The 57,671-nt window shown below is 72.1% G+C and carries 55 protein-coding genes and 1 riboswitch (2 of these 56 cut by a window edge); of the genes, 38 read left to right on the forward strand and 17 right to left on the reverse strand.

The features are described 5' to 3' along the window. Positions 1–246 carry the 3' portion of an aldo/keto reductase gene (locus BJ998_RS26795; protein WP_184866020.1) on the forward strand. It extends 834 nt beyond the left edge of the window, so the window shows 246 of its 1,080 coding nt (coding positions 835–1,080); its start codon lies beyond the left edge, outside the window; it ends in the stop codon at positions 244–246. Between the two features lie 218 nt (positions 247–464). Here the strand turns inward: BJ998_RS26795 and BJ998_RS26800 are convergent, their stop codons facing one another. Then, a complete protein-coding gene (locus BJ998_RS26800; RefSeq protein ID WP_184866022.1) occupies positions 465–1,418 on the reverse strand; it encodes a quinone oxidoreductase family protein in 954 nt (317 codons plus the stop codon). Between the two features lie 90 nt (positions 1,419–1,508). Here BJ998_RS26800 and BJ998_RS26805 point away from each other — a divergent pair, with 90 nt between their 5' ends. The 14 genes from BJ998_RS26805 (at position 1,509) to cobA (ending at position 14,156) form a co-directional block, all read left to right on the forward strand. Then, entirely contained in the window at positions 1,509–2,033 is a 525-nt protein-coding gene (locus BJ998_RS26805; protein WP_184866025.1) for a TetR/AcrR family transcriptional regulator, read from the forward strand. A gap of 62 nt (positions 2,034–2,095) precedes the next feature. Further along, positions 2,096–3,058, forward strand: coding sequence for an SGNH/GDSL hydrolase family protein (locus BJ998_RS26810; protein WP_184866027.1), 963 nt, complete (start codon positions 2,096–2,098; stop codon positions 3,056–3,058). Positions 3,059–3,132: 74 nt separating this feature from the next. After that, a riboswitch (cobalamin riboswitch) is annotated at positions 3,133–3,200 on the forward strand. 54 nt (positions 3,201–3,254) lie between these two features. Further along, on the forward strand, positions 3,255–5,210 hold the full coding sequence (locus BJ998_RS26815) for a putative cobaltochelatase (RefSeq protein WP_184866029.1): 1,956 nt from the start codon (positions 3,255–3,257) through the stop codon (positions 5,208–5,210). Between the two features lies 1 nt (position 5,211). Continuing rightward, positions 5,212–5,826, forward strand: coding sequence for a cob(I)yrinic acid a,c-diamide adenosyltransferase (cobO, locus tag BJ998_RS26820; RefSeq protein WP_184866031.1), 615 nt, complete (start codon positions 5,212–5,214; stop codon positions 5,824–5,826). Next, positions 5,820–7,151 (forward strand): cobyrinic acid a,c-diamide synthase CobB, encoded by a 1,332-nt coding sequence (locus BJ998_RS26825; protein ID WP_184866033.1) that lies wholly within the window; start codon positions 5,820–5,822, stop codon positions 7,149–7,151. The genes cobO and BJ998_RS26825 overlap by 7 nt, the downstream gene beginning before the upstream one ends. Continuing rightward, a complete protein-coding gene (gene cobI, locus BJ998_RS26830) occupies positions 7,148–7,885 on the forward strand; it encodes a precorrin-2 C(20)-methyltransferase (RefSeq protein ID WP_184866035.1) in 738 nt (245 codons plus the stop codon). The genes BJ998_RS26825 and cobI overlap by 4 nt, the downstream gene beginning before the upstream one ends. Then, positions 7,882–9,021 carry an SAM-dependent methyltransferase gene (locus BJ998_RS26835; protein ID WP_184866036.1) on the forward strand — a complete coding sequence of 380 codons (1,140 nt, stop codon included), beginning with the start codon at positions 7,882–7,884 and terminating at the stop codon, positions 9,019–9,021. Before cobI ends, BJ998_RS26835 begins: the two co-directional genes overlap by 4 nt. A 4-nt stretch (positions 9,022–9,025) precedes the next feature. Then, positions 9,026–10,222, forward strand: a complete 1,197-nt coding sequence (gene cbiE / locus BJ998_RS26840; protein ID WP_184866037.1) for a precorrin-6y C5,15-methyltransferase (decarboxylating) subunit CbiE — start codon at positions 9,026–9,028, stop codon at positions 10,220–10,222. Then, complete coding sequence (locus tag BJ998_RS26845; RefSeq protein WP_184866038.1) at positions 10,219–11,235, forward strand: cobalamin biosynthesis protein; 1,017 nt, start codon at positions 10,219–10,221, stop codon at positions 11,233–11,235. Before cbiE ends, BJ998_RS26845 begins: the two co-directional genes overlap by 4 nt. A 73-nt stretch (positions 11,236–11,308) precedes the next feature. Next, complete coding sequence (locus BJ998_RS26850) at positions 11,309–11,932, forward strand: hypothetical protein (protein WP_184866039.1); 624 nt, start codon at positions 11,309–11,311, stop codon at positions 11,930–11,932. After that, positions 11,932–12,093 (forward strand): hypothetical protein, encoded by a 162-nt coding sequence (locus BJ998_RS26855; RefSeq protein WP_184866040.1) that lies wholly within the window; start codon positions 11,932–11,934, stop codon positions 12,091–12,093. The genes BJ998_RS26850 and BJ998_RS26855 overlap by 1 nt, the downstream gene beginning before the upstream one ends. Then, positions 12,090–12,356 (forward strand): hypothetical protein, encoded by a 267-nt coding sequence (locus BJ998_RS26860; protein WP_184866041.1) that lies wholly within the window; start codon positions 12,090–12,092, stop codon positions 12,354–12,356. The genes BJ998_RS26855 and BJ998_RS26860 overlap by 4 nt, the downstream gene beginning before the upstream one ends. A 5-nt stretch (positions 12,357–12,361) precedes the next feature. Further along, a complete protein-coding gene (locus BJ998_RS26865; protein WP_312890342.1) occupies positions 12,362–12,952 on the forward strand; it encodes a precorrin-8X methylmutase in 591 nt (196 codons plus the stop codon). Next, positions 12,942–14,156 (forward strand): uroporphyrinogen-III C-methyltransferase, encoded by a 1,215-nt coding sequence (gene cobA / locus BJ998_RS26870; RefSeq protein WP_184866042.1) that lies wholly within the window; start codon positions 12,942–12,944, stop codon positions 14,154–14,156. Before BJ998_RS26865 ends, cobA begins: the two co-directional genes overlap by 11 nt. A 52-nt stretch (positions 14,157–14,208) precedes the next feature. Here the strand turns inward: cobA and BJ998_RS26875 are convergent, their stop codons facing one another. From BJ998_RS26875 to yaaA, 5 genes are all read right to left on the reverse strand, one after another. Further along, complete coding sequence (locus BJ998_RS26875; RefSeq protein WP_184866043.1) at positions 14,209–15,774, reverse strand: DEAD/DEAH box helicase; 1,566 nt, start codon at positions 15,772–15,774, stop codon at positions 14,209–14,211. Between the two features lie 253 nt (positions 15,775–16,027). Next, entirely contained in the window at positions 16,028–16,990 is a 963-nt protein-coding gene (locus BJ998_RS26880; protein WP_184866044.1) for a serine protein kinase RIO, read from the reverse strand. Positions 16,991–17,192: 202 nt separating this feature from the next. Continuing rightward, positions 17,193–17,999 carry an SAM-dependent methyltransferase gene (locus BJ998_RS26885; protein ID WP_184866045.1) on the reverse strand — a complete coding sequence of 269 codons (807 nt, stop codon included), beginning with the start codon at positions 17,997–17,999 and terminating at the stop codon, positions 17,193–17,195. Positions 18,000–18,019: 20 nt separating this feature from the next. Next, the gene (locus tag BJ998_RS26890; RefSeq protein WP_184866046.1) at positions 18,020–20,146 is read right to left on the reverse strand and encodes a putative bifunctional diguanylate cyclase/phosphodiesterase; all 2,127 of its coding nucleotides are present in this window, start codon (positions 20,144–20,146) and stop codon (positions 18,020–18,022) included. A 39-nt stretch (positions 20,147–20,185) separates the two neighbouring features. Beyond that, complete coding sequence (yaaA, locus tag BJ998_RS26895) at positions 20,186–20,917, reverse strand: peroxide stress protein YaaA (RefSeq protein ID WP_184866047.1); 732 nt, start codon at positions 20,915–20,917, stop codon at positions 20,186–20,188. A gap of 191 nt (positions 20,918–21,108) precedes the next feature. Between yaaA and BJ998_RS26900 the strand changes: the two genes are divergently transcribed. Further along, positions 21,109–21,681 (forward strand): hypothetical protein, encoded by a 573-nt coding sequence (locus tag BJ998_RS26900; protein WP_184868954.1) that lies wholly within the window; start codon positions 21,109–21,111, stop codon positions 21,679–21,681. Positions 21,682–21,749: 68 nt separating this feature from the next. Beyond that, on the forward strand, positions 21,750–22,451 hold the full coding sequence (locus BJ998_RS26905) for a fibronectin type III domain-containing protein (protein ID WP_312890343.1): 702 nt from the start codon (positions 21,750–21,752) through the stop codon (positions 22,449–22,451). An 18-nt stretch (positions 22,452–22,469) separates the two neighbouring features. Here BJ998_RS26905 and BJ998_RS26910 read toward each other — a convergent pair whose 3' ends face one another. The 6 genes from BJ998_RS26910 to BJ998_RS47690 all read right to left on the reverse strand — a co-directional run bounded on the left by BJ998_RS26910 (position 22,470) and on the right by BJ998_RS47690 (position 31,747). Then, entirely contained in the window at positions 22,470–23,711 is a 1,242-nt protein-coding gene (locus BJ998_RS26910) for a condensation domain-containing protein (protein WP_184866048.1), read from the reverse strand. Positions 23,712–23,713: 2 nt separating this feature from the next. Further along, positions 23,714–24,646, reverse strand: a complete 933-nt coding sequence (locus tag BJ998_RS26915) for a patatin-like phospholipase family protein (RefSeq protein WP_184866049.1) — start codon at positions 24,644–24,646, stop codon at positions 23,714–23,716. Further along, on the reverse strand, positions 24,643–26,949 hold the full coding sequence (locus tag BJ998_RS26920) for a GMC oxidoreductase (protein WP_184866050.1): 2,307 nt from the start codon (positions 26,947–26,949) through the stop codon (positions 24,643–24,645). The genes BJ998_RS26915 and BJ998_RS26920 overlap by 4 nt, the downstream gene beginning before the upstream one ends. Further along, positions 26,949–27,968 carry an alpha/beta fold hydrolase gene (locus tag BJ998_RS26925; protein WP_221338133.1) on the reverse strand — a complete coding sequence of 340 codons (1,020 nt, stop codon included), beginning with the start codon at positions 27,966–27,968 and terminating at the stop codon, positions 26,949–26,951. The genes BJ998_RS26920 and BJ998_RS26925 overlap by 1 nt, the downstream gene beginning before the upstream one ends. A gap of 274 nt (positions 27,969–28,242) precedes the next feature. Next, on the reverse strand, positions 28,243–31,164 hold the full coding sequence (locus tag BJ998_RS26930) for an ATP-binding protein (RefSeq protein WP_184866053.1): 2,922 nt from the start codon (positions 31,162–31,164) through the stop codon (positions 28,243–28,245). 172 nt (positions 31,165–31,336) lie between these two features. Then, positions 31,337–31,747 (reverse strand): secondary thiamine-phosphate synthase enzyme YjbQ, encoded by a 411-nt coding sequence (locus BJ998_RS47690; RefSeq protein ID WP_184866055.1) that lies wholly within the window; start codon positions 31,745–31,747, stop codon positions 31,337–31,339. A gap of 172 nt (positions 31,748–31,919) precedes the next feature. On the opposite strand from BJ998_RS47690, the gene BJ998_RS26940 reads away from it, so the two are divergent. Both BJ998_RS26940 and BJ998_RS26945 read left to right on the forward strand, forming a co-directional pair. Beyond that, positions 31,920–32,942: an aminotransferase class V-fold PLP-dependent enzyme gene (locus BJ998_RS26940; RefSeq protein ID WP_312890344.1), complete on the forward strand. Its 1,023-nt coding sequence runs from the start codon at positions 31,920–31,922 to the stop codon at positions 32,940–32,942. Between the two features lie 60 nt (positions 32,943–33,002). Continuing rightward, a complete protein-coding gene (locus BJ998_RS26945; protein ID WP_184866059.1) occupies positions 33,003–33,722 on the forward strand; it encodes a hypothetical protein in 720 nt (239 codons plus the stop codon). Positions 33,723–33,802: 80 nt separating this feature from the next. On the opposite strand, the gene BJ998_RS26950 is transcribed toward BJ998_RS26945, so the two are convergent. Beyond that, positions 33,803–34,249 (reverse strand): ferritin-like domain-containing protein, encoded by a 447-nt coding sequence (locus BJ998_RS26950; protein ID WP_184866060.1) that lies wholly within the window; start codon positions 34,247–34,249, stop codon positions 33,803–33,805. Then, the gene (locus BJ998_RS26955) at positions 34,246–34,728 is read right to left on the reverse strand and encodes a hypothetical protein (protein WP_312890345.1); all 483 of its coding nucleotides are present in this window, start codon (positions 34,726–34,728) and stop codon (positions 34,246–34,248) included. The genes BJ998_RS26950 and BJ998_RS26955 overlap by 4 nt, the downstream gene beginning before the upstream one ends. A gap of 166 nt (positions 34,729–34,894) precedes the next feature. Here BJ998_RS26955 and rimP point away from each other — a divergent pair, with 166 nt between their 5' ends. The 8 genes from rimP to BJ998_RS26995 all read left to right on the forward strand — a co-directional run bounded on the left by rimP (position 34,895) and on the right by BJ998_RS26995 (position 43,158). Continuing rightward, positions 34,895–35,416, forward strand: a complete 522-nt coding sequence (gene rimP / locus BJ998_RS26960) for a ribosome maturation factor RimP (protein ID WP_184868957.1) — start codon at positions 34,895–34,897, stop codon at positions 35,414–35,416. Further along, complete coding sequence (gene nusA, locus BJ998_RS26965) at positions 35,413–36,426, forward strand: transcription termination factor NusA (RefSeq protein WP_184866061.1); 1,014 nt, start codon at positions 35,413–35,415, stop codon at positions 36,424–36,426. The genes rimP and nusA overlap by 4 nt, the downstream gene beginning before the upstream one ends. 136 nt (positions 36,427–36,562) lie before the next feature. Continuing rightward, a complete protein-coding gene (locus BJ998_RS26970; protein ID WP_376776009.1) occupies positions 36,563–36,757 on the forward strand; it encodes a YlxR family protein in 195 nt (64 codons plus the stop codon). Between the two features lie 146 nt (positions 36,758–36,903). Continuing rightward, entirely contained in the window at positions 36,904–40,062 is a 3,159-nt protein-coding gene (infB, locus tag BJ998_RS26975) for a translation initiation factor IF-2 (RefSeq protein ID WP_184866062.1), read from the forward strand. Between the two features lie 64 nt (positions 40,063–40,126). Further along, the gene (locus BJ998_RS26980) at positions 40,127–40,423 is read left to right on the forward strand and encodes a DUF503 domain-containing protein (protein WP_184866063.1); all 297 of its coding nucleotides are present in this window, start codon (positions 40,127–40,129) and stop codon (positions 40,421–40,423) included. A gap of 34 nt (positions 40,424–40,457) precedes the next feature. Next, complete coding sequence (rbfA, locus tag BJ998_RS26985; protein ID WP_184866064.1) at positions 40,458–40,910, forward strand: 30S ribosome-binding factor RbfA; 453 nt, start codon at positions 40,458–40,460, stop codon at positions 40,908–40,910. A gap of 14 nt (positions 40,911–40,924) precedes the next feature. Next, positions 40,925–41,914, forward strand: a complete 990-nt coding sequence (locus BJ998_RS26990; RefSeq protein ID WP_184866065.1) for a DHH family phosphoesterase — start codon at positions 40,925–40,927, stop codon at positions 41,912–41,914. A 167-nt stretch (positions 41,915–42,081) separates the two neighbouring features. After that, positions 42,082–43,158 (forward strand): chitinase, encoded by a 1,077-nt coding sequence (locus tag BJ998_RS26995; protein WP_184866066.1) that lies wholly within the window; start codon positions 42,082–42,084, stop codon positions 43,156–43,158. Here BJ998_RS26995 and BJ998_RS27000 read toward each other — a convergent pair. Together BJ998_RS27000 and BJ998_RS27005 are read right to left on the reverse strand one after the other, a co-directional pair. Beyond that, entirely contained in the window at positions 43,155–43,634 is a 480-nt protein-coding gene (locus BJ998_RS27000) for a GNAT family N-acetyltransferase (RefSeq protein WP_184866068.1), read from the reverse strand. The genes BJ998_RS26995 and BJ998_RS27000 overlap by 4 nt on opposite strands. A gap of 38 nt (positions 43,635–43,672) precedes the next feature. Further along, positions 43,673–44,551 carry an aminoglycoside phosphotransferase family protein gene (locus BJ998_RS27005; RefSeq protein WP_246488662.1) on the reverse strand — a complete coding sequence of 293 codons (879 nt, stop codon included), beginning with the start codon at positions 44,549–44,551 and terminating at the stop codon, positions 43,673–43,675. 80 nt (positions 44,552–44,631) lie between these two features. Here BJ998_RS27005 and BJ998_RS27010 point away from each other — a divergent pair, with 80 nt between their 5' ends. The 11 genes from BJ998_RS27010 (at position 44,632) to BJ998_RS27060 (ending at position 56,440) form a co-directional block, all read left to right on the forward strand. Further along, positions 44,632–45,930 (forward strand): MATE family efflux transporter, encoded by a 1,299-nt coding sequence (locus BJ998_RS27010; RefSeq protein WP_312890346.1) that lies wholly within the window; start codon positions 44,632–44,634, stop codon positions 45,928–45,930. A 91-nt stretch (positions 45,931–46,021) separates the two neighbouring features. Continuing rightward, the gene (locus BJ998_RS27015) at positions 46,022–47,347 is read left to right on the forward strand and encodes an MFS transporter (RefSeq protein ID WP_184866072.1); all 1,326 of its coding nucleotides are present in this window, start codon (positions 46,022–46,024) and stop codon (positions 47,345–47,347) included. Positions 47,348–47,433: 86 nt separating this feature from the next. Continuing rightward, positions 47,434–48,294, forward strand: coding sequence for a tRNA pseudouridine(55) synthase TruB (truB, locus tag BJ998_RS27020; RefSeq protein ID WP_246489568.1), 861 nt, complete (start codon positions 47,434–47,436; stop codon positions 48,292–48,294). Between the two features lie 10 nt (positions 48,295–48,304). Beyond that, positions 48,305–49,228, forward strand: a complete 924-nt coding sequence (locus BJ998_RS27025) for a bifunctional riboflavin kinase/FAD synthetase (RefSeq protein ID WP_184866076.1) — start codon at positions 48,305–48,307, stop codon at positions 49,226–49,228. 84 nt (positions 49,229–49,312) lie between these two features. Continuing rightward, the gene (locus tag BJ998_RS27030) at positions 49,313–49,795 is read left to right on the forward strand and encodes a helix-turn-helix domain-containing protein (RefSeq protein ID WP_184866078.1); all 483 of its coding nucleotides are present in this window, start codon (positions 49,313–49,315) and stop codon (positions 49,793–49,795) included. Positions 49,796–50,262: 467 nt separating this feature from the next. Further along, positions 50,263–50,532, forward strand: a complete 270-nt coding sequence (rpsO, locus tag BJ998_RS27035) for a 30S ribosomal protein S15 (RefSeq protein ID WP_184866081.1) — start codon at positions 50,263–50,265, stop codon at positions 50,530–50,532. A 212-nt stretch (positions 50,533–50,744) separates the two neighbouring features. Continuing rightward, complete coding sequence (locus BJ998_RS27040; RefSeq protein WP_184866082.1) at positions 50,745–52,982, forward strand: polyribonucleotide nucleotidyltransferase; 2,238 nt, start codon at positions 50,745–50,747, stop codon at positions 52,980–52,982. Between the two features lie 74 nt (positions 52,983–53,056). Further along, on the forward strand, positions 53,057–54,364 hold the full coding sequence (locus BJ998_RS27045; RefSeq protein WP_221339201.1) for a M16 family metallopeptidase: 1,308 nt from the start codon (positions 53,057–53,059) through the stop codon (positions 54,362–54,364). Further along, positions 54,361–55,128, forward strand: a complete 768-nt coding sequence (gene dapB, locus BJ998_RS27050) for a 4-hydroxy-tetrahydrodipicolinate reductase (RefSeq protein ID WP_312890347.1) — start codon at positions 54,361–54,363, stop codon at positions 55,126–55,128. The genes BJ998_RS27045 and dapB overlap by 4 nt, the downstream gene beginning before the upstream one ends. A 12-nt stretch (positions 55,129–55,140) precedes the next feature. Then, positions 55,141–55,578, forward strand: a complete 438-nt coding sequence (locus BJ998_RS27055) for a tetratricopeptide repeat protein (RefSeq protein ID WP_184868961.1) — start codon at positions 55,141–55,143, stop codon at positions 55,576–55,578. A 52-nt stretch (positions 55,579–55,630) separates the two neighbouring features. Further along, the gene (locus BJ998_RS27060) at positions 55,631–56,440 is read left to right on the forward strand and encodes an SAM-dependent methyltransferase (RefSeq protein ID WP_184866085.1); all 810 of its coding nucleotides are present in this window, start codon (positions 55,631–55,633) and stop codon (positions 56,438–56,440) included. A gap of 99 nt (positions 56,441–56,539) precedes the next feature. Here BJ998_RS27060 and BJ998_RS27065 read toward each other — a convergent pair whose 3' ends face one another. Continuing rightward, positions 56,540–57,671, reverse strand: partial view of a glycoside hydrolase family 27 protein gene (locus BJ998_RS27065; RefSeq protein WP_221338138.1) — the 3' portion only. The gene runs 236 nt beyond the window's last position; the window shows 1,132 of its 1,368 coding nt (coding positions 237–1,368); its start codon lies beyond the right edge, outside the window; the stop codon is at positions 56,540–56,542.

The raw sequence follows: 57,671 nt of genomic DNA on the forward strand, positions 1-57,671 counted from the left end.
CCCGGCATCACCTCCACGATCATCGGCGCCCGCACCCTGGAGCAGTTCACGGCCAACATCACCGCCTTGGACGTCACGCTCACCGACGAGCAGCGCGGTCGGCTGGACAAGCTGTCCGAGCCGGCCCTGAACTTCCCGGCCTCGGCCAACCAACACTCGATGATGATCCAGTTCGGCGGCACGACCGTGGACGGCGTGTCCTACCCGGCGCACCCGGCGCTGTCCGCGGCGGCCGAGCAGCGCTGAACCGGGGGTGGGGGATGAGGTTGGTTATTGGCCGGCGCTGGTCGGGTGGAGCCGAGGTCGGCCAGCGGCCGGCGCTGGTCGGGTGGGGTTGAGTTCGGCCAGCGGCCGGCGCTGAGCCGCGGGGAACTCGCCGCCGGTCGGCTCTGAGCTGGTGGTGATGGCGGCCGGCCGGTGCGTGGCGGGCGGGGAGCTGAGGTCGGCCAGCGGCCGGCGCTGGGTCAGGGCGTGAGGATGAGCTTGCCGACCGAGCTCCTCTCCTCCAGCGCCTGATGAGCCTTGGCCGCTTCGGCCAGGGGTAAGACCTCGCCGATCACGGGGGTCAGGTCGCCGGCGATGGCGAGGTCGAACGCTCGGCGGCAGAGAGTGGGCAGCAGTTGGGGGTCATAGGTGAGGCTGAGCGGGATGAGCTCGGCGCCGACCTCGAACACGTCGGTGGTGGTGATGGCGGCGGGCTCACCGGAGGCGTAGCCGTACAGCACCATCCGGCCGAAGGCGGGCAGCAGCCGGAACGCCTCGGCGGCGGTCCGGCCGCCCACGGCCTCCAGCACCACGGTGACGGGGCCGACCCCCTCGGTCCAGCCCTCCCGGCTGTAGTCCACCACCCGGTCCGCGCCCAGGCTGCGGGCCAGGTCCAGCTTGCTCGAGCTGCTGGCGGCGGCCACCACGGTGGCGCCGGCCCGCTTGGCCAGCTGGACCAGCAGCGAGCCGATGCCGCCGGCGGCAGCCTCGACCAGCACGGTGTCGGCGGGGGTGAGGCGGGCAGCGTCGATGACGCCGACGGCGGTGGCGCCCTGCGCGAACAGGGCCAGCGCCTGGTGGTCGGGTAAGGCGTCGGGGATGGGGACGGCCGCGGCGGCGGGGGCCACCGCCAGCTCGGCGTAGCCACCGGCCGGGACGAAGCTGATCACGCGGCGGCCGACCAGCGCGGTGTCGGTGTCGGGGCCGGCCGCCAGCACGGTGCCGGCGATCTCGATGCCGGGCGTCGCCGGCAGGCCGCCGGGCGGGCGGAAGCGCTCGTCGGGCTCGTGGGCGCGGAGCATGACGTCCGCGTAGTTGACGCCGGCCGCGGACACCCGGACCAGCAGCTCGCCGGGGCCCGGCGAGGGATCGGGAATGTCCTCCAGAACCAGCACCTCGGGCGGGCCGTAGCGAAGCTGACGCACTGCCTTCACGTCTCCCCCTTTCTCGCGGACCGGCGGTCCGCTTGTGGTGGCCATCATACGGACCGGCGGTCCGCCTGTGTCAAGGGGCATCATGTCCCCATGCGAGTCGACGCCGTGCGCAACCACCGGGTGATCGTCGAGGTGGCCGGCGACCTGCTGTGCCATCACGGCCCGCGGGTGTCCATGGACGCCATCGCGTCCGCCGCGGGCGTCGGCAAGGGGACCCTGTTCCGCCGCTTCGGCGACCGGGACGGCCTGGTCCGGGCCGTTGTCGACGAGCGGACCGGCGAGTGGTGGCGGGGCGCCCACGAGCGGGCCGTGGACGTGACGATCCCGCCCAAGGAGCGGGCGATCCGGTTCGTGGACGAGCTGTTCGACCTGCTGGTGATGCGGCTGCGGCCGCTGATGGCGGCGATGGAGCGGACCGAGTGCACCGGCGGCGCGCTGCCGCGCTGGGGCGCCCAGCTGGCCGAGCTGATCGGCGAGGTCCGGCCGGACGCCGACGCCGACTTCCTGGCCAAGGTGATCATCGGCAGCATGCGCACCGAGATGGTGGAGCCGGGCCAGGAGGAGACACTCAGGGTGAACGTGCTGGCCCTGACGTCGAGCGTGTTGGGTGATTGACCGCCGCTGACCGGTTCTGGCCACACTGAGCGGTCGGTTCGCTGCCTCAGCGTGGAGGAGCCATGACCCTGCGCCGCGTGCTCACGGCTGCCGTTGTCGTCGTCACATCACTGATCACACTGGGAGCCGGGGCCGCCGCGGCCGCACCCCCCTACTCCCGCTACGTCGCCCTCGGCGACTCCTACACCTCGGGCCCGTTCATCCCCTTCCTGCGTCTCGACCCGATCGGGTGCGTGCGCTCGACCAACAACTATCCGGCGCTGCTGGCCGCCACTCTCAACGTCAGCAGCTACACCGACGCCAGCTGCGGCGGCGCGGACACCACGAACATGACCAACCCGCAGAGCGTGCCGCTGTTCGGCACGAACCCGCCGCAGTTCAACGCGCTGCGCGCGGACACGGACCTGGTGACGGTCGGCATCGGCGGCAACGACGACGGTGTGTTCGGCAACGTCGTCGGCACCTGCCCGGGCCTGCGCGCGTCGGATCCGCACGGCGCGCCGTGCAAGGCACACTTCACTGTGAACGGCCAGGACACGCTGCTGGCCAGCATCGCCGCCACGCAGGGCAAGGTGACGGCGGTGGTGCAGGGCATCCACCAGCGGTCGCCGCAGGCGAAGGTGCTGGTCATCGGCTACCCGCGCATCGCACCGCCCACCGGCACGTGCCCTGACGTGCTGCCGTTCGCCGACGGCGACTACCCGTACCTCGACAGCATCGAACGTGCCCTCAACGCCGCGGTGGCCAACGCTGCCGGCGCCGCCGACGCGACCTACGTCGACACGTACACGCCGTCGCTCGGGCACGACGCGTGCGCCGGCGACAACGCGTGGATCCAGGGGCAGGCGTTCAACATCCTCGGCGCCTACCCGTACCACCCGCGCAAGGCGGGCATGGTCGGCGAGGCGGCGATCATCGCCGGCGCCCTGGGTGTCAGCCGCCACGTGACGACTGTGACGCCGCAGGTGCCCACGGCGGGTGTGAGCACCCTCACTGCACTGGCCCACGCGCTGCTCAAGCGCTGATTCGGCACCTGGCTGTCGGCGGCCGGATCTCATGGACCCGCCAACTAGACTGCCGCCGACAGCGAGGTGTGCGCGAGGAACCCGGTGCGAGTCCGGGACGGTCCCGCCACTGTGACCGGGCACGCCCGGGAGTCAGGAACTCGGCCCCTCGTCCGCCGACCCGGGCGTGGACACCCGAGGAAGGACCTTGTGGGGCATGGCACCTCGCTTCCCGTTCTCCGCCGTCGTCGGGCACGACGACCTGCGGCTGGCGCTACTGCTCAACGCCGTGCACCCGGCCATCGGCGGGGTGCTCGTGCGCGGCGAGAAGGGCACGGCCAAGTCGACGATCGTGCGGGCGCTCGCCGCGCTGCTGCCGGATCTGGAGGTGGCTCCGGACTGCCGGTTCGCGTGCGACCCGGCGAACCCCGACCCGGAGTGCCCGGACGGCCCGCACGGCGCGGGCAGCGACCGCCGGCCGTCACGGCTGGTGGAGCTGCCGGTCGGAGCCACCGAGGACCGCCTCGTCGGCTCGCTGGACCTTGAACGAGCGTTGACGGAGGGCGTGCGGGCGTACCAGCCGGGTCTGCTGGCGGCGGCGCACCGCGGCGTCCTCTATGTCGACGAGGTCAACCTCCTGCACGACCACCTGGTCGACCTGCTGCTGGACGCCGCCGCGATGGGGCGTGCGCATGTGGAGCGCGAGGGCGTGTCGGTGTCGCACGCGGCGTCGTTCCTGCTCGTCGGCACGATGAACCCGGAGGAGGGCGAGCTGCGCCCGCAGCTGCTGGACCGCTTCGGCCTCACGGTGCAGGTGGTGGCCTCCCGCGACGTGTCGACCCGCACCGAGGTGGTCCGCCGCCGGCTCGCGTACGAGGCGGACCCGGCCGGCTTCGCCGCGGACTGGGCGGAGGCGGACGCGGAGCTCGCTGCACGCATCGTGAAGGCGCGGGCGGAGCTGCCGAACGCGGTGCTGCCGGACACGGAGCTGCGTCGGATCGCCGCCGTCTGTGCGGCGTTCGAGGTGGACGGCATGCGGGCCGACCTCGTGGTCGCACGGACGGCGATTGCCCACTGCGTGTGGCGCGGCGCGAACACCGTGACGGAAGAGGACGTGGAAGCGGCGGTCCGGCTGGCGCTGCCGCACCGCCGTCGGCGCGACCCGTTCGACGAGCCCGGCGTGGACGAGCAGCAGCTGCAGGAGGCCATGCAGCAAGCGGCCGCGGAGCTGGAGCCCGACAACGACCCCGACGACGATCCGGACGGCGGCGAGTCCCCGCCGGAATCGCAGGCGCCGCAACAACAGCAACAGCAGCAGCAGCAGGGGGAGGGCAAAGCCCCGAAGGAGCAGGCTCCGGCCGCGCCCTCACCGGCGTTCAAGGCCCGTCTGCTGCAGGTTCCCGGCGTGGGCGAAGGCGCTCCCGGCCGCCGATCCCGTGCCCGGGCGGCAAGCGGCCGCACGGTTCGTTCGTCCACAGTGGACGGCCACGGTCTTCACCTCGTCGGTACGGTGACCGCCGCGGCCCCGCATCAGCGGGCACGTGGCCGTGACGGCGCTGGCCTCAGGCTCAAGGGCGAGGATCTGCGACTGGCCGTCCGTGAGGGCAAGGAGGGCAACCTTGTCCTGTTTGCCGTCGACGCCTCCGGCTCGATGGCCGCACGGCAGCGCATGTCGGCCGTCAGCGGCGCGGTGCTGTCCCTTCTCCGCGACGCCTACCAGCGCCGGGACAAGGTCGGCGTCGTGACGTTCCGCGGCGCCGACGCCCAGGTGGCGCTGCCGCCGACGTCGTCCGTCGACGCCGCCGTGGCGCGACTGCGCCAGTTGAAGACCGGCGGCCGCACGCCATTGGCGGACGGTTTGCTCAAGGCCCACAAGGTGTTGACGATCGAGCGCCTGCGGGATCCGCGAAGGCGACCGCTGCTGGTGGTCGTCACGGACGGGCGGGCGACGTCCGCGCGCCCCGGCCACGACCCCGTGCAGGATTCACTCAAGGCGGCGGCGATGCTGGCGGCGGACGGCGTCGCGGCGGTGGTGGTGGACTGCGAGCACGGGCCCGTCCGGCTCGGCCTCGCGGAGCGGCTGGCGACCGCGCTGGACGGTGTCTGCCTGCGGTTGGAGCAGTTGTCGGCCGAGCAGATGGCCGGCGTGGTGCGAGCGACGAGGGCGGCCTGAGATGCCACAGGGAAAGCCGGCGGTCGTCCCCGACGACGGCATGACCACCAAGCAGCGCCGCAACCGGCCGCTGCTGGTGGTGCACACCGGGGTGATGAAGGGCAAGTCCACCGCCGCCTTCGGACTGGCGCTGCGGGGCTGGAACCAAGGCTGGTCCATCGGCGTATTCCAGTTCGTGAAATCGGCGAAGTGGAAGGTCGGCGAGGAGGCCGCGTTCCGGGCGCTGGGCGAGGTGCACGAGCGGACCGGCCAGGGCGGGCCCGTGCAGTGGCACAAGATGGGCGAGGGCTGGTCGTGGACCCGCAAGCCGGGGACCGACTCCGACCACGCCGCCGCCGCGCTGGAGGGCTGGCGGGAGATCGCGCGCCGGATCCGGGCCGAGGAGCATGGCCTGTACGTGCTCGACGAGTTCACGTATCCGCTGAAGTGGGGCTGGGTGGACGTCGACGAGGTGGTGGCCACGCTGCGCGACCGGCCCGGCTTCCAGCACGTCGTGATCACCGGTAGGGACGCGCCGCCGGCCCTGGTCGAGGCCGCCGACCTCGTGGTGGAGATGACCAAGGTCAAGCACCCGATGGACGCCGGTCAGAAGGGCCAGCGGGGGATCGAGTGGTAGCCAGGCTGGTGATCGCCGCGCCGGCCTCGGGCAGCGGCAAGACCACCGTGGCCACCGGGCTGATGGCCGCCCTGCGCCGGCGGGGCGGCAAGGTCGCGCCGTTCAAGGTCGGCCCGGACTACATCGACCCCGGCTACCACGCGCTGGCCACCGGCCGGCCGGGCCGCAACCTCGACCCGGTGCTGGTCGGCGAGGAGCGGATCGCGCCGCTGTTCCGGCACGGCTCGCTGGGCGCGGACATCGCCGTGATCGAGGGCGTGATGGGCCTGTTCGACGGCCGCATCGGAACCGACGGATTCGGCTCGACCGCCCACGTGGCAAGTCTGCTGGACGCGCCGGTGGTGCTGGTGGTCGACGGCCGGGGGCAGGGCCGCAGCCTTGCCGCACTTCTGCACGGATTCCGCGGCTACGACGCCAAGATCCGGCTGGCCGGGGTCGTCCTGAACCAGGTCGGCTCCGAGCGGCACGAAGAGGTGCTGACCGACGCGTGCGGCGAGATCGGGCTGGACGTGCTGGGAGTGGTCCGGCGCGGAACCGGACTCGAGGTCCCGTCGCGGCACCTCGGTCTCGTCACGGCGGCGGAGCACGGATCCGTTGCCGTGCAGGCGGTCGAGGTGATGGCGGACGCCATCACGGCCGGCGTGGACCTGGACGCGGTCAATGTCCTGGCGGCCACAGCGCCGGAACTGACTGCGGAGCCGTGGCGGCCGGACGTCGAACCGGTGCGCGACAAGCCGGTGGTGGCGGTTGCCGGGGGATCGGCCTTCACGTTCGGTTACGCCGAACACGTGGAGCTGCTCAAGGCCGCCGGCGCCGAGGTAGCCGTGGTGGATCCGTTGCGGGACAAGCAACTCCCCGACAACACCGCCGGGCTGGTGCTGCCGGGCGGCTTCCCCGAGCAGCACGCCGCCGAGCTGTCGGCCAACGACTCCCTGCGCCGGGAGGTCGCGGAGCTGGCCCGGTCCGGCGCCCCCGTGCACGCCGAGTGCGGCGGCCTGCTCTACCTCGTGGACGAATTGGACGGCCTGCCGATGTGCGGCGTGCTCAAGGCCGTGGCGACGATGACTTCACGACTGACCCTCGGCTATCGCGACGCTCTAGCCCCGGTCGAGTCAACATTGCACTCGATCGGGGACCGGGTGACGGGGCACGAGTTCCACCGCACCGCCGTCACGCCCCGGCACGGCGATCAGCCGGCGTGGCGCTGGCGCGGCGCCGAGCCCGAGGGCTTCGTGCACGGCGGCGTGCACGCGTCCTACCTGCACACACATCCGGCCGGCGCCCCGCTCGCCATCCGGCGGTTCGTCGAAAGGTGCGTCAAGTGAGACTGGTCGGACTCGGCGTCGGTCCGGGTGACCCGGAGCTGCTGACCCTCGCCGGCCTGCGTGAGCTGACCGGCGCGGACCGGGTGTTCGTGCCGGTGATGTCGCCGGACGAGGAGGGCCGGTCCGAGGCGGTGGTCCGCGCGCACCTGCCGGCCGACGCCCCGATCGAGCGACTGGTGTTCGCCCTCAACGACGACGTGCGCGGTTCACAACAACGTCGTAACGAACTGTGGGACGCCGCCGGCCGCCGAGTGGCCGAACACCTGCGTGAACACGGCGGCAGCGCCGTGTTCGCGACCATCGGCGACCCGATGATCTACTCCACCTTCACCTATCTCGCGGCCACCGTTCGGCGGTTGCTGCCCGAGGTGGAAGTGGTGCTCAGTCCCGGAATCACGGCGATGCAGGCGGCCGCCAGCGCCGCCGGACTCCATCTGGTGGAAGGCGCCGAGTCGCTCACCCTGGTGCCCGTGACCCGAGAGGTGACCGGGCTGCGGGCCGCCTTGCGGGGTGGCGGTACCGTCGTCGCCTACAAGGGCGGCCGACGACTCGACGAGCTGCGCGCCGAGATCGAGGCCGCCGGGGCGCTGGACCGCTCGGTGTACGCCGAGCATCTCGGCACGCAACGGGCTCGGGTGCTCCCCTTGTCCGATGTGGACGGGTCGGTTGCTGCGCCGTACTTGTCCACCGTCGTGATACTTCCGCCCCGAGGCGGGAGAGGAGAGCAACTGTGAAGTCGGGGTTGGTGTCCTTCGTCGGCGCGGGTCCGGGCGCCGCCGACCTGATCACGCTGCGCGGCGCCCGCCGGCTAGCCGAAGCGGACGTGGTCGTCTGGGCTCCCAGCCTGGTGGACGCCGAGTGCATCCGTGAGCACGTGCGCGATGACGCCGAGCTGGTCGACCTGTCCCGGGTCGGCGCGGACGACATCGTGGAGCTGTTCCGCCGGGCCGCGCGGGACAGGCTGAAGGTGGTCCGGATGATCACCGGCGACCCGGTGCTGTGGGGCGCGGTGCGTGAGCAGGTGGACGCCTGCCGCCGGATCGGCGTGGAGACGGAGATCGTGCCGGGCGTGTCGCCGGTGTCGGCGGCGGTGTCCGCGGTCGGCCGCGACCTGACCGATGCCGACCAGTCGCTGATCCTGACCCGGGTGGACGCCACCGCGCTGCCCGACGCCACCCAGATCCGCCAGTTCGCCGGGCACGGTGCGACGATGGGCGTGTTCGTGGCGGCGGCCCGCACCGGTCAGCTGGTCGAGGAGCTGACCGAGGGCGGCTACCCCGAGGACACGCCGGTTGTCGTGGCGTACAAGACGACCTGGCCGGACGAGCTGCTGCTGACCACCACGCTCGGCGAGCTGGAGGCGACCGTCAAGCAGCGCAAGCTGTGGCGGCACACGCTGTTCCTGGTGGGCAAGGCGATGGCGCCGGGCGCCAAGGCCCGCTACCGCCGCGCCGAGACCGCCGAGCCGGCCGAGGAGACCGTGGAGTCGACCGGCGAGCGCACCGCGCGCCGCACGTCGTGGTCGGCGCGGGCGGGCCGGACCAACCGGATCGCCGCCGCGCGTAGCGACGTGCCGGCGCAGGCCTCCGGCGAGACCTCGCAGGCGGCCTGGCGGGCCGTGCACAGCTGGCAGGCCGACGCCCGGGCGAAGACGCCGGCGCCGAAGACCGCCGCGAAGCCGGACGCCGGCCAGACCACGCTGGACATGCCGGCGGAGGAGCCACAGAAGGTGACCGTGTCCCCGGCGAAGATCGCGCAGGCACCGCGGACCACGGCGCGGGCAGACAAGACCGGGGCCGCCAAGCCGGCGGCCAAGCAGTCGGCGAAGGCACGGACCACGCAGGCGAAGAGGACACGCAAGAGCGGGTGAGCTGATGACGATCACCGTGATCGGGGTGGACGGGGCCGCGCTGCCGCCCGGCGGCGACGCGCTGATGGACAAGGCGACCCTGGTCGTCGGCGGTCGTCGGCACCTGGAGCTGCACGTCCGCAACGGCGCCACCACCATCGAGCTGGGGGCGCTGGACAAGGCGCTGGAGGCGCTGGCCGCGCACACCGCCGAGCACGGCCCGGCGGTGGTGCTCGCCTCCGGCGACCCCGGCTACTTCGGGGTGCTCAGGGCGTTGCGGGACAAGGGAATCCGGCCGCAGGTGGTGCCGGCCCCGTCCAGCGTGCAGCGGCTGGCGGCGCTGGTCGGCCGGCCGTGGGACGACGTCACGGTGGTCAGCGCGCACGGGCGGGGCCTGCGGCAGGCGCTGAACGTCTGCCGGGCCCGGCCGGCGGTCGCGGTGCTCACCGCGCCCGGCGCGGGGCCGGCGGAGCTGGGCGCCGGGCTGACCGGCTGGCGCCGGACCCTGGTCGTGGCCGAGGACATCGGCGGCGACGAGATCGTGTCCACTATGGACGCTGCCGACGCGGCCAGGCGGCCCTGGCGGGAGCCGAACGTCGTGCTGTGCCTGGCCGATCCGGACGCGGTCGCCCCGCGCGGCTGGCTGGCCGGCGGGGAGCCGCTGCCCGGCACGGCCGGCTGGGCGCTGCCCGAGGACGAGTTCGCGCACCGCGACGGCATGGTGACCAAGGCCGAGGTCCGGGCGGTGGCGCTGGCCCGGCTCGCGCCCGCGCCGGGCACGCTGATCTGGGACGTGGGCGCGGGATCCGGCTCCGTCGCGGTGGAATGCGCCCGGTTCGGCGCGGCGGTGGTCGCGGTGGAACGGGATCCGGTGCAGTGCGTGCGGATCATCGCCAACGTCACCACGCACGGCGTGGACGTGCGGGTGGTGGAGGCGGAGTTCCTGGCCGCGGTGCACGGCATGCCGGAGCCGGACGCGATCTTCGTCGGCGGCGGCGGGACCAAGGTGGTGCGGGCGGCGGCCAGCGTCGGCGCGCCGCGGATCGTGGTGTCGCTGGCGGCGGTGGACCGGGTCGCGCCGGCACGGGATGCGTTGCGGGAGAGCGGTTACCGGGTCGAGGGCGTGCAGCTGTCGGCCTCCCGGCTGGCCGACCTGCCGGACGGGTCGAGCCGGTTGTCGGCGGTCAACCCGGTGACGGTGTTGTGGGGGGTGCGGTCGTGATCGGCCTGTTCGCCATCGACGCGGAGCAGCGCAAGACCGCCGTCGAGCTGTCGACGCTGCTGGGCCGGGACACCGTGGTCGCGGACGGCGCGGTGCACCAGGCCGTGCACCGGATGTGGGCCCGGATGGGCGCGGCCGTGCTGCTGATGCCGACCGGCGCCGCGGTGCGGACCATCGCGCCGATGCTGGTGCAGGACGAGTCCTCGCCGGCGGTCGTGTGCGTCACCGAGGGCTTCGTGGTGGTGCTGGCCGGCGGCAGCTCCGGCGGGGCCAACGCGCTCGCCGACCGGATCGCCGAGGTGCTCGGGCTGACCATGGTGCAGTCCACCGGCAGCGACAACACCGGCGACACCGTGCTGGAGCAGCTGGTCGACCAGCTCGACGCCACTGTGGACGGTGACATCCAGGAGTGCGCGGCGGCGATGCTCGACGGCGAGCCGATCCGGCTGCTCAACCCGATGGGCTTCGAACTGCCGCCGATGCCCGACAACGTCGGCCAGAACAACGGCGCCCGCTGGACGATCGTGATCGACGACCGGCTCGCCGAGCCGGTGGCCGACGGCGAGCTGCTGCGCATCGTGCCGCGCACGCTGGTGGTCGGCCTCGGCGCGTCCAAGGGCGTGTCCGGTGACGAGGTCACCTCCGTGCTGTCCATGCTGGAGTGGGACTTCGGGCTGGACCTCCGTGCGGTGCGGGCGTTCGCCAGCATCGACCTGAAGGCCCGCGAGGAAGGCGTGCTGCAGGCCTTGGAGGACTGGAACTTCTGGCACGGGCAGGGCAGCGTCGGCGAGGATCCGCCGCAGCTGCTGACCTATCCGGCCGACACGCTGTCCACTGTGGACGTTCCGAATCCGAGTCCGGTGGTGCAGCGCGAAACCGGCACGCCGAGCGTGGCCGAGGCGGCGGCGCTGTACGCGGCGGCGGAGATGGCGCAGGGGCGGGCCGTGGAACTGGTGGTGCCGAAGGCCAAGGGCGCCAATGTGACGGTGGCGGCGGCGCGCATCAGGCCGTAGTGTGTCGCACGGCCGGGTGAACCGTCGGCCAGCCTGTGCCCGTACGTGCCCCTCGGCGAGTAGAACCGAGGGTGTGCGTCCCTGGACCCGGTACTGGCTGACGGCTGCCGTCGGTGTGCCCGCAGCGTTGGCGTTGATCGGCATCACGGTGCAGGGCAACGACATCGAGCGGCAGATCTCCGCCGAGTCGACGGCGGCCCTGGCCGGCTCGGGCGACGTGGTGGTGAGCGGCCGCGACGTCACGCTCGTCGGCGTGCCGTTCGAGCGGATCCCGGACGCCAAGAAGGCCGTGCAGGCGCTGCCCGGCGTGCGGGCCGTCGCCGCGCGTGACCCGGCACTGGGGCCGCTGATGATCTCCGTGGACGACAAGCAGGTCGTGATCGCCGGCACCACCCAGCAGGAGGCGTGGCGCAAGCAGTTCCTGCACGTGATCGGGGAGTACGCGCACGGCCGCGCGCTCGTGGACCACACCTCGACCAGCCCCGGCACCGACTTCGCGATGACCACCACCGCGGCCGCCGCCCTGGTGTCCGTGCTGACGCTGGAGCCCGGCACGGACGTGAAGGTGTCCGTCGTGGACGGTCAGGTCGTGCTGGACGGGGTGCTGCCGGACGCCACGCGCAAGGCCAACACCGTCGCGCTGCTGCAGCGGCTGTTCGGCAAGGGCGTGGTCGTGGACAAGACCAGGAGTGCCTGATGATGTGGTTGTTCGGCCAGGTTTTCGTGCTGTGCCTGGTGTCGTTCGTGGCCGGTTCGGCGATGACCGCCGTCGTGTTCGTGATGCAGCGCCGGTTCGCGCCGGCGCCGGCCGTCGAGCCCACCGGCGAGCGCCGGATCGTGGAGATGGAGGAGGAATGAGGACGCTGCTCGTCGCCGTCCTGATGCTGGCCTCGGCCGGCGTGGCCGTCGCCGACACCGGCCTGCACGACTGCGGCACCCGGCTCGACCGGACGTCGGCGCTGGGCTGGTGCCGGGGCACCGGGGCCTTCTCGATGGACGTGACCTGCGCGGACGGCACCGTCGAGCACAGCGGCACGGTGTACATCCGGGACGGCTACGGCCTGGTCGGCGCCTCCTGCTTCAACCGCCCCCAGAGCGCTCGGATCGTCGTGAAATCCTGAGCCGTGTGACCGACCAGCTCTCTGTCCTGCGGTCCCGGGTGGACACCGGGCACCTGCCGCCGCTCACCCGCGCCGTCGTGGAGCGGGTGATACTCACCACTGCCGACCCGACCTGGCTCGGCGACCTGGTGCTGGACGAGGCGGCGCTGGCCGCCGGCCGGGACGCGCTGGGCGCGGGGGCGCCGCTGGTCGTGGACGTCCGGATGCTCGCCGCCGCCGTCGCGCCGCGCGAGGCCGTGATCGGGCTGGACATGCCGGGCGTCGCCGAGCTGGCCAAGGCCGAGGGCACGACCCGGTCCGCAGCCGGAATCCGGTTGGCCGCCAAGGCTTTCCCCGACGGAGCGGTGTGGGCCGTCGGCAACGCGCCGACCGCGCTGCAGGAGGTGCTGCGGCTGGCGGCCGACGGTTCGCTGCGGCCGGCGCTGGTGGTCGGCATCCCGGTCGGCTTCGTCGGCTCGGTCGACGCCAAGGCCGCGCTGCGGCGCTCCGGGCTGCCGGCGGCCAGCTCCGCCACCGAGCGGGGCGGGGCGGCGATCGCCGGTTCCGTGGTCAACGCGCTGGTCGACGCATGGCAGGCTGACGGCCATGTCCGTTGAGCAGCACTATCTGGTCGGACTCGACCTGGCCGGCCGGCGCGTGGTCGTGGTCGGCGGCGGCACCGTCGCGCAGCGCCGGCTGCCCCGCTTGGTCGCGTCCGGCGCGGCGGTCGAGGTGATCGCGCCGCACGTCACGCCGGCCGTGCAGGGCATGGCCGACGCCGGCGAGCTGACCTGGCACCAGCGGCGGTACGCCGACGGCGACCTCGACGGCGCCTGGTACGTCGTCACCTGCACGCAGGTGACCGAGGTCAACGAGGCCGTCGCCGCTGAGGCCGAGCGCCGCCGCATCTTCTGCGTCCGGTCCGACGCCGGCACCCAGGGCACCGCCGTCACGCCGGCCGTCGGGGAGCACGACGGGTTGCTGGTCGGCGTGCTGTCCGGCGGGCAGCCCCGGCGCTCCGCCGCCGTGCGGGACGGCGTGCTCACGGCGCTGCGGACCGGCGCAGTGGTCGATCACCCGGAGAAGCCCCGCGAGGGCGGCGTCGCGCTGGTCGGCGGCGGTCCCGGCGACCCGGAGCTGATCACCGTGCGGGGCCGGCGGCTGCTGTCGCTGGCCGACGTCGTCGTGGTCGACCGGCTCGGGCCGATGCAGCTGCTCGACGAGCTGCCGCCGCACGTGCGGGTGGTGGACGCGGCCAAGATCCCGTACGGGCGGGCGGCCAGCCAGGAAGTGATCAACTCGACGCTGATCGAGGAGGCCAAGGCCGGCAAGTTCGTGGTGCGGCTCAAGGGCGGCGACCCGTACCTGTTCGGGCGGGGCTTCGAGGAGCTGCTGGCGTGCGCCGAGGCCGGCGTGCCGGTGACGATCGTGCCCGGCGTGACCAGCGCCTTCGGTGTGCCGGCGGTCGCCGGCGTGCCCGTGACGCACAGGGGTGTCGCACACGAGGTGGTGGTGGTGTCCGGGCACGTCGCCCCGGACGACCCCCGGTCCCTGGTCGACTGGACGGCGCTGGCCCGGCTCAAGGGCACGCTCGTGCTGCTGATGGCCGTGGAACGGATCCGCGCCTTCGCCGACGCCCTGCTTGAGGGCCGCCCCGCCGACACGCCCGTGGCCGTCATCCAGGAAGGCACCACCCGGTCGCAGCGGGTCGTGCGGACGACACTGGCCGAGGTCGCGGACCGGATCGCCGCCGAGGAGATCCGCCCGCCGGCCATCGTGGTGGTCGGCCCCGTAGCCGCCCTGGGCGACCACCTGGGCTGAGACGCGTGTGGGGCCTGCCCGCGACGCGGACAGGCCCCACACCAGCGATTGATCAGTGGTTGTAGCTGCGACGGCGCTCGCCGCCGTAGCTGCGGCCCTCGCCACGGGGACCGCCGTGACCGTGGTCGCCCCGGCTGCCACGCTCGCCGCCGTGACGACGCTCGCCCCAGCTGCGGCCGCCGCGCTCGGCGGAGGACCGCTCGCCGCGGTCGCCCCAGCTGCGGCGCTGGCCGCCACCGCCGACGCCGCCCGGACGCGGGGTGCGCTTCTTCGGCACGAACTCCGGCACCGGCTCGCCGCTCGGCACGCGGGCGCCGGTGATGCGGACCAGCTCCTCGTCGCCGGGGCGGACGTTGGTGCTGGTCGGCTTCACGCCGGCCCGCGAGGTCAGGCCGTGCACGGCGCGCCGCTGGTCGTGCGTGACCAGGGTGACGACGGTGCCGGACTGGCCGGCCCGCGCGGTGCGGCCGGCGCGGTGCAGGTAGTCCTTCGGGTCGGCCGGCGGGTCCACGTGCACGACCAGGCTGACGTCGTCGACGTGGATGCCGCGGGCGGCGACGTCGGTGGCCACCAGCACCGGGGTGGTGCCGTCCCGGAACTCGTTGAGCACCCGGGTGCGGGCGTTCTGCGCCTTGCCGCCGTGCAGCGCGCCGGCGTGCACGCCGATGGAGCGCAGCTTCTTGGTCAGCCGGTCCACGTGGTGCTTGGTGCGGACGAACATGATCGTGCGGCCCTCGCGGGCGGCGACCTCGTTGATCACGTCCGGCTTGTCGTCGTTGGAGACCATCAGCAGGTGGTGCTCCATGGTGGTGACGCTGCCGGTGGGCGGCGACACCGAGTGCACGACCGGGTTGTTCAGGTACTCGCGGACCAGCTTGTCCACGTCCCGGTCCAGGGTGGCGGAGAACAGCAGCTTCTGCCCGCCCGGCGCGACCAGGTCGAGAATGGCGCGGACCTGCGGCATGAAGCCCATGTCGGCCATCTGGTCGGCCTCGTCCAGCGCGGTGAACTCCACGTCGGACAGCACGCAGGTGCCCTGCCGGACGTGGTCGGACAGCCGGCCCGGAGTGGCGATCAGCAGGTCGACGCCGCGGCGCAGCTGGTCGGACTGGCGGGTGAACGAAGTGCCGCCGACGACGGTCCGGCACCACAGGCCCAGCGCCCGCGCGTACGGGGTGAGGGCGTCGCTGACCTGCATGGCCAGCTCACGGGTGGGCACGAGCACGATGGCCCGCGGGTGCAGCGGCTTGGCGTGGCCGCCGTTGAGCCGGCTGAGCAGCGCCAGGCCGAAGGCCAGCGTCTTGCCGGAGCCGGTCTGCCCGCGGCCGAGCACGTCCCGGCCGGCCATGGTGTCGGGCAGGGTGGCGGCCTGGATCGGGAACGGCTCGGCGATGCCGTTGGCGGTCAGCGCGTCCAGCAGGGGCTTGGCCAGCCCCAACTCCTCGAACGAGGGGAGCGGGCCCTCCGGCAGCGTCGAGGGGATGTCCTCGGCGATGCTCGGCTGGTAGGCCTCGACGGGCTTGCTGCTGCGACGGTTCGGGCGGCGACGGTAACCGCCGTTGCCACCGCGGGAGGAAGAAGAGTTGCCGTAACGGCGGTCGGACGATGGTGCGGGCACAAAAAACCTTCCGGAACGTTGGCACGTCACGGGGAGGCGCCGCGGAACGTCGCGGTGATTCACAAGGACGGGCCCGGCGCGCTTGGTCGCGCCGATGGTGGGTGGGGCGCACCGCGATCAAGGTGGGCGTGGCTTCGCGCCACAGCGGTGCTCGTCAACTATATCTGATCATCGGGACGGCCTGCTCCAGCACGTCAGTGAGCTGGCTAACCAGGCGTTGGCCGTCCCTTCTGACGACCAACGCCCGCACCGGTCAGCCCATTCCCGCTTCGGCCAGGAGCTCGCCGATCAGCGCCTCGGCGTTCGCCAGCTCCACCGGCAGGCCCTTGGCCGCGAACCAGGACGTGATGTTGCGCACATCCCGGGCCAGGAACTCCGGCCCGCGCGGGTTGGCCACGATGTCGACCACCTGCGGCAGGTCGATCAGCATCAGCCGGTTGTCGTGCACCAGCAGGTTGTACGCGGAGAGGTCGCCATGGGCCAGGCCCATCGACGCCATCGCGCGGAGCGCCTCGACCAGCTGGTACCACAGCTCCCGCAGCTGCGGGCCGACCGGCCGCAGCTGGGCCAGCCGGGGCGCGGCGGCCCCGTCGGGGTCGCCGAGGAACTCCAGCAGCAGTTCCGTGCCGGTGCGCTGCACCGGGTACGGCACCGGCACGCCGACCGTCCACAGGCGACACAGCGCCGCGAACTCGGCGATCGCCCACTGCTCGGCGATCAGGTTGCGGCCGAACGTCGTCCGGGTGGCGACGGCCCGCATCTCGCGGGACTTGCGCAGCCGGCGTCCCTCCAGGTAGCCGGCGTCCCGGTGGAACATCCGGTGCTCGTTGCTGCGGTACCGCTTGGCCGCCAGCAGCGTCGCTCGGCCGGCGCCGGGCAGCGACCGGCGCAGCAGGAAGACGTCGGCCTCCTTGCCGGTCTTCACCGGCCCCAGCTCGTGGTCGACGGCCGCGGCCTCGGTGATCAGCCACTCGGGCCGGGGCTCGGGGCCCAGGTCGCCGTCGCCCCAGGTGGACCAGCGGTCGGCCCCCTCGGGCAGCGCGTCCGTCTCCATCGCGTCCGCGCGCGCCTGGGCGAGCAGCCCCCTGGCCTCCTCGGTCAGGCGGCCGCGGCGGGTGGGACGGGGTTCGTCGTCGTCGAACCGGCGCCTGCCGCGGCGCCGGTCAGAGGTGGGGTAACTGTCGGGCAGGTCGAAATCGAAGTCGTGCTCGCGCACTGGTGAGGTCTCCTCAAGAAGGAACTGGGAAGACGCCCCACCGAGACGGTTCTCGCTACGCGGACCTCAGCGGGACGCCGGGACGGGTGCAGGCCACGCCCCAGACGACAGTCGTTGCCATGAGGCACCTCCTCCGGTCGATCCACGCACTTCAGCGGTCGGCGGGGATCATGCCGCCGACCGCTCGGGCCCCGCAACCGATTTACGGCTTGCGGCCGACCGCCGCGTAGACGGCCGACTCCTCCGGGTGCGGGCCGACGTCCTCGGGCGACTCCGGGCGCCACTGCGGCGTGAACACGACTCCCGGCTCCACCAGGTCGAATCCGTCGAACATCGCGGTGAACTCCGCCTTGGAGCGCGCGGTCACCGGGTTCTGGCTGTCGCGGTACAGGTCGATCAGCTGCCGGACCTGCTCGCCCATGGCGTCCATGGTCACGTGTGACAGCGCGAGATAGCTGCCGCTGGGCAGCGCCGAGCGATAACGAGCCGCCAGCGCGAGCGGTTCGTCGGAGTCGGGGATGAAGTGGTAGACGGCGACCGTCAGCAGCGCGATCGGGCGGCCGAAGTCCAGCATCTGCCGGGTCTTCTCGTGCCCGAGAATGCTGTCCGGGTCGCGCAGGTCGGCCTCGATGGCCACGGCGTTCGGGTTGCCCTCCAGCAGCAGGTCGCTGTGCGCGACGGCGACCGGCTCGTTGTCCACGTAGACGACGCGGGCGTCCGGGTTGGCCTTCTGTGCGATCTCGTGCACGTTGCCGGCGGTCGGGATGCCGGAGCCGATGTCCAGGAACTGGTCGACGCCCTGGTCGCACAGGTAGGCCACGGCCCGGCGCAGGAACGCCCGGTTGAGCCGGGTGAAGTCGTAGACGCCCGGCGCGACCGCGGCGACCTTGCGGCCCAGCTCCCGGTCCACCTCGAAGTTGTAGCTGCCGCCGAGGAAGAAGTCGTAGAGGCGGGCGGCGCTGGCCTTCTCGATGTCGACGTCCTTCGGAGCCCAGTCCGGCCGGTCCACTTCAACCCCTTCCTCGGCGGTCACCAGTCGGGGTCGACCGTGCCCGCGATGATCATCGGTTCCACCTCGAAGGGCAGCGACGGCGGCCCGAAGTGGCCGCCCTGCCCCAGTTCCACGCCCAGCTCCCGCAACGCGGTGGCGTGCCGCTCGTGGTGCACGCCGACCGCGTACACCGGCAGCTCGGCCAGCTGCGCCGCGGACACCACGTCCCCGATCGCCCGCTGGGCCGACGGCTCGGGCTTGTCGTCCTCGCCGAGCGTGGCGACGAAGTCCGCCGCCAGCTTCACGCCGTGCACCGGCAGGTCGGTCAGCCCGTGCGGGCAGCCGTTCGCCGTCATGCCGCTCACCAGCACCCGGAAACCCATGTCCGACAACACGGTCAGCACCTCGGCCGGGTCGCCGTCGGGATCGCGCAGCATGCTGTTGTCGACCTCCAGCGCGAGCTGGTCGTACCGCGCGCCGCTGGCCTCGACCACGGCCCGCAGCAGCGCCACGATCTCCTGGTCGCACACCATCCGGTTGGGCAGCGCCACCGACACCGGCGGCGTCCGGTCGCCGTGCTCGTCGTGCCACTGCCTGGCCTGGTCACAGGCCTGCCGCAAAGCCCAGCTGCCCAGCGGCAGCATGTGCCCCGTGCGCTCGGCCAGGTGCAGGAAGTCCTTGGCGGACAACACACCCTGCTCGGGGTGGTCCCAGGACACGATCGTCGAGAAGCCGGCGAGGCTGCGGTCGCCGATGCGGGCGATCGGCTCGAACTCCACGGTGAACTGGTCGCCGCGCAGGGCCGCCGGCAGCTGCGCGGCCAGCACGAAGTCGCGGCGCTGGCGGTTGCCCCGGTCCGACTCGAACAGCTGCCACTGGGCCCGACCGTCCTGCTTGGCCCAGTGCATGGCCAGCTCCGCGTCCGCCAGCAGCTGCGACGGATCCGAGCCGGCCGCCGCCCGCTCCACGATGCCGACGCTGGCCGTCACCGAGTACTCGCGGCCCCCGGCCAGCACCGGCTCGGCGATCCGGGCCATCGCCCGCTCGACGACGCCGATCATCGCCGGGGTGGTGGACCGGACCACCAGCAACGCGAACCGGTCGCCGTCGACCCGGCCGAGCAGCCCGGTGTCGTCGTCCACCACGGCCCGCAGCCGGTCCGCGGTGGTCTTGAGGATCTTGTCGCCGACCTGGTCGGACACGCCCGCGTTGATCACCGACATGCCGTCCAGGCCGAAGCAGGCCAGGCCGATCCGGTCGCCCGGGCCGAGGCCGCCGACCGCCGTCTCCACCTTGGACACGAACAGCGCCCGGTTGTGCAGGTTGGTCAGCGGGTCGTGGGCCACCTGGTGCGACCACCGGTCCTGCAACAGGTGCAGGTCGGAGATGTCCTCGATCATCACCACCGGGTAGTCCGGCTGGCCGTTCTCGTCCTTGATCAGCGTGACGGCGATGTGCACCCAGATGGGCTCGCCGTCGCTGCGCAGCATCTGCTGTTCGGAGCGCAGCGAGGTGTACGTGCCGTTGATCAGCTTGCGGTAGGCGGCGGACACCTCCTCGGCGTCCTTGCGCGGCATCAGGTCGTACGGCGTGCGCTGGCGCAGCTCGTCGGCGGTGTAGCCGAGCATCTCCTGCATCGCCAGGTTGGAGCTGACGATGTGGCCCTGGATGTCGCCGATGGCGATGCCGACCACCGACTCGGTGAACACGGTGCGGAACCGGCGTTCGCTGGCCCGCAGGGCCTTCTCCGCCGCGTCGCGGGCCCGGAACACCGCCTTCTTCAAGGTCTCCTGCTGCTGGAAGATGTGGTCGCGCAGGGCCTCGACGTAGCCGCAGGCGACCGCGCCGAGCAGGTCCACCAGCCGGTCGTCGTCGGCCTCGTGCCGCAGCTGCCGGCCCAGCACCCGGATGGTGGCGTCCAGCGCCTTCGGCCCGACCAGCTGGGTGGCGACCAGGCCGTGGCCGACCTCGATGGCCTGGGTGTGGTCGAAGGTGTCGGCGCGCACCGATGCCGTGAGCAGCTCGGCGAAGCCGGTGAGGATGACCTGGAGCTCGCCCCGCGACAGCGGGACGTTGCTGGTCGGCAGCACCGCGCCGGCCCACAGCCGCGCGAATTCAGCGAGGCCGGGATACATCGCCCCGCCCTGCTCCGACTCGCCCGTCATCCCGCCTCTCCAGCCGTGATCAGACGACTGTAGCCCGGACTAGTCCGTCACCACGAGGTCAACTGCGCGGTCGCCGGTCTGGCGCAGCATCAGCCCCGCCGCGGTGGCCGTGCGGACCAGGCCGGACACCGACGACGGCTCTTTCGGGGCCGTCACGAGCACCCGTGCGAGCCTGCCCTTGTACGCCTTGTTGTGGTGGCTGACCGTCCGGCCGTTGGGCATGATCACCTTCACCGTCACGGCGTCCGGGATGCGGGCCAGCGCCGCGTAGGCGCCCGAGCGCATGTCGATGACGAGGTCGTCCGCGCCGGCCAGCACCGGCTCCAGCTCCGGCCGCCACAGCGAGCTGAGCGTGCCGATGCCGGGCAGCGAGCTGCCGCCGGACAGCCGGTAGGCCGGGATCGGGTCGCCCGCGCGCACCACGCCGAACAGCGCCGACGCCACCGCGAGCCGCTTGTCCGCGCGCGACTTCTCCGTCTTCGTCAGGGTTTTCGCGTCCAGGGCGTCGTAGAGCACGCCCGTGTACCGGGACAGCGCCGGCGCGGTCGGTGACGTCAGCAGCGCGGCGTTGCGGTGCACCTCGTGGTGCTGGCGCTCGGACAGCTCCAGCGCCCGCAGGCTCGCCGGCACGTCCGCGGCCAGCGCCACCAGCGCGTCCGACAGCTTGCGGCGCAGCGGCGTCAGCTCGGGGAAGGACAGCGCGTCCAGGTCGAGCGGGCCGCCGGCGCCGCCGTCGGACTTCGTCTCGGACGGGGGGAGCAGCACCAGCACCGGGCGAGATTACCGTGACCGGCCCGGCCGGTCCTGCCGGCGTTTACCGGCGGGCCTTGTCCGGCCGACGTGATCGCGCTTACACTCGTTTTGCCTCCGCCGAAAAACCACTTTCCCGTGGTCGCGCTCGACCCTGACGAATTCCGAGCGGATCCGGGTTGAGGAGGACGTGCGTGTCTCGAAGGATTCGCATGCTCGGCGGTATTCTCGCCGCCGCATCCCTGCTTCTGGTCGCGCCCGACGCCTATGCGCAGGTGGAGAGCGGCAGTTGGAAAACCTGGAGTCCCGGCTACAACGTCCAGCAGGTCGGCTGCGGCTCGGTCAGCGGGTCGACGTTCAAGCTGACCTGCTCGAACTCCAGCGGCGAGCAGCGCGCCGAGCGCCGCTACGACACCTACAGCGGCGGCACCCACCAGTTCGAGGGCTATTTCAAAATCAACAGCATGGGCGGCAGCCGGATCAGCCTGAAGCAGACGTTCGGCAGCGGGCCGTTCTTCCTGCTCGCGGTCGAGTCCGGCGGAAGGATGTACAGCGTCGAGGGCGGCGCCACCATTTCCGGCGGCGCCACCGTCGGGACCACGGTGCGGGTGAATACCGTGAACCAGGTCGGGTCGACGCACCGGACGTACATCAACGGGTCGCTGAAGAACACCGTCAACAGTCCGAGCGGCAGCTACTACGACAAGCTCGGCGCCTACCGCACCGCCAGCGGGCAGGGGCCGATCTCGGTGACGTGGAGCAACATCAGGTTCTGGACGAAGTGAGCCGGTGACCGCCCGGTCGGTTCCGTCGACCGGGCGGTCCCGCACCCTGCGATCACCGAGGCAACACCGTGAAACGTGCGCTCGTGCTCTGCTGCGCCGCCGTCGGGGCGGCGCTGACCGCCTGCTCCGCCGCGGCCCAGCCGGTGGCCGGCACCACGCTGGCCGCCACGATGACCTCGCCCGTCGACATCAGGCTGGACTGGACCGGGACCGATCCGGCCGCCGCCGGGCGGATCGTCGAGTTCGCCACCGCGCCGGACGGGCCGTGGACGACGTTGCAGTTCATGCCGGTGCGTCAGGACAGCTACACCCATCCCGACCTGATGCCGCAGACCTCGTTCTACTACCGGCTCCGGCCCTACTACGGGCCGGCGTCCGACGCCGTCGACGTCACCGTGCCGGGCGGTTCCGCCGGCAACGACGACAAGGACTGGCCCGCCCCCGCCACCCTGCCCGGCGGGCCGGCGGTCACCCACTCCGTCCGGGACGGCACGCCCGCCGGCGCGCCGTCCGGGCTGAAGGCGAAAGTCCTTCAGTCCAACGGCATCCAGTTCACCTGGACCGACAACGCCAGCGATGAGGAGGGATACCTGGTCGAGGACAAACCGGCCGGCGCCGCCGACTACAAGGTGGTCGCCGTGCTGGACAAGGACATCAACTCCTTCGCCCTGATCACCCTGCCGGACGAGGACAAGGCGTCGTACCGGGTCCGGGCCTTCTACTACGGCCCGTCCTCCAACGTCGTGACCAGGAAAACCGGAGGTCAGTGAGGCAGCGGCTCCCGCGGGTCAGGCGAACGCGGGGGCCGTCTCCAACAGGTCCAGGAACGCCTGCTGGTGGACGGTGAGGTCGTCGCCGGAGTACAGCGCCGGGTTGCCGTCGAAGTCGATACGGGGACCGGAGCCGCCCTGGCCGCCGTGCACGGTGATGGTGAGGTCCTCGACGGGGCCGGCCGCCAGGGTGTGGGCGACGGCGGGGTGGTGGTCGAAGGCGAGCTCGTAGCTGATGGGGTTGATGTCGACGACGGGCCCGTAGAGCCGGGGCACATGGAGTTCGTGGCGCAGCAGCTCGGAGCGGTACCGCTCATGGGGCTGGCAGACCTTGACCTCCTCGGCGATGTCGCCGGCGAGCTCGGTCAACGACGCGCCGGGCGGGGTGAGCACCCGCAGCGGCATGGTGTTGGACGTCGAGCACGGCACGTTGAGGGCGGCGGTGCGCCGGCGGCACATGCGGGGAACGCCCAGCACGACCTCGGAGGTGCCGGTGACGTGCCGCAGGTACGCGGCGACGGCGGCGATGACGACGGCGGACCAGCTGGTGCGGCAGCGGCCGGCGACCTCGGCCCAGTCCTCCAAGGCGGTCCGGGGCAGCTCCACGGTCCGGCGCAGCACGCCGGCGGACGGCGAAGCGGTGCCCTCGACGAGGCTGATGGGCATGGGCGCGTCGGCGAACCGGTCCAGCCAGAACCGACGGTCCCGCCGCCAGCCGGCGGACAGCGCGTAGGCGACGTCCTCGTCCACCACGGGTCGTAAGGGGTCGAACGGTTCGCCGTCGAGGCCGCTGTACAGCTCGGAGACCCGGCGGTCCATGAGGAAGAGCCCGTAGCGGTCGAGGGCGATCCGGTGGCTGCGGTGGTACCACAGCACCCGCTCGGCCGACACGGTGATCAGCGCCTGCCGGAACAGCGGCCCCTCGGCCAGGCTGACGGGATCGGCGAGGTCGGACCGCATCCACGCCAGCGCGGCGGACAGCGGATCGGGCGAAGCGCTGACGTCGACGGTCTCCAGCTGGAACGGCCGCACCGCTACGACGTCCTGGCAGCCGACGACGGCGAACCGCATGTGCAGCGCCTCGGCCTCGGCGACGGCCCGCCGGGTGGCGGCCTCGAACCGGTCGTGGTCGACGGGCCCCGCGATGTCGACGTACTCGGCGACGTTGTGCGCGGCGCCGCCGGGATCCGCCTGGTGCGCCGAGAAGATCCCGTGCTGTGCGGCGGACAGCGGCCACCGGGACGTCGAGAACGCGGTCATGCTCATCCCCCTGAGGTGACGGTGGCCAGCGCCGCGCGGGCCTGGGCCCGTCCGTGCGCGACGACGGTCCTGGCCACGTCCGGGTCGAACCGGGCGAAGCCGGACACCTCGAACTCGTCGGTCGGCTCGACCAGCACGAACCGGGGCGTTCCGCCCGGTCTCAGCTCGGCGAGTTGCCTGGTGTGCTCGTAGTCCCGCAGCACCGCGAACCGGGCGACGTTCTCGAACGCCAGGCCCAGCGCGTCGCCGAGCGAGGCGGGTTCGCCGGACTGCCGCCCGCACGAGGACGTCACGACCACGACGGTCTCCGGCTCGTACGCCATCGCCGGCCGCAGCGGCGTGTTGGCGACCATGCCGGCGTCCACGTAGGTGCGGCCGTCGATGTGCACGGGCGGGAACAGGATCGGGGCCGCGGCCCCGGCCATCAGGTGATCGACGGTCAGCTGCACCTCAGTGAAGCCCGACCCGGGCGGCGCGGAGTTGGTGAAGTGCACGACCTCGCCGCTGCACTCCTCGACGGCCGCGACCACGACCCGCACGCCGTCCCGGATGCGCAGCCGTTCCCCGCCCAAGGCGGCGGTCAGCGTCTTACGGGCCGGCGCGGTGTCCAGCAGCCAGGTCCAGCCGACGGAGTCCAGCGCGTAGCCCATCAGGTCGCTCGTCGGCAGCCGCACCAGGCCGGCGGGCCGCAGCAGCCGCCACAGGTCCAGCCGCGGCTTGTACACGTCGTGGCCCTGCACGGAGATCCACAGCTCCACCAGCTGCTCCGGCGACATCCCGGCGGCCAGCAGCCCCGCGTTCAATCCGCCGGCTGACGTGCCGGACAGCACGGTCGGGTGCAGCCCCACGTCGGCCAGGCCTTGGGCGACGCCCGCGCCGAAGTACGCCGCCGAGGCCCCGCCGCCGGACAGCACGAGGGCGACCTCGTCGCTCATGACGTCAACCTCGGGCGGTACACCTGCCACAGGGAGCCCAGGAAGAACGTGCCGAACCGCTCCAGAGCCCCCGGGCTGCCGGCCCGGATCGTGGTCAGCTCGCGCAGGAAGTCCCGCCGACCCAGCTTCAGCGTCCCCGCGCCGAGCGTGACCCCGTCGGCCAGCACCTTCGCGTGCAGGGTGGTGGTGTCCGGCCAGATCGCCGTCGGCGGCCCGGCCCGCAGCTCCTTGTGCCCGCTGAGCAGCAGACGGCGGCCGCGGTCGTCGGTGAACGGCAGCCGGTAGCGCATCCGCCGCCGGCCGCCGGCGGACTCGGTCACCATCAGCTCCACGCGGCCGCGCGCGACCAGCAGCCGACCGCCCAGCGCCGGGCAGTCCAGCCAGCCGGTGGCCGTCGCCTCGTGCCGGGGGTCGGCCAGGAACGCGTCCATGTCCTGGATCGCCACGGTCACGCGCAGCCGCAGCGGAGCTGGCCCCTCTCGTTCACCGAGGGTGACCTGGCCGGCCATCTCCTCGGTGAACGAGAGGGCGGCTGCACCGGTCCGACCCCCGCTGAGACGGGCCGGTGCGGCCGGAGTGGCCTGCGTCGTTCCCCCTGAACGGCGCTGACCACCGCGCGCGGGTGACCTCCCCGACATCCCGCGCGCGAGCAACAGATGATCGCAGAGACGGTCGGCCATCGCGGCGATCGTCAGCGAGGGGTTCGCGCCCACCGGTCCCGGCATCGCGGCCCCATCGGCAACGTACAGGCCCGGATGCCCGAACACCTCACCGTAAGGGTCGCAGACTCCCTCGCCGGGGTGGCGGCCGATCGGCGCGCCACCGAGCGGATGGGCAACGGCCAGGCGCTTGCGGAACCACAGCGGGTTGTCCAGGTACTCCCCGCCGAGGGCGGCGGTGATGTCCCGCATGGTCCCGCGCACCCGGTCCAGATAGGACCGGCTGGTCTCGGTCGTCCACGACACGTCCAGCTCGCCGTCGCGCAGCCGCATCACGCCGTCCGGCACGTCGCGGCCCATGCCCAGCAGCGGCAGCGAGCAGTTGGACAGCGAGCCGGTGCCGATCAGCTGGCCGATGCCGTGCTCCAGATGGTCGGGGCCGGCCCAGCGCAGGGCCGCGCGCAGCCGGTTCATGCTGAATCCGGCCAGCCGCGACAGATCGCCCCGCACGTCCATGTTCTGCACGAGCCAGTCCAGGATCACCGGGTAGCCGGAGTCCTGGATGTAGAAGCCCCGCCCGATGCCGCCGTCCTCGTCCAGCTCGTCCGGCACGCGGATGGTGCTGGTGATCACCGGTCCCCGGCTGGCGTGCATCGCCCGCGGGCGGCCGTCGCGGCGGGTGTGCAGCGCGAACGACAGCATGTCGCCGTTGCCGCTGAACCGGGTGCCGAGCGCCGGGCTGAGGCCGGGCAGGTGGGCGCGGTTGCCCAGCAGCAGCCGGGTGGTGCCGAACGAGCCGGCGGCCAGGATCAGGCGCTCGCAGTCGATGCGCTTGGACACCGCGCTGCCGTCCATGGCGTGCAGCAGGTAGCGGACCTGGTAGCCGGGACCGCCGGGGCGGATGGCCTGCACCTCGCACATCGTGCGCAGGTCGGCGCCGGCCGCCTTGGCCGCGGACAGGTACGTGTGGTCGAGGGTGTTCTTGGCGCCGTCGTTGCAGCCGAAGTCGCATTCGCCGCACAGCCGGCAGGTGCGCCGGGGCAGCCCGTGCAGGTTGCCGTAGGACGGCTCGATCACCGGCAGCCCGATGCCCGGCTGCCCGTCCGGCTTGGGCGCGAACGCCACCGCCAGCGGCGGGAGCTGCCAGTCCAGCCCCAGCTCGACCGCCGCCTCCCGGAAGGCCTCGGTCTTGGGCACGCCGGCGAACTGCGGGTCGTCGAACGGGTAACGGCTCGGCGTCAGCATCGCCTCGACGGCGTCGTAGTGCGGGTCGAGGTCCTCGCGGGTGACCGGCCAGTAATCGTAGCCGCCGCCGGGCAGCTCGGCGTCCTTGACGAACCAGCGCTCGTCCTTGCGCAGCAGCACGTTGGCGTAGATCAGCGACCCGCCGCCCAGCCCGGCCGAGACCACCGAGTCGAAGCCGCGGAACTCCAGCACGTCGAACAGGCCGTAGTCGGCCTGCTCCGGGTTCCAGAAGTTGTGGTGCATCTCCGCCGGGGTCCGGGCGAAGCTGCCCGGCGGCCAGGCCCGGCCGCGTTCCAGCACGACGACCGACAGGCCGGCGTCGGCCAGCCGGTGCGCGGCGACGGAGCCGCCGAACCCGGAGCCGACGATCACCACGTCGGCGGTCTCGACCCCGGCCATCAGCCCGCCGCCCGCTTGAGGAAGTCCACGATGTGCGGAAACACCTCGAGGTCGGCGTGCTTGCCGATGAACGGGTCGAGGTGGCCGTAGCCGGGCAGCACCCGCAGCTCGTGCCGGCCCGGCGCGGCCTCCTCCAGCCGGCGGTGGAACACCTGCTGGGAGTCGGTGAACACGCGGTTGTGCGAGCCGGTGAGCAGCAGCAGCGGGGTGCGTACGGCGCCGAGGTCGGCGGTGTAGTCCTCGCCGGTGTCGTAGGCGACGGCCCGGCCGGCGAAGATGATCTTGCGCACGTGCCGGTCGTAGTGCACGCCGCTGGCCTGGCAGATGTCGCCGATCCGGTGGTGGGTGACCGGTAGCAGGTTGGCGTGCTCGTACATGGCCGGCCAGCCGGTGCCCCACATCGCGCTGAGCATGTGGCAGGCCGGCACCGAGCACTCCGGGTGCAGCACCGACATCAGCTTGGACACCGTCCAGCCGGTGGTGAACGCGGGCGCGCTGCCCCACTGCGGGTCCAGGTACGGCTGGTTGAGCGCGTACTCGACCACGTCCGGGCCGGCGACCAGGCGCACCCGCGACCACAGCGGCACCCGCGGCGTGAGGCCGACGCTGTTGCACACCACGCTCGCGATCTCCCCGATCACGCCGCTGAACAGGCTCATCAGGAAGGACACGGAGCCGAGGCAGTGCGCGACCACGTGGATCCGCCGCCCCCCGACGTGGCGGCGGAGCTCGGTGAGCGCCGCGGGGTAGTCGTGGCGCGCGAGGTCGTCGAGGGTGAACCGGTGGGCCGACTTGTTGTACGGCAGCCGGTTGCTCATCCGGGAGTCCAGCGTCCACACCTCGCCGAACCCGTTGTCCAGCAGGTGGCTGACCAGATTCCGGTGCTCGGGCATGACGAACATGTCCATGGACGAGGTCAGGCCGTGCACCAGCAGCACCACGTCGTCGGCGTGCTCGCGGCGGAAGCGGGTCAGGTTCAGGCCGAGGCCGTCCATCGTGGTGACCGGGTGAACGCTCACATCCGCGTCGCGTACACCCTCGAGTGTGTACAGCGGGATTTCCCGGTTCATCGCGCCCCCCAGCGACTCGGTGGATGGTCAACGTCACCCTGACGGACCAGCGTCCCCATTTCCATCGTGGTAAACCACGACATTCGGTGTCGGGCCCGGCCCGACCTACAGCTGAACGAGGTACGCCCAGGTCGGAACGCATGTCCGTTCCGTGACCGTTTTTGACGTGGCTGCGGGCCGGCCCCCGATCGGCTCACGCCGGCCGGCCGGTTCCGGTTGCCCGTCAGCTCTGGTCGAGGTGCGGGCCCAGCACTCGGCCCAGGCCGCCACGGGCCGGCACGCCGGTCTTGCCGAACACTCGCGTGAGGTGGGTCTCCACGGTTCTCAGGCTCAGCGACAGCCGCTCCGCGATCTGCGCGTTGGTCCGGCCCTCCACCACCAGCCGCGCCACCTCGAACTCGCGCGCGGACAGCCCGAACGGCAGCTCCTGCCGACGGCCGAGGCGCGGCACGGGGACGCGCTGACCGAGCCGCCGCTGCGCCTCCGCCGCCTGGGCGTGCAGTCCGCGGGCACCGGACGTGGCGAACAATTCAGCCGCGATGGCCAACTGCTTCAGGCCGGCGGCGCGATCGCCGGAGGCGGCGAGGCTCTGCCCGGCGCGCAGCCGCGCCCGGCCCTCCTCGAGCCGGTAGTCGAGGTTGGCCAGCGTCTCCGCCGACTGCAGCGCCAGCTTCGCCGAGGTCGCCGGGTCGGTGCCGCTCAGCGCGTGCGCGCGGATCAGGTCGGCGACGGCCACGTTCACCTCGTGATCGGGGTGGCGGATCGCGTCCGCGCGGTCGGCCAGCGGCAGGCCCGCGCTCGGGTTGCCGGCGATCGCCTCCGCGTGCGCGATCGCCTCCAGACAGATCAGCAGCAGGGTCTCGTCGCGCACGCCGACCGACTCGAACTCCTCGCACGCCGCCTCGACCGCCGGCCGGCCCGCCACCAGGTCACGGGAGTAGATCAGCACCAGGCTGCGCGCGCAGCCGGCCAGCACGGACCAGTAGACCTTGCTCGGCCGGCTGGCCTTCGCCCCCTCACTTGCCGCCTTCAACGCCGCCGGGTACTCGCCCGCCCAGGCCAGCACCAGCGCCTGGGCGGTCAACGACATCGTCTGCGCTTCGCCCGAGCCGACCAGCCGCGCGATGTCGCACGCCTCCTCGGCGGCCGGCGCGGCCGCCGCCAGCCGGCCCAACCGGCCCAGCGCGAAGGCCTTGGCCGCCAACAGGTAGGCCAGCACGAACTGCTGGCCCGTGGACCGGGCGATCTCGATCAGCCGGTCCAGCCGGGTGACGGCCTGGGCGTGCCGGCCGACCATCAGCTCGGCCCAGCACAGCCACGCGGTGACGTCCATCCACGGCGTGATCTCCGCGACCGTGAGCCCCGACATCCGCCGGTCGACCTCGTCCAGCAGGTCCAACGCGCCCGGGATGTCGCCGGCGATGTAGGCCGGCATCACGCCCAGCGCCGCGGTCGCGAACGCGGCCGGCGGGTCCAGGTGGTCCAGCTTGCGGATCTCGGCCAGCATCCGGGCGCACTCCGCGGCCTCGCCGGTGCCCACGTACTCGACCGCCAGCCGGATGTAGAGCGGGGCCGCCTCCACCACGAGCGGGTCCGGCAGCTTGCGCAGCTCCGCCAACAGGACCGCCTTCGCGGCCTCCCGTGAACCCAGCATGCGTTCCGTCGTCGCGCACAGCCGGGCCGCGAGCGCCCGCCGGGCCAGGTCCTCGGCCGGCAGCAGCTGCAGCGCCTCGCGGGCGGTGTCGCGGCCGGCGCCGAGCTGGCCGCTGGTCAGCTGGGCGTTGCCGAGCGCCAGCAGCAGGTTGCAGCGGGTCGGCCGGGTCGCCTCGTTCTCCGGCAGCAGCCGCAGCGCGTTGCCCAGCCAGTGCGCGGCCGTCGCCGGGGCACGGGACACCACCGCCTGGGCGGCCGAGGCCAGCTCCCCCACGGAGGCGAGGTCGCCGAACGGGGCCGAGTTCACCACGTGGTGGGCCAGCATCTGCGGCTGCGCGCCCTTGCCGCGCAGGAAGTGCGCCGCCCGGCCGTGCGCGCCCATCCGCCAGCCGGCCTTCGCCGACGCGTACGCCGCGTGGCGCACCAGCGGATGCCGGAACCGAAAGCGCGCGGCGTCCGGCCGCACCACGTCCCGGGCGACGAGCTCGTCCAGCGCGGTCAGCGCGTCGGCCTCGGCGATCTCGCCGGCCGCCGCCACCGCCGCCGGCTCGAACTCGTCGCCGACGACCGCGGCCGCCTTGGCCACCAGCTGCCCGATCCCGCTCAGGCTGGTCAGCTCCATCAGCAGCGCGTCGCGGACCGTGTCCGGCACCTCCGCCGTCATCGACGCCAACGCCTCGCTGTGCGCGTCCCGCGGGGCCGGCACCCGGCCGATGTTCATGCGGGACAACGCCTCCAGGTAGAACGGGTTGCCCCCGCTGGCCTCGTACAGCCACTGCCGGCGGGTCCGGTTCACGTCCGGGCCGAGCAGCTCGTCGGTCTCCTGCTCGGTCAGCGGCTCCACGTCCACCCGCACCCGGCGGGTCGGCTGCGCCAGCCCCAGCGCGGCGCCCAGCTGCGGCGACGCCTGGCCCGGCCGGTAGGCCACCGCCACCACGATCCGGCCGCGTGGCGCGTGCCGCAGCAGGTGGTCCAGCAGCTCCACCGAGCTCTCGTCGGCCCAGTGCACGTCGTCGAGCACCAGCATCAGGCCGCCGGACTCGGCCAACAGTTCCAGCAGGCCGCGGACGGCGCGGAACAGTCGGTAGCGGTCCGGGGCCTCGGCCGGCACGTCGGTGGCGATGCCGGCGAAGACCGAACCCAGCAGCCGCCGCTCGCTGTCGGTCAGCCGGGCCAGTTGCCGGTCCGACAGCGTTTCCAGGTGGTCGTCCAGGGCGTCGGCCAGCGCCGCCAGCGGCGCGTCCCGCTCGAACTCGGAGGCCCGGCCGACCAGCGTCAGCATCGCCCGGCCCCGGGCCGCCGCGACCGCCTCAGCCAGCAGCCTCGACTTGCCGACCCCCGGCTCGCCCACCAGCTCCAACAGCTGGAACGCGCCCTTGGCGGCGCGGTCGAGCGCCTTGTCCACCAGGCGCAGCACATCGGCGCGGCCCACCAGCGGCGTTCGGCCGGGGTCCTCCGCTGTCCCCCGGGTGCGTTCGCGCCGGCCGGTCACGGCACCTCGCAAGGGTGGAGTACGGGAATGAACATCGGCGTCAAGGGTGCCAGTCCTGGGCCGTTTCGGGCAAGACACGGAAAGGCCGGTCTAACCGGCAATGCGAATTCGCGGGACAATTCCGATGTTCGGTGATTCGTATCACCCTCGGATGGGGGAGAAGCGTTCGGCCTCAACCCCCGATCATGGAAAACCGGACAGTTCGGACCGGGTTGTCCACATTCGTGTCGACCAGGCAGATCGACTGCCAGGTGCCCAGCGCCAACCGGCCGCCCAGCACCGGAATCGTCGCGTACGGAGGCAGAAGCGCAGGTAGAACGTGATCCCGGCCGTGGCCGGGCGTGCCATGACGGTGCCGCCACGCCTGGTCATGGGGCAGCAGCTTCTCCAGCGCCGTCAACAGGTCCTCGTCGCTGCCGGCGCCGGTCTCCAGCACCGCCAGCCCCGCCGTCGCGTGCGGCACCCAGACGTGCAGCAACCCGTCCGCGGCGCCTTCCTCGGCGAGAAATCGCTCGCAGTCGCCGGTCAGGTCGTACACGACCTCGGATGATCCGGTCCTGATCTGAATTTCCACACTTCGCACCCGAGTGAACGTACTTTCTCCGCGCGTGCCGCGCGGGGCGAGGTCGCTCTTGAGCCGGTCTCTTCCCTTGGCCTGCCTCGATCGATGGACAGACTCGATCGAGGCAGGCCCGCGGTCCAGAGACCGGCGCGACCTCGCGTCAGCCATGCACCGCCGGTCGTACGTTGGCGATGTGCGCCACGCCTTCGGACAGACCTTCGACATCCCGGCCGGCTATCTCAACACCGCCAGCATCGGCGTGCCGCCCACGGTCGTCGCGGACGCCGTCGAGGCGGCGATTCGGCGCTGGCGGGTCGGCGCCGACGTGCCGCCGGGCTTCGACACCGATGTTGCCGCCGCCAGGGCCGCCTTCGCGGCGTTGGTGGGCGCGGATCCCGCCCACGTGGCCATCGGCGCGAGCGCCTCGCAGTTGGTGGCCATCGCCGCCGCTTCGGTGCCGGACGGGTCCCGGGTGCTGGTGCCCGCCGGCGAGTTCACCAGCGTCTCGTTCCCGTTCGCGGCGTTGGGGCACCGGGGGATCAAGGTGACGGAGGCGCCGCTGGCCGAGATCCCGGACGCCATGCGGGACCACGACGTGCTGGCCGCCGCGGTCGTGCAGTCCAGCGACGGCACGGTGCTCGACCTGGAAGCCGTGCGCCGCAACCGCGAGGGCGTCACCGTCGTGCTCGACGTGACCCAGGCGCTGGGCTGGCTGCCGCTGGCCGACCTCGGCTGGGCCGACTACGTCGTCGGCGCCGGCTACAAGTGGCTGATGACTCCTCGCGGCGTCGCCTGGCTGGCGGTTCGCCCGGACGTGATCGACCGGGCCGTGCCGGTCGCCGCCAACTGGTACGCCGGCGAGGATCCCTGGCAGACCGTCTACGGCCTGCCGCTGCGACTGGCCGGCAGCGCCCGCCGTCTCGACCTCTCGCCGACCTGGTTCTCGCACGTCGGTGCCGCCGTCGCCCTGCCGTGGCTGGCGTCGCTGGACATGGCGGCCGTCCGGCGGCACAACGTCGGCCTGGCCAACCAGTTCCTCGACCGCCTCGGCCGCCCGCCCGGCGACTCCGCCATCGTCTCCGTCGACGCGGACGCCGATCGGCTCGCCGCCGCCGGCGTGCGGCACTCCGTGCGGGCCGGCCGCGTACGGCTGTCGTTCGCGCTGAGTAACACCTCCGACGACGTCAACCTCGCCTGCCAGGCACTGATTCGGTGACACATGGTGATGTGGCCATCCGAATCGTGTCGGAATCGGTCACCCGTTACGGTGCTGGTTGTGTCGGAGTCGTACCCCCAAGATCAGGCGACCTGGCGGACCGCCCCCGTGACGGCCGGGCCGGCTGACACCTCGCCGTTCCAGCTGCCCCCGGAGTTCTACGACTCGGAGCCCGCCGGTGGCGGCGGCCCCAACCCCACCGACCGGCGCAACAAGCTGCTGCTCCAGGGCCTCGGGCTGGTCGGGGTGGCCGTGCTGTCGGGGCTGGTGTTCTGGGCCGTCCAACCCTCGCACGTGGCCGGCGTCGCCGAGGCCGCGTCCGACCAGGTCAACTCCGCCGGCAAGTACACCTTCACCCGGGTCGCCGGCCCCGCCACCGACGCCAACTGCGCCCAGCACGCCTTCAGCAAGACCCAGACGTTCCTCCAGCAGCACCCGTGCCAGCAGTTGGTCCGGTCGCTGTACTCGACGACGCTGCCCGACGGGACCACGGCCGTCGTGTCGATCGTGGACGTCAAGATGCCCAGCGGCGGCGACGCCGAGCAGCTGAGACAGATCACCAGCAGCGACAACACCGGCAACGTCTACGACCTGGTCAAGGACGGCGGCGTGGCCACGCCGAACATGCCGACCACCAGCCAGCTCCAGGATGGCGGCTACGCGGCCGCCACAAACGGCAGCGTCACCACCATCGCCCTGACCGCGGTCGTCGGCGGCCACCAGGACAAGGCGAAGCTCAAGGAGATCAGCACCGACGCCCTACGCCTGGCCGGCAAGTAGCCCCGGCCCCCGAAACGTTTGGAACGCGTCTTTCCTCCACTCCGAGTAGAGGAAAGACGCGTTCCAAACATGAAACGGGGTCACGGCTGGCCTGGGAGGGCCGGCGTGGCCGGGGTCTGGCCGCCGGCCTGCCGCCACGACATCGCCCGGACCGCGCCGTCGGTGAGGGCGTCCAGCGCCGTCTTCCGGATCTGCGACTCCGAGGTGTACTCGAGCACCGACCGCCAGGCCGACACCACGTCGGTCTCGGCGGCCACCAGCAGCACGAACGCCGACGACTGGTTGGTCAGCGGCTGCGGCGTGCTGTAGCCGGGCTCGGCCGACCTGGGGGTGGCGCCGAGCTTCTTCACGGTCGCGATGACGGCGTCCCGGCGGACGGTGTGCGCCTCGGAGCCCTTGGTCAGCGCGGGGTCGGAGGCGGCCGGCAGGAAGGCGCCGGCGAGCCCGTACGCCCAGATGGCGGCGTGTTCGGCGGCCAGCGCCCGCTGCAGGGCGTCGACGGTCTCGGCGGGCACGGGGGAGGTCACGACAGCAGCTCCTTCAGGCACGCGCAGCCGGCGACGACGGAGCCGACGAGTCCGGCACGGTAGGTCGGCACGGTCAACGCGACCTGGGTGGCGGCGTCCTGGGCCGCGCCCAGCGAGGCGGCCATGCCGGCGACGGCGGCGGCCTGGTCGGGGTAGGTGGTGCCCTGGGGAGTGCTCGACGGGGCCGCGGACGACGTGGTCGGCGGCGGGGTGGCCCGGTCGATCTCCTTGCGCAGCGCGACGGCCTGGGCGTCCCGGTTGGTGGCGATGAGCTGGAACTTGGCGGCCAGCGCCGGGAACTTGCCGGCCAGCCCGCGCGCGGTGGCGGCGTCCGCGGCGGCGGCGTCGGCGAGCGCGGCCAGCGGATCCGGGGGCGGCGGCGTGGTCGGCTGCGTCGTGCACGCGGCGACGGCCGGCGCGGCGAGGACCGTGAGAGCGCCGAGCCGCAGAAGGGCCCGGCGGCCGAGCTGAGGGGTCACGGTGAGTCATCTTGCCAGCAATCACCCGACCCACTCCGGTCCACGTGCGTCTGGACGGCTCAGCGACGAGATACGCTTGGCGACCACGACCGGCGAACGCCATCGCCGGTCGATGTCGTCACGTCCGCGTGGCGGCAGCGGCAACAGCGACCAGGGGAGTGAGAACGTGTCCAGCGCGCCGCGCGGGGAGATAACCGCGCAGCTCGAACCGGTCGTCCGGGAGGCTGTCTCGGCGATCGGCTTCGATCTTGAGCTGCTCGACGTGCAGCAGGCTGGGCGTCGCCGACTGGTCAAGGTGGTCGTCGACGGCGAGGAGGGCGTCGGCCTCGACGAGATCGCCGAGGCCAGTCGCGTCGTGGCCGCCGCGCTCGACGAGCACGACCACGTGCTCGCGGGCCCGTACACGCTCGAGGTGACCTCGCCCGGCATCGACCGGCCGTTGACCGCCCCCCGCCACTGGCGGCGGGCGAAGTTCCGGCTGGTCAAGGTGCGGCAGAAGGACGGGGCCGAGTACCTCGCCCGGGTCGGCCGGGTCACCGACGAGACGGTCCAGCTGCTGGTCGACGGCCAGCTGCGGGACGTCGCCCACGGCGCCGTCGAGCGGGCCGTGGTGGAAGTGGAGTTCCGGCAGCCGCCGGTCGAGGAGTTGGCGCTGTTGGAGCGCGGCTGTCAGGAGGAGTCCGAATGAACGTCGACATCGCCGCCCTCCGGACGATCGAACGGGACAAGGACATCCCCTTCGAGACCGTCATCGAGGCCATCGAGACCGCGCTGCTGACCGCGTACAAGCACACCGAGGGCCACCGCCCGCACGCCCGGGTGGACATCGACCGCAAGACCGGCCTGGTCCGGGTGCTGGCCCAGGACATCGGCCCGGACGGTGTGGTCAACGAGGAGTGGGACGACACCCCCGAGGGGTTCGGCCGGATCGCGGCCACCACCGCCCGCCAGGTCATCCTGCAGCGGCTGCGGGACGCCGAGCACGAGCGCACCTTCGGTGAGTTCGCCGCCAAGGAGGGCGAGATCATCGCCGGCGTCGTGCAGCGCGACGCCCGGGCCAACTCCCGCGGCATGGTCGTGGTCCAGGTGGGTGACACCGAGGGCGTGCTGCCGCCGGCCGAGCAGGTGCCGGGCGAGCGCTACGAGCACGGCGAGCGGATCAAGTGCTACGTGGTCGGCGTGTCCCGCGGCGCCCGCGGCCCGCAGATCACGCTCTCCCGCACGCACCCCAACCTGGTGCGCCGGCTGTTCGCGCTGGAGGTGCCGGAGATCGCCGACGGCACCGTCGAGATCCCGGCGGTGGCACGTGAGGCAGGTCACCGTTCCAAGATCGCGGTACGGTCCACGGTGGCCGGCGTGAACGCCAAGGGCGCCTGCATCGGCCCGATGGGCGCGCGCGTCCGCAACGTGATGAGCGAGCTGGCCGGCGAGAAGATCGACATCATCGACTTCTCCGAGGACTCGGCCACCTTCGTCGGGAATGCCCTGTCCCCGGCCAAGGTTGTCTCCGTCCGGGTGCTCGACGAGCGGGCCAAGACCGCGCGCGTCGTGGTGCCGGACTTCCAGCTCTCCCTCGCCATCGGCAAGGAGGGCCAGAACGCCCGGCTGGCGGCCCGGCTGACCGGCTGGCGCATCGACATCCGCTCCGACGCCGAGGTGGTCGCGCCGTCCGGTCAGGTATCCGGTTCGGCAGAGTGAGTCCGAGGGGATAGAATCTTTGGTGGTTCGTCGTCAAGAACCGGCACCCCTGTCCACCGGAGCCGTGATCAGCGGCCCGATTCGGACGTGCGTGGGGTGCCGCGCCAGGGCGTCGGACTCCGAACTGCTGCGCGCGGTGGTCAGGGACGAGGCCGTGGTCCCGGACCCGAGGCGCAGGCTGTCGGGCCGGGGCGCGTGGCTGCATCCCGATCCGGCGTGCCTCCGCGCCGCCGAGCGACGTCGGGCGTTCCCGAGGGCCCTGCGGGTCCAGGGGCCGCTCGATCTCACGGCTCTGACCGCTCACCTCGAGACGGTCGAAGCCGGGCAGTGACGCCGCGGGAACCCCCCGCGGTGGATGAGCAGAGGAAGCAGGTCGACCCGTCATGAGTCAGCCGTGAAGCTGAAGACATGATCGCGCGACGATAGGACGAGGTCGAGCGGGACTTTGCCGCCCGGCCTCCCTAGACGAGGAGAGCAGTGGCAGGCAAGGCCCGAGTGCACGAGCTCGCGAAGGAGCTCGGCGTCACGAGCAAGGAAGTGCTCAACAAGCTCGCCGAACAGGGTGAGTACGTCAAGTCCGCGTCCTCCACGGTGGAGGCCCCCGTGGCCCGCCGGTTGCGGGACGCCTACGTCAAGGGCGACACCAAGTCCAAGGGCGGCGCGCCGAAGCCCGGCCCGCGCCCGGGCCCGCCGCCCGCCAAGCCCGCGGCTCCCGCCGCGGGTGAGTCCGCGCCGCAGGGCGCGCCCACTCCCAAGCCGTCCACCCCTGGCCAGCGGGCGCCCATGCCCGGCCCGCGTCCGGGGCCGCGCCCCGGCCCGCGCCCGGCCCAGGAGACCCCGGCCGCCGCCTCGGCGGCCCCGGCGGCGCCGGCCCCGGCCGCGCCGCAGAGCCAGACTCCGAGGCCGGACACCCAGCCGCAGCTGTCCAGCCCGGCCCCCGCGCCGGCGCCCCAGCAGCGGCCGCAGCAGCAGCCGTCGCAGCAGGCCCCGGCCGCCGCGTCGGCCGGCCAGCAGGCGCCGTCCCGGCCCGCGCCGAACGCTGGCGCCCGCCCCGGCCCGCGGCCCGGTCCCCGGCAGCCGCAGCAGCAGGACGGCGGCTCCACGGTGCCGCCGCGCCAGCAGGGCCCCAAGCCCGGCCCGCGTGCGCCGCGGCCCGGCAACAACCCCTTCGGCGTGGGCTCCAACGCGCCCGCGCCGCGTCCGTCCGCGCCTCGTCCGGGCCCGCCGTCCGGCGGCGACCGGCCGCGTCCCGGTGACAGCCGGCCCGACCGCGCTCCGCGCGGCGACCGTCCGTCCGGCGACCGCGGGGATCGCGGTCCCCGCCCGACTCCGGGCAACATGCCGCCTCGGCCCAATCCGGGCATGATGCCGCCCCGGCCGGCCCGTCCGGCTGGCGGTGGCGGTCGCCCCGGTGGTCCCGGTGGCGGCGGCCGTGGCCCCGGTGGCGGTGGCGGCGGTTTCCGTGGCGGTCCCGGTGGGGGCGGCGGCGGTGGCGGCTTCCGCGGTGGCCCTGGTGGCGGCGGCGGTGGCGGTGGCTTCCGTGGCGGTCCCGGTGGGGGCGGCGGCGGTGGCGGCTTCCGCGGCGGTCCTGGTGGCGGCGGCGGTGGCGGTGGCGGTTTCCGTCCCGGTGGCGGCGGTGGTGCGCCGGCCGGTGGCGGCGGCTTCCGTGGTGGCGGTGGCGGTCGTCCGGGTGGTCCCGGCGGTCGCGGCGGCGCCGCGGGCGCGTTCGGCCGTCCGGGTGGTCCCGCACGCCGTGGCCGCAAGTCCAAGCGCCAGAAGCGTCAAGAGTTCGACAACATGCAGGCGCCCAGCGTCGGCGGCGTCCGTCTGCCCAAGGGCAACGGCGAGGCCATCCGGCTGCCGCGCGGCGCGTCGCTGACCGACTTCGCGGAGAAGATCAACGCGAACCCGGCGGCGCTGGTGCAGGTGCTGTTCCACCTCGGTGAGATGGTCACCGCCACGCAGTCCGTCTCGGACGAGATCCTCGAGCTGCTCGGCTCGGAGATGAACTACGTGGTCAACGTGGTCTCCCCCGAGGAGGAGGACCGCGAGCTGCTGGAGACCTTCGACATCACCTACGGCGAGGACGCCGGCGACGAGGACGACCTCGTCATCCGGCCGCCGGTGGTGACCGTCATGGGTCACGTCGACCACGGTAAGACCCGACTGCTCGACACGATTCGCAAGGCGAACGTGCACGAGGGCGAGGCCGGCGGCATCACCCAGCACATCGGCGCCTACCAGGTCATGACGTACCTGGACGGCAACGAGCGGCTGATCACCTTCATCGACACCCCGGGTCACGAGGCGTTCACCGCCATGCGTGCCCGTGGCGCCAACTCCACCGACATCGCGGTCATCGTCGTCGCCGCCGACGACGGCGTGATGCCGCAGACGGTGGAGGCGATCAACCACGCCCAGGCGGCCAACGCGCCGATCGTGGTCGCGGTGAACAAGATCGACAAGGAAGGCGCGAACCCGCAGAAGATCCGCCAGCAGCTGACCGAGTACAACCTGGTGGCCGAGGAGTACGGCGGCGACACCATGTTCGTCGACATCTCGGCCAAGCAGGGTCTGCACATCGACCAGCTGCTGGAGGCGATCCTGCTGACCGCGGACGCCGCGCTCGACCTGCGGGCCAACCCGAACATGGAGGCCCAGGGCGTCGCGATCGAGGCGCACCTGGACCGCGGTCGCGGCCCGGTGGCCACGGTGCTGGTGCAGCGCGGCACGCTGCGGGTGGGCGACTCGATCGTCGCCGGCGACGCCTACGGGCGTGTCCGGCGCATGGTCGACGAGCACAACGAGGACGTCATCGAGGCGCTGCCCTCGCGTCCGGTGCAGGTGATCGGTCTGACCTCGGTGCCCGGGGCCGGCGACACCTTCCTGGTCGTGGACGAGGACCGGGTGGCCCGGCAGATCGCCGAGCGCCGCCAGGCCCGCACCCGCAACGCCCTCAACGCGTCCCGCCGCAAGCGCGTCAGCCTGGAGGACCTGGACGCCGCGCTGAAGGAGACCAGCCAGCTCAACCTGGTCATCAAGGGCGACAACTCCGGCACCGTCGAGGCGCTGGAAGCGGCCCTGATGAACATCGAGGTCGGCGACGACGTCGAGCTGCACGTGGTGCACCGCGGCGTCGGTAGCGTCACGGAGAGCGACATCAACCTCGCCACCGCGACGGACAACACCATCGTGCTGGGCTTCAACGTCCGGGCGGAGGGCCGTGCCACCGAGCTGGCCAACCGCGAGGGCGTCGAGGTCCGCTACTACACGGTGATCTACCAGGCGATCGACGAGATCGAGCAGGCCCTCAAGGGCATGCTCAAGCCGGAGTACGAGGAGGTGCAGCTCGGCCGGGCCGAGGTGCGCGACGTCTTCAAGTCCTCCAAGGTCGGCACGATCGCGGGCTGCCTGGTGATGTCCGGCGAGCTCAAGCGCAACTCGAAGGCGCGACTGCTCCGCGACAACATCGTGGTCCAGGAGAACCTCACCCTCACCTCGCTGCGTCGCTTCAAGGACGACGTGACCGAGGTCCGGGAGGGCTTCGAGTGCGGTGTCACCCTCGGTAACTACAGCGACCTGCGGGTCGATGACGTGATCGAGACGTACGAGATGCGGGAGAAGCCCCGCAACTGATCAAGCGGCGTGCGACGGGGCCGGCTCCGGCCGGCCCCGTCCGCGTCCCACCACGGTGATGCCCATGTACGTAGGTGCCCTCGAGTTGGACGTGCTGCTGGGCGACGTCCACTCGCTCAAGGAGAAGCGTTCCGTGGTTCGGCCGGTGCTGGCCGAGATCCGGCGCAAGTACGAGGTCTCGGTCGCCGAGGCCGGTCATCTCGACCTGCACCGCCGCGCCCTCGTCGGGGTGTCGGTGGTCGCCGCCGACGCGGGGCACGTCCGGGACGTGCTCGACGCGTGCGAGCGGCTGGTGTCCTCCCGGCCCGAGCTGCAGGTCCTGTCCGCGCGACAGCGGCTGCTCGGCCCCGAGGACGACTGAGTTCCATCTGTCACTACTCATGAGGAGGAGCGCCGTGGCCGACCAGGCCCGCGCCCGCAGGCTCGCCAAGCGGATCGCCCAGATCGTGGCGTCCGCGCTGGAACACGAGGTGAAGGACCCCCGGCTGGCCCGGGTGACCATCACCGACGCCAGGGTCACCCCCGACCTGCACGACGCGACCGTGTACTACACCGTGCTCGGCGACAACCTGGAGTCCGCTCCCGACCACGCCGCCGTCACCGCCGCGCTGACCAGCGCGACCGGTGTGCTGCGCACCATGGTGGGGCAGCAGACCGGCGTGCGGTTCACGCCGACCCTGGCGTTCGTCGCCGACACGATTCCGACCGACTCGAAGCGGATCGACGAGCTGCTGGCCAAGGCCCGCGAGTCGGACGCCGAGGTGGCGCAGCTGGCGTCCACCGCGCAGCCGGCCGGCGAGGCCGACCCGTACAAGGCTCCCCGCGAGGAGGAGTCCGACCCGGAGTGACGTAGCTTGCCGGTGTGAGCTCTTCCGATCAGGTCGATGTCGCGGCCGCCGCGGCCCTGCTGGCCGCGGCGGCCGACGTCACGCTGCTGGCCCACGTCAACCCGGACGCCGACGCGCTGGGCAGCGCCGTGGCCCTGGGGCTGGCGCTGCGGCGGCGCGGGGCGACCGTCCGCGTGTCGTTCGGCACGCCGTCGACGGTGCCGGAGTCGCTGCGGCCGCTGGATTCCGCCGGCCTGTTCGTGCCGGCCGCCGAGGTGCCGTCGCGGCCGGAGTTCCTGGTGGCGTTGGACACCGGCAGCGTCGACCGGCTCGGCCCGCTCGGTGACCGGGTGGCCGCCGCCGGCGTCTCGCTCGTGGTCGACCATCACGTCTCGAACACCCGGTACGGCACGCACAACCTGGTGGACGACCGGGCCGAGGCCACCGCGGTGATCGTGGCCCGGCTGCTGGACGCGCTCGGCGCCGAGATCGACGAGCCGATCGCGCGCTGCCTGTACGCCGGCATCGCCACCGACACCGTGTCCTTCCGGTTCGCCAAGCCGGAGACGCATCGGCTCGCCGCCCGACTGCTGGAGACCGGCGTCGACGGTCCCGGCCTGATCCGGAACCTGATGGACAGCCATCCCTTTGCCTGGCTGGGCATGCTCGCCTCGGTGCTCGGCGCCGCTCAGCTGGAGCCGGATGCCGCGCAGGGCCTGGGCTTCGTGCACGCCGTCGTGCGCCGGTCCGACGCCGTGGGCGTGCGGGCCGAGGAGGTCGAGAGCGTCATCGACGTCATCCGGTCGACCTCGGAGGCCGAGGTCGCCGCGGTCCTGAAGGAAACCCCGTCCGGTGCGTGGACCGTGTCGCTGCGGGCCGTCGGCCGCCTGGACGTGCGATCCGTGGCCGTGCGGTTCGGCGGCGGCGGTCACCGCCTGGCCGCCGGCTTCACCGCTTCCGGCACCGCCGACGAGGTCGTCGCTGGCATCCGCGCCGCCCTCACCGAGGCGACACCCGCCCACTGACCCACCCTCTCTTTTCGCCACATGCGCTTCCTGCGCGGCACCGGATGCCACATGGGAAGCGCATCTGGCGTTCCGGTGTTTGTCCGAATCTGGTCTAGACCACTCCCGGGGTTCCCGGTATCGTCGGGAGTCCGGCCGCCGCCGTCCTTCGACGATGGGAGCTGGCCATGTTCGGTCGGATATCGCGGACCCTGACGGCAGTCCTTGCCGCCGCGCTAACCGTTCCGGTGCTCGGTCTGGCGTCCGCTCAGGCGAGCGCATCGACTTCTGTCCCGGCCGAGCCGCAAGCGGACACCTGCGCCGTCAAGTCAAGGCCCGCCGGCAAGGTTCTCCAGGGGTACTGGGAGAACTGGGACGGCGCGGCCAACGGGGTGCACCCGGGCATGGGCTGGATACCGATCACCGACAGCCGGATCGCGCAGCACGGCTACAACGTGATCAACGCCGCCTTCCCGGTGATCCGCTCGGACGGCACGGCGCTGTGGCAGGACGGCATGGACGCCGGCGTGAAGGTCGCGACGCCCGCGGAGATGTGCGCCGCCAAGGCCGCCGGCGCGACGATCCTGCTGTCCATCGGCGGCGCGGCCGCCGGCATCGACCTCAGCTCGTCGACCGTCGCCGACAAGTTCGTCAACACGATCGTGCCGATCCTCAAGACCTACAACTTCGACGGCATCGACATCGACATCGAGACCGGCCTGACCGACACCGGCAACATCAAGTCGCTGTCCGCGTCGCAGTCCAACCTGATCCGGATCATCGACGGCATCCTGGCCAAGATGCCGTCCAACTTCGGCCTCACCATGGCGCCGGAGACCGCCTACGTCACCGGCGGCTCCATCACGTACGGCTCGATCTGGGGCGCGTACCTGCCGATCATCAAGAAGTACGCCGACAACGGCCGGCTGTGGTGGCTGAACATGCAGTACTACAACGGCAGCATGTACGGCTGCAAGGGCGATTCGTACCAGGCCGGGACCGTGCAGGGCTTCACCGTGCAGACCCAGTGCCTGAACCAGGGTCTTGTCGTGCAGGGGACCACCATCAAGGTTCCTTACGACAAGCAGGTTCCCGGGCTGCCCGCGCAGGCCGGCGCCGGCGGCGGCTACATGTCGACGAGCCTGGTGTCGCAGGCGTACCGCAGCATCAGCGGGTTGAAGGGCCTGATGACGTGGTCGCTCAACTGGGACGGTTCGAAGAACTGGACCTTCGGCAACAACGTCAAATCCCTTGAGGGCCGCTAGTTCTCGAGGAGGAACACCGCCCACCCGTCGGCGTCGGGATGCCTCGTCATCCCGACGCTTTCGGCCAGCCTGATCGACGGCACGTTGTCCGGCCGGGTCTCCACCAGCACCGGCCAGTCCGGGTGCAGCTGCGTCGCCACGGAGATGGCCTTCCGCGCCATCTCCGTGGCGACGCCTTTCCCTTGCAGCTCCGGCCAGATCCGGTAGTACAGGTTCCACACCTTCCGGCCGCGCCACGTTTTCGGCTTCACCCCGCCGTATCCGGCGGTCCGGTCGCCGAGCACGATCCTCCAGTACCCATGCTCCCCGGCGTCCCAGACGGCGCAGAAGTCTTGCAACAGCTTGGTGATGACCTCGACCGACCGCGGCTTGCTCTCCACGGCGTGCAGGGCGAGGAAGTCGTCCAGGTCGTCCATGGTCACGCGGTGCAGGGAAAGCCGTTGCGTGGTAAGGGGTTCGACTGGCGATGAGGTCATTCCCGCACCTCCCGGGATCGGTTGCCACGCCTGGAAGCTCACCCGAGCACCTCGTTGATCACGTGCCGGGAGTTGGCGACCAGCCCGGGGTTGGTGTCGCGGTAGTAGGGCAGCTGGATCAACGCGATGGACAATGCCCAGGCCGCGCCACGGAACCAGGTGTCGTCGTCGACGTCGAGGGCGCGGCGGAAGACGTCGCGGGCGTCGGCGGGCAGCAGGTTCCAGGCCACGACCAGGTCGACGGTCGGATCGCCGACGCCGGCGCCACCGAAGTCGATCACGGCGGACAGGCGGCCGTCGCGGATGAGGACGTTGCCGGGAGAGAGATCGCCGTGCGACCACGTCGGCCCGGCGGACCACTCCGGCAGCGTGATGGCCCTTTCCCACAAGGACAGGGCCCGTGTGGTGTCGATGTCGTCGTGCAGTTGGGCGATGGCCTCGCGAGTGGCGGAGTCGCGGCCGGGCGAGCCCAGCGGCACGCCCCGGTTCTGGTCGGGGCCGCCGGTGGGGTCGATCTTCCGCAGCGCCTGGATGAATTCGGCCAGGTCCAGGGCCAGTGCCTCGGCGTCGTCCAACGAACCGACAACCGGGTTGCGGCCGGGGATCCAGCGCAGAACCGTCCACGGCAGCGGGAAGCCCTCGCCGGGCTCGCCGAGCGCGACCGGGACCGGCACCTCGACCGGCAGTTGCGGTGCGAGAACGGTCGGCCAGTGCTGCTCGCGGCGCAGGTAGTCCACGGTGCGGGGGATGCGCGGCAGGCGGACGGCGAGGTCCTCGCCGAGGCGGTACATCGCGTTGTCGGTGCCGGAGGATTCGACGCGTTCGATCGGCAGATCGGCCCACTGCGGGAACTGGGCGGCGACCAGCCGCCGCACCAGGGCAGGGGAGGTGTCGATCTCGTCGGCGTGCATCCGCATGGCCACATAGTGGGACAACGCTTCCGTAAGTGCCATCACATAATTCGCGGACCGAGGGACGCTCGGTGCACATTAGGCGGGTGACGGTGCGTGCGGGTTCGGCGAGGCAGGTGTTCGCCCTGGCGGTTCCGGCGCTGGGAGTGCTGGCCGCGGAGCCGCTGTACGTGCTGGTCGACACGGCGGTGGTGGGCCACCTCGGCGCGCTGCCGCTGGCCGGCCTGGCCCTGGGCGGCCTGCTGTTCTCCCAGGTTTCCAGCGCGCTGACGTTCCTCTCGTACGGCACGACGTCGCGCACCGCCCGCCTGCACGGCGCGGGTCGCCGCGGGGACGCCGTCGAGGAGGGCGTGCAGGCAACGTGGCTGGCGGTCGGCGTCGGCCTGGCCGTCCTGGTCCTCGGCCAGTTGCTGGCCACGCCGGTCGCGCAACTGTTGGCGGGCAAGGGACCCGTCGCGGACGCCGGCGTGAGCTGGCTGCGCATCGCGCTGTTCGGCGCGCCGATGGTGCTGATCACGATGGCCGGCAACGGCTGGATGCGCGGCGTGCAGGACACCAAGCGGCCGCTGGTGTACGTGCTGCTGGGCAACGGCCTTTCCGCGGTGCTGAACCCGATCCTGGTGCACGTCGTCGGCTGGGGCCTGGAGGGTTCGGCCGTGGCCAACGTGTTTGCGCAAACGGTCGCGGCGGCGCTGTTCGTTTACGCCCTGGTCAAGGAGAAGGTGCCGCTCAAGCCGGTGCCGCGCCTGATCCGCGCCCAGTTGGGGCTGGGTCGTGACCTGGTGATCCGCACGCTGGCGTTCCAGCTGTCCTTCATCTCCGCGCTCTCGGTGGCCTCCCGCACGTCCACGGACGCCGTGGGCGCGCACCAGATCGTGTTGCAGCTGTGGAACTTCCTCGCGCTGGTGCTGGATTCCCTGGCCATCGCCGCGCAGTCGCTGGTCGGCGCGGCGCTGGGCGCTGGCCGGGACGACGAGGCGAAATCCTTGGCGTGGCAGGTGACTCGCTACGGTCTGGTGTTCGGAATCGCACTGTCCGTGGTCTTCGCCGTGTTGTACGACATCCTTCCGCGACTGTTCACCTCCGCACCCGGTGTCCTGGCCGAGATCCCGCACGCGTGGTGGCTTTTCGTGCTGCTGCAACCCATCGCGGGCGTGGTGTTCGCGTTGGACGGTGTGCTGCTCGGCGCCGGCGACGCGGCATTCCTGCGTACGGCAACAGTTGTCAGCGCGCTCCTGGGCTTCGTGCCGCTGGTGTGGCTGTCGCTGGCGTTCCACTGGGGACTGCTGGGGATCTGGGTCGGACTGTCCACCTTCATGGTGCTGCGGCTGTTCGCCGTGGTGCTGCGCACGCGGTCCGGGCGGTGGGCCGTCACCGGCGTGTGACCGAGTGCACGTCTGAAGCGGTTAACACGCCTCTGTACTGCGGCGATACCCCGTGTGGATCTCCTCTTCATCTGCTCTCGGAAGGACAGCCGTGCCGGCCTCGCGCGCCACCCGTCAAGCCTGGGTGGTCTGGATCACCGCCGTCGTCGTCTACCTCTTCGCCGTCTTCCACCGCTCCTCGCTCGGTGTGGCCGGACTGGCCGCCGCCGACCGGTTCGGCGTCGGCCCCGCCGCGCTCAGCACGTTCACCGTGCTGCAGGTCTTCGTGTACGCCGCCATGCAGGTGCCGACCGGCCTGCTGGTGGACCGGTTCGGCCCGCGCAAGCTGCTCACCGCGGCCGCGATCTTCATGGGTCTCGGCCAGATCCTGTTCGCCGTCGCCGACAGCTACCCGCTGGGCCTGATCGCCCGCGGCGTGCTCGGCCTCGGTGACGCCATGACCTGGGTCAGCGTGCTGCGCCTGATCGGCGGGCACTTCCCGGCCCGCAAGTACGCCGTGGTGATGTCGCTGTCGGCCATGATCGGCTCGGCCGGCAACCTCGTCGCCACCGTGCCGCTCACTCTCGCGCTGCACAACGCCGGCTGGACGATGACGTTCCTCGTCGCCGGCGCCGCCACCGCCGTCTACGCCACCGTCGCCGCGACCCGGCTGCGTGATCTCCCGCACGGTGTGCCCGCGCCGGTCGTGGAGCGGGTCACGCCGCGTGAGGTCGTGCGCAACATCGCCGCCGCCTGGCGCACCCCCGGCACCCGGCTCGGCTTCTGGGTGCACTTCAGCACGATGGTCGCGCCGACCACGCTCGGCCTGCTGTGGGGCGTGCCGTATCTGGTGCAGGCGCAGGGACTCAGCGTCGAGACCGCCGGCTCCGTGCTCAGCCTGCTGGTGATCGGCGGCCTGATCCTCAGCCCGGTCGTCGGCACGCTGATCAGCCGCAATCCGGAGCTGCGCGTGCCGCTGGCCGCCGCCTACCTGGCCACTTCCGGCGCGCTGTGGACGTTGCTGCTGGCGCTGCCCGGCCGGATCCCGTTGTGGCTGCTGGTGATCGCCTTCGCGCTGTTCGCCGTCGGCGGTCCGGCCTCGTCCGTGGGCTTCGCGCTGGCCAAGGACTACACCCCGGCCCGGATCGTCGGCACCGCGACCGGCGTGGTCAACGTCGGCGGCTTCGTCGCCACGACGATCGCCGCCCTGACGGTCGGTGTGCTGCTCGGCGTCACCGGCGGCCTCGGTGCGCAGAACGCCTTCCGCGTCGCCTTCGTGGCGATCTTGGTTGTGCAGTCGCTGGGCACCTGGCGGATGGCGATCTGGTGGCGGCGGGCCCGCGCCGTCGTGCTGCACGCCGCCGCCCGCGGCGAGGAAGTTCCCGTGCAACTTCGGCGCCGGCGCTGGGACGACGTCATCGAGCCCGCGGCGGCGTGACAGAATATTCGGCTGTGTCACAACCGCTTCGCTCCCGACGTCCGCAGAACCGACAGCGCACGCCCGGCACCACCGCCAACGCCGGCCTGGTGGTCGTGGACAAGCCCGCCGGGCTGACCTCGCACGACGTGGTGGCCCGCGCCCGCCGGATCCTGGGCACACGCAAGGTCGGGCACGCCGGCACGCTGGACCCGATGGCGACCGGCGTGCTCGTGCTCGGCGTGGAGCGGGCCACCAAGCTGCTGGGGCATCTGGCCATGGACACCAAGGCCTACCTGGCGACGATCCGGCTCGGCGCGGCCACCACCACCGACGACGCCCAGGGTGAGATCACCTTCGAGGCCGACGGGTCCGAGGTGGACGAGGCCGAGGTGCGGGCCGGCATCGCCGAGCTGACCGGCGACATCCAGCAGGTGCCCAGCTCCGTCAGCGCCGTCAAGGTCGACGGCAAGCGCGCCTACGCCCGGGTGCGCGCCGGCGAAGAGGTCGAGCTCGCCGCCCGGCCCGTCACCGTCAGCCGCTTCGACCTGCTCCTGCTGCGGCGTGAGGACAAGGCCACCGAGCTGGACGTCATGGTCGAGTGCTCGTCCGGCACCTACGTCCGGGCGCTGGCCCGGGACCTCGGCCGGCGGCTCGGCGTCGGCGGCCACCTGGTGGCCCTGCGCCGGACCCGGGTCGGCCCGTTCGACCTGCGCACCGCCCGCACCCTGGAGCAGCTCGAGGAGGAGCCGGCGCTGTCGCTGGACCTCGCCGAGGCCGTCAACACGGCGTTCCCGCGCCACGACATCGACCTGCCGTCCGCGGCGGCGCTGTCGCACGGCCGGAAGCTGCCGGCCGCCGGCATCGACGGCCCGTACGGGGTGTTCGGTCCGGACGGTCGGGCCTTGGCGTTGGCCGTGGACACGGAGGGTGTGGCAAAGCCGTTGGTGGTTCTGGCGGTCGACTAGGCTCACAACCGTGCAGCGCTGGCGTGGGCTTGAGCATCTTCCGAGCGGCTGGGGTCGCTGTGTCCTGACGATCGGCGTGTTCGACGGAGTGCACCGGGGACACCGGGAGCTGATCAGCCGGGCGGTGGAGCTGGCGGCGAAGCGGGACCTGCCGAGCGTGGTGATGACGTTCGACCCGCATCCGTCCGAAGTGGTCCGCCCGGGCAGCCACCCGGCCCAGCTGACGACGCTCAAGCGCCGCGCCGACCTGGTGGAGGAGCTGGGCGTGGACGTGTTCTGCGTGCTGCCGTTCACCCCGGAGCTGTCCCGCATGCCGGCGGACGTGTTCGTGCACGAGCTGCTGGTGGAGCAGCTGCACGTGGCCGCCGTGGTGGTGGGGGAGAACTTCACCTTCGGCCGGGGCGCGGCCGGCGACGTGGCGCTGCTGCGCACGCTGGGCAGCCGCTTCGGCTTCACGGCCGAGGGCGAGAGCCTGGTCAGCGAGGACCACCTGGTCTACTCCTCGACGTACATCAGGGCCTGCATCGACGCCGGCGACGTGGTGGCGGCCGAGCACGCGCTCGGCCGGCCGCACCGGCTGGAGGGCATCGTGGTCCGCGGCGACGGTCGGGGCCGCGACCTGGGCTTCCCGACGGCCAACCTGTCCACGCCGAAGTTCGCGGCGGTGCCGGCGGACGGCGTCTACGCGTGCCGCTTCATCCAGGGCGGCGCGGTGCGCGACGCGGCGGTGTCGGTCGGCACGAACCCCACGTTCTCCGGGCGGGAGCGCCGGGTGGAGGCGTTCGTGCTGGACGTCAGCGAGGACTTCTACGGCCAGCGGGTGGCGCTGGACTTCGTGGCGCGGCTGCGCGGGCAGCTGAAGTTCGACTCCAGCGACGCCCTGGTCGAGCAGATGCATCTGGACGTCGAAGAGGCCCGGCGGCTGCTGGCCTGAACGGCCGTCTCCACCCCGCGCGATCAGCTACGATCGCCGCGCGTGCGAATGCAAACCGGACATGTCGACGCGGAAGGGGGACACTTGGAGGACCACAAGATCGTCCAGCGCAACCTGGCGCTGCAACGTGAGTGGTACGGCGAGCCGCTCGGGGACCGGGTCCGCCGGCTCGTGGTGGCGTTCGACATCTCCCAGGCCTACCTCGCCGACGTGCTGGGGATCAGCGCGCCGATGCTGAGCCAGGTGATGAGCGGCCGCCGCGCCAAGATCGGCAATCCCGCCGTGCTGGCCCGGTTGATCATGCTCGAACGCAAGATCCTCACCCCCGGCGTCGCCGCCGGCGACCGCCCGGCCATGCAGCAGGCCCTCGACGACGTGCGGGAGTCCCGGCCGACTGTGGACCGCGACGCGCTGCCGGTGCACGACGGCCGCGCCGACGTCGCCGCCGTGCAGGCGCTGCGCCGGGTCGCCCGACCGGAGGACCTGACCCAGGCCGCCGAGACGGTCCGCGACCGCCACCCCTGGCTGGCCGAACTGCTGCGCCGCGCGGCGTTCCCCCAGGTGTGAGGCTGTGCTCGTGCCGCGCGTTCCGCGCGGGGCTCGGCCCCCTTTGAGCCGATGCCTCGCCCTTGCCGTATTTCGCCCGCCGCGTCGGCTGGGTGGTGGGGTGCGTCGAGTGGCGGCGGCCGAAATCCGCCGACCGTGCGAAGCATCGGCGGGGCCTCGCGCTCCCCGTGCCGACGGCACCCGCGCGGAACGCGCGGCATCAGCACGGCAAATCACTCGACGTATCCGCTCTTTCGGGTTACAAAGGACCTTGGTGGACGTCGAGCGAGCTGGTGCTCATGCGGAGCGAGCGGACCCCGAGCGGGTACCGCTATTCGGCCCTCGGCGCGGTGCTGCTGCGCGGCCGTTCGTGAACACCTGCTAACCTCGGTGTTTGGGTCCGGCTGCGGTCCGTGGCGGCCGGTACCGACAACCCCCTGTTCAAGGGGGCCGCACGGGACGACCGCGACAGGAATGAGAGCACAGAAGTGGCACTGTCCACCGAGCAGAAGAAGTCCATCCTCGCCGAGTACGGCTTGAAGGACGGGGACACCGGATCTCCCGAGGCCCAGATCGCGCTGCTGAGCAAGCGCATCAGCGACCTCACCGAGCACCTGCGTTTCCACAAGCACGACCACCACTCCCGTCGTGGCCTGCTGCTGATGGTCGGCCGCCGCCGTCGGCTGCTGAACTACCTGACCAAGACCGACATCGAGCGCTACCGGTCGCTGATCCAGCGGCTCGGCCTGCGTCGATGAGCAGCGAGGGGGAGCGGCCGACGGTCGCTCCCCCTCTCCGCAAGTAGAACCCCAAAAAAGAGAACAACGGGACACGCGCAGCGGCGCACGGCGAGTACGGGTACGCCGGTCCTCGGTAGTGGTCCCCGGGAGCATCCCGCGGACTTCGATCGAAGACCGGCCTCGTCGCCAGGGACCGCGGGCGTCTCCCTGTGACGAGGAGAACCAACTACATGACCGATTTCGAGGTCCACGAGACCACCGCCGTCATCGACAACGGCGCGTACGGCAAGCGTGTCGTCCGCTTCGAGACGGGCCGGCTGGCCCGCCAGGCCGCCGGCAGCGTCGTCGCCTACCTGGACGACGAGACCATGCTGCTGAGCGCCACCACGGCGTCCAAGCACCCGAAGGACCACTTCGACTTCTTCCCGCTGACGGTGGACGTCGAGGAGCGGATGTACGCCGTCGGCCGCATCCCCGGCGCCTTCTTCCGCCGCGAGGGCCGTCCCTCCACGGACGCGATCCTCACCTGCCGCCTGATCGACCGCCCGTTGCGCCCGTCCTTCGTGGACGGCCTGCGCAACGAGATCCAGGTCGTCATCACCGTGCAGAGCCTCAACCCGCAGGACCTGTACGACGTGGTCGCGATCAACGCCGCGTCCGCCTCCACCCAGCTCGCCGGCCTGCCGTTCTCCGGCCCGATCGGCGGCGTGCGCGTCGCCCTGATCGAGGGCCAGTGGGTCGCGTTCCCGACCCACGAGCAGCTGGAGAAGGCCGTTTTCGACATGGTCGTGGCCGGTCGCATCGTCGGCGACGACGTGGCGATCATGATGGTCGAGGCCGAGGCGACCGAGAACGTGATCGACCTGGTCGGCGCGGGCGCTCAGGCCCCCAACGAGCAGATCGTGGCCGCCGGCCTGGAGGCCGCGAAGCCGTTCATCCGCGCGCTGTGCGTGGCCCAGCAGGAGCTGGCCGAGAAGGCCGCCAAGCCGACCGGCGAGTTCCCGCTGTACCCGGCCTACCAGCCGGACGCCTTCGAGGCCGTCGCCGCCGCGGTGACCGACGACCTGGCGCAGGCGCTGACCATCGCCGGCAAGCAGGAGCGCGAGAGCCGGCTGGACGAGGTCAAGGCGCTGGCGCTGGAGAAGGTCGGCGTGGGCGAGGGCGACGCCTTCGAGGGCCGCGAGAAGGAGATCGGCGCCGCGTTCCGGTCGCTGACCAAGAAGCTGGTCCGCCAGCGCGTGCTGCGCGACAAGATCCGCATCGACGGCCGTGGCCTCACCGACATCCGGCAGCTGTCCGCCGAGGTCGCGCTGATCCCGCGGGCGCACGGTTCGGCGCTGTTCGAGCGCGGCGAGACCCAGATCCTGGGCGTCACCACGCTGAACATGCTGCGCATGGAGCAGCAGATCGACTCGCTGTCCCCGGAGACGCACAAGCGCTACCTGCACCACTACAACTTCCCGCCGTTCTCCACCGGTGAGACCGGCCGGGTCGGCTCGCCCAAGCGGCGCGAGATCGGCCACGGCGCGCTGGCCGAGCGGGCGCTGGTGCCGGTGCTGCCCAAGCGGGACGAGTTCCCGTACGCGATCCGCCAGGTCTCCGAGGCGCTGGGCTCCAACGGCTCCACCTCGATGGGCTCGGTCTGCGCCTCCACCATGTCGCTGCTCAACGCCGGTGTGCCGCTGAAGGCCCCGGTCGCCGGCATCGCCATGGGCCTGGTGTCCGACGAGGTCGACGGCGAGACCCGCTACGTCGCGCTGACCGACATCCTGGGCGCGGAGGACGCGTTCGGCGACATGGACTTCAAGGTCGCCGGCACCAAGGAGTTCGTGACCGCGCTGCAGCTGGACACCAAGCTGGACGGCATCCCGTCCGAGGTGCTGGCCCAGGCGCTGGGCCAGGCCCGCGACGCCCGGCTGACCATCCTCGAGGTGATCGAGGAGGCCATCGACCGACCGGACGAGATGTCCCCGTTCGCGCCGCGCGTCACCGCGATCAACATCCCGGTCGACAAGATCGGCGAGGTGATCGGCCCCAAGGGCAAGATGATCAACTCGATCACCGAGCAGACCGGCGCCGACATCTCCATCGAGGACGACGGCACGATCTACGTCGGCGCGGCCGACGGGCCGTCGGCCGAGGCGGCCATCGGCCTGATCAACGCGATCGCCAACCCGCAGCTGCCCAAGGTGGGCGAGCGCTTCCTGGGCACGGTCGTCAAGACCGCCGCCTTCGGCGCGTTCGTCTCGCTGCTGCCCGGCCGCGACGGCCTGGTGCACATCTCCAAGCTGGGCAACGGCAAGCGCATCGCCAAGGTGGAGGACGTCGTCAAGGTCGGCGACAAGCTCCGCGTGGAGATCGCCGACATCGACAACCGCGGCAAGATCAGCCTGGTCCTCGTGACCGAGGACGAGGCCGCCGCGGCGGAGGCCCCGAACACCGAGCAGCCGGAGCCGGCCGCCCAGTGAGCGCACGCAACACGAGGACGGCCGCGGGGGTTTCCCGCGGCCGTCCTGGCTATCGGCAACGTCCGGGCAGCACGCTGACCCTGGAGCGCACCGCCGGCGGCGGCGCGGTCCGGCGCAGCCTGCTGCCGGGTGGCCTGCGGGTGGTCACCGAGCAGATCCCGGGCGTGCGGTCGGCGTCGGTGGGCATCTGGGTCAACGTGGGCTCCCGGGACGAGCTGCCGCCGGTCGCCGGCGCCGCGCACTACCTGGAGCACCTGCTGTTCAAGGGCACCGACCGGCGCACGTCGGCGGGCATCTCCGAGGAGATCGACGCGGTCGGCGGCGAGCTGAACGCGTTCACCTCCAAGGAGCACACCTGCTTCTACGCGCACGTGCTCGACCAGGACCTGCCGCTGGCCCTGGACCTGGTCAGCGACGTGGTGTTCCACGCGGTCTGCGCCGAGCGGGACATGGAGACCGAGCGCAGCGTCGTGCTGGAAGAGATCGCCATGCGCGACGACGACCCCGAGGACCTGCTGCACGAGGCGTTCTGCGAGGCCCTGATGGGTGACCACCCGCTGGGCCGGCCGGTGCTGGGCACCGAGCAGTCCATCGGGGCGATGAGCCGCGACGCGCTGTTCAACTTCTACAAGAAGCGCTACTCGCTGCCGCGCATGGTGCTGGCGGTGGCCGGCAACGTCGAGCACGCGCAGGTGCTGCGGCTGACCCGCAAGCTCCTGGGCGACCGGCTCAAGGGCGAGGTGCTGCCGGTCGCGCCGCGCGCCGGCCGGGCCCGCATCCCGGTGCGGCGCGAGCTGGTGCTGTGCCCGGACGACACCGAGCAGGCGCACCTGATGCTGGGCATGCGCGGCCTGGACCGGCACGACGACCGCCGGTTCGTGCTGGGAGTGCTCAACGCGGCGCTGGGCGGCGGCATGAGCTCGCGGCTGTTCCAGGAGGTCCGGGAGCGCCGGGGCCTGGCCTACCAGGTGTACTCGTCCACGGCCGCGTACGCCGACACCGGCAACCTGTGCGTGTACGCGGGCTGCACCCCGGACAAGCTCGGCGAGGTCGCCGGCGTGGTCCGCGGCGTGCTGGACGACGTGGCCCGCAACGGCCTGTCCGCGGCCGAGGTGGCCCGCGGCAAGGGGCAGTTGCGCGGCGGCCTGGTGCTGGGCCTGGAGGACACCAGCTCCCGGATGTCCCGCATCGGCAAGGGCGAGCTGAACTACGGCGACCACCTGACCGTCGAGGAGACGCTGGCGCGGATCGACTCCGTCACCGAGGAGGAGGTCGCCGTGCTGGCCAAGGAGCTGCTGCGGCGCCCCGTCTCGGGCTCGGTGGTCGGCCCGTACGACCACCGCGACGACCTGCCGGCCGAGGTGCATGAGGTGATCAAGTGACGAGGGACTACGCGGCCGAGCCGCTGCGGGTCGGGGTGCTCGGCGCCAAGGGCAAGATGGGCGCCGAGGTGTGCAACGCCGTCGAGCACGCGGACGACCTGTCGCTGGTGGCGGCGATCGACGCCGGCGACGCGCTGGAGACGCTGACCGACGCGGGCGCCGAGGCGGTCGTCGACTTCACCCACCCCGACGTGGTGATGGGCAATCTCGAGTTCGCGGTGAACTGCGGCATCCACTGCGTGGTCGGCACGACCGGCTTCACCGAGGAGCGGCTGGCCACCCTGCGCGGCTGGCTGGACGTCTCGCCCGGCCTGGGCGTGCTGATCGCCCCGAACTTCGCCATCGGCGCCGTGCTGACGATGAAGTTCTCCGAGCTGGCGGCCAAGTACTACGAGTCCGTGGAAGTCATCGAGCTGCACCACCCGCGCAAGGCCGACGCCCCCTCCGGCACGGCCGCGCGCACCGCGCAGCTGATCGCCGCCGCGCGGGCCGAGGCGGGCCTGCCGGCCAGCCCGGACGCCACCAGCCAGGAGCTGGACGGCGCGCGTGGGGCTCTGGTGGACGACGTGCGGGTGCACTCGATCCGGCTGTCCGGCCTGATCGCCCACCAGGAGGTGCTGTTCGGCACCGAGGGCGAGACGCTGTCCATCCGGCACGACTCGATGGACCGCAAGTCGTTCATGCCGGGCGTGCTGCTGGCCGTGCGCTCCGTGCCGACGCTGCCCGGACTGACCGTCGGCCTGGACTCACTGCTCGGGCTGTAAGGAGGCCCAGAAATCAAGGCACTGTGGACGGCGATCGCCCTGACGGCCGCGCTGGTCGTCTACTTCGTGCTGCTTGCCGAACGGGCCGTGCTGCTGATTGAGGCGGGCGGCCTGGTCGGCATCACGCTCGGGGCCGCCGTCCTGATCCTGCCGGTGCTGGGCGTCTGGTTCGTGGTGGCGCAGTGGCGGAACGGGATCAAGATCGACCGGCTGGCCCGGCGGCTGGAGGCGGAGGGCGGCCTGCCCGACGTCTCCGGCCTGCCGCGCCGGCCGTCCGGACGGGTCGACCGGGACGCCGCCGACGAGTGGTTCGCGCAGCGCAAGGTCGAGGTGGAACAGTCCCCCGAGGACTGGCGCGCCTGGTTCCGGCTGGCCCACGCCTACGACGTGGCCGGCGACCGGGGGCGGGCGCGGGAGGCCATGCGGAAGGCGATCGAGCTTGGTGGCTGATCGCCGTTTCTCCGGTAAGGTCGACGCGGGGGCAGAGAGTCGTGGGGCCACTGTGGGATTACGGAGTTGGGTACCGGCCGAGGTTGACGTCACCAAGCCGAGTGCCGCGCGCGTGTACGACGCCTTCCTGGGTGGCGGCCACAACTTCGCCGCCGACCGTGAGTTCGCGCGCCGCGCCGAGCAGGTGCTGCCGGGCGTCACGGTGTCCAGCCGGGCCAACCGGAAGTTCCTGCGGCGGGTCGTGACGTACGCGGCCGCCCAGGGCATCCGCCAGTTCCTGGACATCGGCTCGGGCATTCCGACCGCCGGCAACGTGCACGAGATCGCGCTGCAGGCCAGCGCCGACAGCCGCATCGTCTACGTGGACAACGAGGCGGTCGCGGTCGCGCACAGCGAGCTGATGCTGGCCGACGTGCCGCAGGCCAAGGTGATCGACGCCGACCTGCGCTCGCCCGGCGAGGTGCTCAACCACGCCGTGGTCCGCGAGATGATCGACTTCGACCGGCCGGTGCTGCTGCTGATGCTGGCCGTGCTGCACTTCGTGCCGGAGCCGGCCGACCTGGGGCCGCTGATCGAGCGGTACCGCAACAAGCTCGCCCCGGGCAGCATGCTGGCCATCACCCACGCCACCGGCGACCACCGGCCCAAGGAGCAGGAGGAGGGGCTGGTGAACCTGTACTCGAAGAGCACCAACACGGCGTTCAACCGGTCCCGCAAGCAGATCGCGGCGCTGTTCGGCGACTTCGAGATGGTGGAGCCGGGCGCGGTCTACGTGCCGGAGTGGCGGCCCGACGAGGGCGAGGCCGAGGAGCACCCCGAGCGCTTCCTCTTCTTCGGCGGCGTAGGCGTCAAACCCGCCTGACCCCGCGAGTCACGCTCTCAGGCAGTGCGAATGTCGGTTTCGGGCATCGGCTGCCCGAAACCGACATTCGGTGTGCCCCAGAGCGTGACTCGCGGGGGTTCAGCGCCAGACCTTGAGGAGCTTCGCCGAGTGCGGGGCCAGGTTCGCGCTGAACGAGTTGGTGAACTTGCCCAGCTGCTGGTGCGACCACAGGTCGCGCACGCTCGCCTTGCCGTGGAAGCCGAAGTCGGACCAGTTCGCCGTCACGGTCGCGGGCGAGGTGTCCAGGTTGAACAGGGCGACCGTGTACGAGCCGTCGGCGTTGCGCGTCCACCAGGTCTGCTGCGGGGTGTGCGCGACGACCGGCTTGGCCGCGCGGCCGGCCTGGTCGACGGCGATGACCTCGTCGTTGGTGAGCAGCGACAGGCCGTAGGAGTCCAGCTTGGTCAGGTCGTCGCCGGTGTAGAGCGGCGCCGCCTCGATGGCCCACAGCGTCATGTACAGCTGCCGCTCGTCGTTGGACAGGCCGTCCATCTGCCCGTTGCCGACGTCGAGCGAGTCGAGGTTGTTCCAGCCGCCGCGGCCGGTGTCGCCGATCCACGGCACCACGTCGTCGAACCGCTTGACCAGCGAGTTCTGCCAGGTGACGAGCGTGTCGCAGTAGCACTCGACGTCGGTGTCGACGCGCCAGCCGTTGCTGTAGCGCTGCCACGTGTCGATGTAGTCGTGGTCGAGCGACCAGGACAGCAGGAACTGGATGTTGCGGCCGGTCTTCACCAGCGCCTTGGACCACGCGGCGACGTCGGCGGTGTTGTCGTAGTTGGGGCCGGTCTTGTCCGAGCCGGGGCCGACGCCGTCCAGCTTGAGGAAGTCGATGCCCCAGCCCGCGAACATCTGCGCGATGGAGTCGATCCACTTCCCGGCGCAGGGGTTGTCGAAGTTCAGCTTGTACGAGCTGTCCCAGCCGTTGGTGGTGCGCAGGTCCGGGTAGACGATGTCGCGGGTGAAGCAGCCGGGCGCGCCGTAGATCGGCGAGTTGCCGCCGTTGTAGGCCTCCTTCTCCAGGCCGACCGGCATGTAGGTGCCGATCTTCAGGCCCATGGAGTGGATCTTGCGCGCGGTGGCGGCCATGCCGTCGGGGAAGCGCGCGGCGTCGGTCAGCGGCCGGGCGTACTGGTCGTACTCGGGGGTCCAGTCCCACTTGCGCCACCAGCCGGCGTCGATGTTGACGTACTGGTAGCCGTGCGAGCGG

The organism is Kutzneria kofuensis (assembly GCF_014203355.1).
Lineage (GTDB): Bacteria > Actinomycetota > Actinomycetes > Mycobacteriales > Pseudonocardiaceae > Kutzneria > Kutzneria kofuensis.

Excerpts from the sequence above, each read along its gene's own strand:
- BJ998_RS26900 (WP_184868954.1), top strand. The coding sequence starts at position 21,109 with ATGCTCGGCGGTATTCTCGCCGCCGCATCCCTGCTTCTGGTCGCGCCC.
- BJ998_RS26855 (WP_184866040.1), top strand. The coding sequence starts at position 11,932 with ATGATGTGGTTGTTCGGCCAGGTTTTCGTGCTGTGCCTGGTGTCGTTC.
- BJ998_RS26915 (WP_184866049.1), bottom strand. The coding sequence starts at position 24,646 with ATGAGCGACGAGGTCGCCCTCGTGCTGTCCGGCGGCGGGGCCTCGGCG.
- cobO (WP_184866031.1), top strand. The coding sequence starts at position 5,212 with ATGCCACAGGGAAAGCCGGCGGTCGTCCCCGACGACGGCATGACCACC.
- BJ998_RS27005 (WP_246488662.1), bottom strand. The coding sequence starts at position 44,551 with ATGCGGATGCACGCCGACGAGATCGACACCTCCCCTGCCCTGGTGCGG.
- BJ998_RS26805 (WP_184866025.1), top strand. The coding sequence starts at position 1,509 with ATGCGAGTCGACGCCGTGCGCAACCACCGGGTGATCGTCGAGGTGGCC.
- BJ998_RS26995 (WP_184866066.1), top strand. The coding sequence starts at position 42,082 with ATGTTCGGTCGGATATCGCGGACCCTGACGGCAGTCCTTGCCGCCGCG.
- BJ998_RS26890 (WP_184866046.1), bottom strand. The coding sequence starts at position 20,146 with ATGACGGGCGAGTCGGAGCAGGGCGGGGCGATGTATCCCGGCCTCGCT.
- BJ998_RS26860 (WP_184866041.1), top strand. The coding sequence starts at position 12,090 with ATGAGGACGCTGCTCGTCGCCGTCCTGATGCTGGCCTCGGCCGGCGTG.
- cobA (WP_184866042.1), top strand. The coding sequence starts at position 12,942 with ATGTCCGTTGAGCAGCACTATCTGGTCGGACTCGACCTGGCCGGCCGG.
- nusA (WP_184866061.1), top strand. The coding sequence starts at position 35,413 with ATGAACGTCGACATCGCCGCCCTCCGGACGATCGAACGGGACAAGGAC.
- BJ998_RS26810 (WP_184866027.1), top strand. The coding sequence starts at position 2,096 with ATGACCCTGCGCCGCGTGCTCACGGCTGCCGTTGTCGTCGTCACATCA.
- BJ998_RS26910 (WP_184866048.1), bottom strand. The coding sequence starts at position 23,711 with ATGACCGCGTTCTCGACGTCCCGGTGGCCGCTGTCCGCCGCACAGCAC.
- BJ998_RS26815 (WP_184866029.1), top strand. The coding sequence starts at position 3,255 with ATGGCACCTCGCTTCCCGTTCTCCGCCGTCGTCGGGCACGACGACCTG.
- BJ998_RS26920 (WP_184866050.1), bottom strand. The coding sequence starts at position 26,949 with ATGGCCGGGGTCGAGACCGCCGACGTGGTGATCGTCGGCTCCGGGTTC.
- BJ998_RS27000 (WP_184866068.1), bottom strand. The coding sequence starts at position 43,634 with ATGACCTCATCGCCAGTCGAACCCCTTACCACGCAACGGCTTTCCCTG.
- BJ998_RS27040 (WP_184866082.1), top strand. The coding sequence starts at position 50,745 with ATGACCGATTTCGAGGTCCACGAGACCACCGCCGTCATCGACAACGGC.
- BJ998_RS26980 (WP_184866063.1), top strand. The coding sequence starts at position 40,127 with ATGTACGTAGGTGCCCTCGAGTTGGACGTGCTGCTGGGCGACGTCCAC.
- cbiE (WP_184866037.1), top strand. The coding sequence starts at position 9,026 with ATGACGATCACCGTGATCGGGGTGGACGGGGCCGCGCTGCCGCCCGGC.